This window comes from Endozoicomonas sp. (genome assembly GCF_031844845.1).
In the GTDB taxonomy this organism is placed as follows: Bacteria; Pseudomonadota; Gammaproteobacteria; order Pseudomonadales; family Endozoicomonadaceae; genus Endozoicomonas.
In genome coordinates, this window is sequence record NZ_JAVRMB020000397.1 from 1 (window position 1) to 41,343 (window position 41,343).

Consider the following 41,343-nt stretch of genomic DNA (forward strand, 5'->3'; position numbering starts at 1 on the left):
AGAGAGTCTGGATGCGGATCAGGTGGTCACCGACACGGTGACCCTCACCGCCAGCGATGGCACCACTCAGGCTATCGTCCTGACCATCACCGGCAGCAACGATGCCCCGGTGGTCAGTGAAGCGGTCACCCTGAATGCCATTGTCGAAGATGGAACACTCTCGATCACCAGCACAGAGTTACTGGCCAATACTCTGGATGCGGATGCCTCATCGGTGCTGAGCATCGTCTCCACTCCGATAGCCAGTAACGGCGCCACCGTGACCGAAACGGCAAGCGGATGGAATATACAGCCCGTCGCAAATTTCAATGGTCTGGTGACACTCAGTTACGAGGTGTCTGACGGTACAGCCACCTCAGCGGCCACGGCAACCATCAGTGTCAGTGCTGTCAACGATGCCCCTGAAGCCGCGGACAACACCCTGATCATTGATGAAAATAGCAGCCACACCTTCACGGCTGCTGACTTTGGTTTCAGTGATATTGATTCCGGTGATGCTCTGGTGTCTGTCACCTTTACTCAGTTACCTGCAAAAGGCATTTTAACCCTGAGTGGTATTGCCGTGACAACGGATCAGGTTATTGCCGCGGCTGATATCCCGAATCTGGAATTTACTCCGGAAGCCAATGACAATGGCGCTGGCTATACCGACTTGCAGTTTACGGTTAGTGATGGAGAGGAAAACAGTGCGGTACGTACTCTGACCTTTGATGTAATCGTAGTGAACGATGCTCCGGAGATTAGTGGAGAGTTGTCAGGCAGCACCAGCGAACAGGGGGTATACACCTTTACGGAGGCCGATCTGTTAGCCAATGCTACCGATGATCAGGGCGTTGATAATCTGCTGGTTCAAAATGTTCAGTTTGCAGGCCTGGCCAGTGAAGCCGTTTTGGCAGAGTTGATCGCAGAAGATGACTCAACCTATTGGACATTGACGGGGGCTGCAGGGTTTAACGGTATCGCCGAAGTCACCTATGAGGTTTCAGATGGTACTCATTCGGCGACAACAGCGATGGATGTTTATTTTGGCGGAGAGAGAATTACCCTGACCATAGAGGCACTTTCTGTGGGTGGCGATTTTCAACAATTACAAGTACTAACATCCATGGAAAATGGGAGCATGTACTTGAATGACATCCCCGTAAACCCTCCAACATCTTTGGTGTACGGGGACCTCAACAACGGTAGGGTGATGGTAGATGCGCAGTATGCTGGCGAGACTAACTTTGATTTTCGCTGGTTTGGCGGTGTGGCCCCCGGCACAGCGTTCGACTTCACAGAAACGCATCGTGCAACATTTGAATTTGAAGGTGGTCAATTTACTATTAATGTTCAACCCGTAGTGGGTTCAGCAGCAGAAGCGGAAACATTGATAGGGGATGCGGATAACGAAATCTTTACCATTGACCACGATGATGTGACGGTCACCGGTGGCCAGGGAGCGGATACTTTTGAATTCAATATTATCGGTGATGCTGCGGATCCGGCAGAACTGACTATCACGGATTTCAACACCAGTGAAGGAGACCAGTTGAAACTGGATGATCTTCTTGTGGATTCTGCCAACAGTCTGGATCAGTATTTCCATTTTGTTGCCAGCGGTGATGACACCATCATGGAAATTCGTCCCGAGGCTGATGGTGATATAACCCAGCGGGTTACCTTTAAGGATGCGGATTTGTTCACCCTTGGCAGTAGCGATAATGAAATTCTGAATAGCCTGATCAATAACGATAATCTGGATCATGGATAGTCAGGGATGGTAGTACCTGTATTAATCCGGTTATTGACTCAGGCTGGCATAACTCTGAATAGATGACGAACCTCCTCAATCTTGGCAAAACGTTTGACACCGTGCTGTCGGCTGTCAAAACGAATGGAAAAATTGCTGTCATTCACTTCGATCACTTCACCCCGGCCAAAGATGGCATGATCAATAATAGCTCTGAGTTGCCAGGGACCATCTCTGGACGTTCCCGGTGTTGGGCCTGATGCAGCTGGCGCATTTTTACTGCGGGGCGTGGGAATCATAGACACTGTTTCGAGCTGTCTGGTCAGTGAGGGTTTTGCTGAAGCAACATAACGTTTCGATATGGGTGTCAGGCCAGTTTTATGGATCACTTCTACCAACGCCTCATCAGACTCTTCGTGCAACAGGTTGCCGAGGGAAAGAACATGAGGCAGGTTCATGTCCAGTATAAAGGGGCTGATACTGTCCTGACGGTTTGTGCCGGCAGTCAACGATTGACTGGCTGGGGCAAAAGACCGGTTTCCTGTGGAACCTCCAGCCAGATCGCCCTGTGCAGTAAATAGATGCAACTGTTGTTTTGCCCGTGTCATCGCTACATAGAGCAGACGGCGCTCCGATTCAATGGCATTGCTGCTCTTTTGAACAGAAAGAGCAGCCAGCTCGTCTTCCCGCAGAAAGGGCCAGTATTGTCGGGTCAGACCGGGCAGTAAGACCACCGGCCACTCCAGTCCCTTGGCGCGGTGACATGAGCTGAGTGTGACACCTTGATGCGTTCTCTGGCGCTGGCTTTTCTGTTTTTTCTGCTTCTCGATCAGGGTATCAATATGCCAACAGCAGTTGACGGTGTCTTCATTGAGCTGTTTCAGAAAACGATGAAACCCTTTGATGGCCAGAATCTGCTCTTCGGTGCGCTGCTCATTGAGGCTCATGGAACGGAGACTGTCGTAGATTCCCGATTGCTGAATGTAAGTAGCGATCAGTTTGTGGGCTTTTTGCTGGTGACCGGTTTGTTCCAGCCGGATAAATAGCTCTGCCCTGTCGTTCAGTTTGTTGGCCTGGAAATCACTGATGTCCTTTAATTGAGGCGTCAGTTTTTTCATGGCCTTACCAAACTGATCATGATTCAGTTTCAATTGCTGGCATAGCCAGTCAATGTGATGTTGCTTGATGCCGATGTGTGGCAGGGTCAGCAGTCTGACCAGCTTGTGGTAACGAACATCAGGCTCCAGTTCGGCAAACCGGCCACTGGCCAGTGTCATGGCATCGATCAGCGCTTCAATTTCCGGTCTCTGGAACAGGGATGGACCATCGCTGGTGTAGGGAATCCCCATTTCCAGCAGGTTTAATTCAATGGGTACGGCCTGGGCCCAGACTCTCACCAGAATGGCAATGGCTTCCGGCGGTGTGCCGGATGCCAGATACTCCATCAGTGTTTCAACCACAAAACGACTGTCGTCTGATTCGGACTGACTGATGCGGATCAGTGACGGAGGATTTTCAGGGTGGGCGATGCAGAGTACATTTTTCCGGGCGCGATTCTGACTGATCAGATGGCTGGCAGCCAGGGCAATACTGTGACCGTAGCGAAAGGTGTGGGGCATGGTGAGTTCTGTCACCTCACCGGTATCGGCATAATCCTGCTGAAAGTGGCTGAGAATATTATCGATATTGGCACCGGCAAACTCGTAGATGGTCTGGTCCGGGTCGCCCACCGCTACCATTCGGGCCCGCTGTCCGGCGATCAGTTGGGTGAACCGGTGCTGAAGGGTCGAGGTGTCCTGGTACTCATCCACAATGATGAAATCCATTTTGTTTTCGACGTTGGGAATCAGCTCCGGGTTGGCCAGAATCAGTTTTACCGGGTCGTACAACATATCGGTAAAGGTGATGGATCGCTGCTGATGACGCCATTGTTCAAAGTGGTGGAAAAGCTGAATAAAGAAACGATAGTCGTCGGTATAGCTGGTTTGCTCAAACCACTGTTCCGGGCTGGTTAAATGGGCTTTTACTGAGTCTATAAAACTGACGGCGGCTTCAATCAGGCGTGCGGCATCGGAGCGAATACGATCTTTAATGGGTTCCGGAGCCAGCTTCAGAATCAGGGTTCTGACCTGTAACTCAACCACTTTTTCAGACAGTGGCTGTTTGTTATAAGGTTCACGAACGCGCCAGCTTTCCAGGGTTCTGAGCAGCTTCAGCCCGGTTGCATGATAGGTACGTATCTCCGGTAGTTGTAATTGCTCCTGTGTCAGATTTGTAAACTGATTAGCGGCCAGAGTGCGAAGTTTTTTTGAGAAATCGAGTTGTGCCGCTTTGTTGAACATCATCACCATCACCCGCCGTGGATCTGCGCCTTTGTGCAGCAGATTGCTCACCAGCTGTGCCAGGGTGGAGGTTTTTCCGGAACCGGCGACAGCAATGCACAGGGCATGATCCTGATCATGGTTGGCAACGGCTTGTTGGTGTGGCGTCAGTTTCATTCAGTGAGGCGCTTATTGTGTGGAAGGTGTGGAACGGAGAAGGCTAGCAAAAATCCAACCGGTGATATAGCTGGTAAAATCCCACGATAAGCATTTTCACAATAGGCTGTACGGTAATTCCGGTAGAGTTAAAGCGACAATGACGGAATAATTAAGCCATCAACTCCAGGATTAACGTGTAATGGCCTCCCTATATTTTTATTATTCTTCCATGGACTCAGGCAAGAGTACTTACCTTCTGCAATCTGCCCATAATTATCAGAGCGCCGGTAAAAGGGTGCTGTTGCTGGCTCCGATGATTGATAATCGCTTTGGCGTGGGACAAATCACCTCAAGAATCGGTTTGCAAAGTGAAGCGGTGGCTATTTCCCAGCAGGATGACTTAATTGAGCAGATCAGCAGGGAGCACAGTGAAGAGTATATTGCCTGTGTAATGGTAGACGAAGCACAGTTTCTGACGGCAGATCAGGTATGGCAATTGTCTGATGTGGTGGATGTTCTGGGCATCCCGGTGCTTTGTTTTGGTTTGCGGACGGATGCCTTTGGTAAGGCATTTGCGGGTAGCGAAGTACTGCTTAGTATTGCCGATGAAATGACCGAGTTGAAGAGCATCTGTAAACGCTGTGAGAAAAAAGCCAATATGCAGCTGCGCCTTGACGGAGAAGGTAATCCCGTTAAGAGCGGCAGTCAGGTGCAGATCGGTGGTAATGACAGCTATCTCTCTGTGTGCAGAAAGCACTATAAATCCATGATGGGTGGAGACTGAAAGGTATTCGTAAACTGATGATTTGAGTTTTTCCTGTCGTTTATCTTACTGATAGAATGGCTGGCTTATTTTAGGCTCGACCATCACTACAGAGTTGAATGAAATGTTGAAACTCACGTTAAATAAAAGCCTGTCAGTTTTACTGCTCTCTATTGCTGGCACTGGCAGTATTGCTACCTCTGCCAGTGCAGTGGCTGCTGGCAATGATGTTCTCTTTTCTTATGAAGGAAAGGGATATCAACTGAAAGATATGCAGCCATTCCTGCAACAGGCTTACTATGACGCCGAGGTAGAAGCACGGGACAGTCTGAATCGTGTTCTGGAACAGGCCGTAGTGGCGATGTATATCGAGAACAAAGCGAACGAATCAGGCCGTTCTATCCAGGAGATGAGAGCCTCTTTGTTCAACTACGAGCCTGCCACTCAGAAAGAAGTAAAAGCGCTGTACGAACAGTATAAAGATCAGATTGACATGCCATTTGGTCAGGTAGAACCCCAGCTTCGCGAGGAACTGGAAAATCGTAAGCGTCAGGAGGTTATTCAAACCCTGATCGCCAGGGTGAAAAAGGAGTCCGGTTTCGAGAGTAAACTGCCTCAGCCGGAAGCGCCGAGCCTTGCCATGGATCTGTCCCCGTACCCATGGAAAGGTGCCAGCGATGCATCCATTACCGTTGTTGAATTTGCCGATTACAACTGTGGTTACTGCCGGACGGCCAAACCAGATATCGACAAGTTGATGAAGCAGTATAAAGACAAAATCAAACTGTACTATGTGGATTATCTGGTCACAGAGAGAGGTGTTCCTGGCAGTAGTACGGCTACCGCTCGTGGCGCTTACTGTGCAGGCAAACAGGATAAATTCCGGGAGTTCTTTAATCTGGCGTATGAAAAGCCGGTTACCATGACGACTTCGGGTGATCTGGCCAAAACGCTGAAGCTTGATCAAAAGGCATTTGCCGCCTGTGTGACCTCTGATGATTCAGCACAGTTTGTTCTGGATTCCCATCAGCTGGCTCAGGATCTTGGTGTAACCGGTACGCCAACCTTTTTTGTGAATGGTCAGAGACTGCACACCCATGACCCGGCTATTGATCTGAAAGCTGAAATTGAAAAACGCTTGAAGCAGAAATAAGACCGTTACCCGTTACCCGCAAAAGCCGGGACTGCTTGTGTTTTTGCGGGTAACGGGAAACGGATGGCGGGTAGCAGCCTTAAAGAGTAATTAACCCATCCAGCGTTGAATCCCCAGTGCGGTCATCACCAGTTCTACTGAAAGTGCAGCCAGAATCATACCCATCACCCGGATAATAATGGCTGAACCATTATGGCCTATCACACGGAAGATGCGGTCTGCGAAAAGCATCAGGCCACAGGTGACCAGCAGTACCAGTGTCATGGCGCCAGCCGTCATGGCCTGTTGGGAAAAAGTCTTTACGTGATTATCCGTCAGAACAATAACGGCCATGATGGCACCCGGGCTGGCAATGGAAGGTACGGCCAGGGGAAAAACGGCCAGCTGGTGGCCGGGCTCTCTTGAACCCGTTCCTTCTTCAGGATCAGTAAAGATCATTTGCAAACCAAACAGGAAAAGGATGATACCGCCAGCCAGTTGCAGGGAGATCAATTGGATATTCATGGCCTTTAAAATAATCTGGCCAAGAACCAGGGCAGATAACAGGATCACAAATGAGTAACCAGTGGCCTTAAGGGCAATTCGGCGCTTTTGTGATTTGGTTAATCGGGCGGTCAGTCCGGTAAACAGTGCCAGTGTTCCCACCGGGTCAATAGTTGCCCAGAGCATAATAAAATCTTTGAAGAAGAGATCCATAGAGTTACCTGCCCGTACTGGTTATGGGTGTTGGGACATAATTGGATGGAACCAGGGGATTGATCGCTTGAGTAACTGACAGCCTGAAAGCTGCGAAAAAATCCTGACGACACCTGTTTTTTATTGCATGGCAAATGTTTGAGAGTGAAAGCCATGACCGTTTAAATGTATTCCTTCACCCCTTATTAAATAAGACAAATGTCTTTTGTCCAGTCATTACCGGTTGGTAAACAAAAAAATAATCAGTACGTATGTATCGACTGACATGATCTCTATATAATTTCCTCTTCTTTTTTTATTCTAAAAAATAATATAGCAGAGACTCGAGTGATTTCTGAAGTTTTTGCTGGATGTACTTTCATGGAATTGTCACTTCTGCAGTTGCTTGCTGCGATGGGGGTTGTTGGTCTGGGTGCTGTCGTCCAGGGAACCATCGGCTTTGGTATGGCAGTAGTTGCTGCGCCTTTTCTTTATCGAATTGATCCGGGACTGGTGCCCGGGCCATTGATTTTCTCCGGTATGATGATCGGAGCGCTTTCAGCAAGGCGTTACGCCAGTGAAGTTGATTTCTCAATACTTGGCTATGCCCTGTTAGGTCGTTTGCCCGGCTCCATGCTGGGCGTGATGGTTTTGATGCTGGTCAGCACTCAACACCTCAGTCTGGTGCTTGGCGGATCTGTTCTTCTGGCCGTTGTGGGGAGTCTTTGTCCCTATAAGCTGAAAACCACACCGTTCACGTTGTTTAGCGCGGGTTTATGTTCCGGGATGATGGGAACGGCGGCATCCATTGGTGGACCACCCATGGCTCTGGTGTTGCAGAATGAAAGCGGTAACCGGATCAGGGCCAATCTTGCTGTATTTTTTGTCGTCGGTAGTTTTATCTCGCTGGTTTTGCTGGGGATTAATGACCTCTTGACGAAAGAACAGTTAGGTTACGGGGTATTTCTTTTTCCTGCTGTGTTGGCGGGGCATTGGGCTGCCAGCAAGGTGGCGGAGAAAATAGAAAAGGAGAGAGTTCGCCAGATTATGCTGGTGCTGTGCAGCATTTCAGGTTTGACGGCCGTTATTTCAGCGATCTATTGACCGATGGCATCAACCCGGAAACGCGCTCCACAACCATTGTAAAAGTCCGGATCTGCCTGTTGGATCAGGGATCCCATATCATTCTGGTCGAGCCTGGTGGGCAGATTAATATAAACGCTCACCAGGTTACCACTTGAGCAGCTTATTTTCAGACGCCGATGGGCATCGGAGCCGAAAGCCTGATCCACAAGCGCGAAAAAGCTTTCTGTTGTCATGGTTTTAGCGATGTTCTGAGCCATAAAAGGGGCGATGCGGTTATTGAAATCCTGCTGTAGTCTCATGGCGGTATTGAAGTACTCATCGGCATTCCGGGTGGTCTGGCAGGTACCGTGCTTGAACCACTCATGGCGCTGCAGACAGCTGCCATAGGCTGCAGCGGGCATGTATTGGCCGAGTTTGCTGAGGGTGCCCGCATCCCTGAAAGGCACTGGGGGATACTTGCAAAAGTCATGTTGGGACTGTTTAACGCTGCCGCAGAAGCTATAACGGGTGCCGCAGTCGGGCTGGTTGGGCCACAGGCCATGGAGGGTGAAATGGGTGGTCTGCCAGGCATCAGGGTCGGTGACCCGGCATTCCGGCTTATCCCGGTGCTGTTCACAAAAAGCCGGCTGCCAGCTCAGGGCCAGAACATAATGCTCCGCCAGACCCGGGGTGTGGCAGCGGTTGTTGCCGGTATTTATTTCGGACTGACCGGCAGGATCATCCGTCGAATCTTGAAAGGTGGCAGAAAGGGGCTGGATAAACAGGCTGCTCACGATAAGAGCGAGGCCAAATAATACGTTGGGTAACATGGGTAATACCTTTGTTTAGGATTTGACCTGACTTAACTTAACTTCCCCAATCAACGAACGTTGCCCGTTGCCCGTTGCCCGTTGCCCGTTGCCCGTTGCCCGTTGCCTGAAAAAGCCCGATCCGCTTGCGCTTTTACGGACAACGGACAACGGATAGCGGGCAACGGCTTTTAAAGTTGACAGCCCCTCTTAATTTAGATAGTTTTTCGGCCATGCGCTGATTTGACCTTAGCTTGCGGGCGCATTATAAATTCCGCTAAAAGAAGGGTTTCCATAATGAATTTCTTGTGAAACCACTCTGTTAGCTCAGGGTGGTTTTTTTATGCATCCTGAACTGGAACTATCTGACAAATACTCTATCTGTAATAGATAAGTGTTGTAACAGGTGTTGTGAAAAGACATGGCCGCAGATCATCCAGCGCGGTTACAGGCAGGAGCTGTAATGATTGAATTGAAAAATCTGACCAAGGTGTTTGCTGCTGGCGGTACAGAGGTCAAGGCCATTGACGGGGTGAGTCTCACAGTGCCTGAAGGCACTATTTATGGCGTGATTGGTTCCAGTGGTGCTGGCAAGAGTACACTGATTCGCTGTGTCAATTTGCTGGAAAAACCGACCTCCGGTCAGGTTCTGGTCGATGGTCAGGATCTGACGCTGCTCTCTGAGAAAGCATTGCGTCAGGCCCGGCACAACATGGGTATGATTTTTCAGCACTTCAATCTGCTTTCCAGTCGAACGGTTTACGATAATGTTGCACTGCCTCTGGAGCTGGCGGGCGCCAGTAAAGTGGAGATTGAGCAGGCGGTTTTACCATTGCTGGAATTGACCGGACTGGATACCAAAAGAAACAGTTATCCTGCACAGCTGTCCGGTGGACAGAAACAACGGGTAGCGATCGCCAGGGCTCTGGCCAGTAAACCCAAAGTGCTCCTGTGTGATGAAGCCACTTCAGCCCTGGACCCGAAAACCACACGATCCATCCTTTCCCTGCTGAAAGACATTAATCGTCAGTTGAAGATTACTGTTTTGATAATCACCCATGAAATGGAAGTGGTGAAAACCATCTGTGATCGTGTGGCCATTATGAGCTTTGGGAAAATTATTGAAGAAAATGAAGTAGAGCAGTTCTTTCTTAATCCCCAAACGGAACTGGCAAAAGAGTTTGTGCGCAGCGCCATTCATGAGAAGCCGGTATCAGAAATTGAAGCCAGCTTTCAGTCAGAACCTTCTGAAGGTGCCAGGCCTGTTGTTCGCATTACCTTTGTTGGACAGGGTGTTGTGCAACCGCTGATTACCAGGGCGGCCAGGCAGTTCAATACGGATTTCAATATCCTGCAGGCGGATATTGAAACGGTGAATGAAAAAGTCATGGGCTTTTTGATGGTAGAGATTATGGGAGAGTCTGAAGGTATTGAACAGTCTCTGCAGTTTCTGAAAGGCTCTTTAGAAGAGACGGTCCAGGTCGAGGTGGTTGGTTATGTCAGCTGATGCATGGTCACTGTTGTTTAAAGCACTGGGGGAAACCCTGTACATGGTGGCGTTTTCCGGCAGTATCAGTTTTCTGCTGGGAATTCCGCTGGGGGTTCTGCTCTATGTTACCCGCGCAGGACGTATTCTCGAGAATCGTGTTGCCAACATGACTCTGGGCGGTATTGTGAATGCTGGCCGCTCAATTCCTTTTATTATTTTGATGGTGGCTATTATTCCACTGACGCGATTGTTGACCGGTACATCCATTGGCACAACAGCAGCGATTGTACCTTTAACGGTGGCGGCGATTCCTTTTGTTGCCCGAATTGCTGAAGGTGCATTGAATGAAGTGCCTTTGGGGTTGGTGGAAGCCGCCCAGTCCATGGGTGCCAGCCCTCTACAGATCGTCACCCGGGTATTGTTACCTGAAGCCAGACCCGGCGTGATTAACGGTATGACGATTACTCTGGTTACTCTGGTCAGTTATTCTGCCATGGCGGGTGCCATTGGTGGTGGTGGCCTCGGGGATTTGGGGATTCGTTATGGGTATCAGCGGTTTGATGGCGTCATCATGCTGGTTACTGTGGTCGTTTTGGTTGTGCTGGTTCAGTTGTTGCAGATGATTGGTGACCGGTTGCAACAGCATTATGATCGTAGCCATTAAAAAACTAATCACTCGTTCCGACACAATCGAGCGGTCGGAAAGCGCAAGAACACCTCGCTCCCATGCTTTGCGTGGGAATGCGATTGCGGACTATCAGAGAGCCTTGTGGTGTCCGCCAGGTTACGTACGCATTCCCACGGGGATCGTCGGAAGGGTGTAATAATAGATAGATAGGAATCTGATGACACACTCGGTGTTAACAGAACTTTAATAAAGTCCGGGAGTAATAAATGACTTTTAATATTATAAAAACAGTAAAAATACTGGCGAGTTCTGCCCTGTTGGCCTCAGCAGCCCTGATGGTGGGTTGTGGATCATCTGACGATCAGAGTGGTCCGCTGAAAGTCGGTGTAATGGCCGGGCCTGAAGCGGATGTGATGAAAGTCGCCGTGGACATTGTCAGGAAAGATCACAATGTGGAAGTGGAGCTGATTGAGTTCTCTGACTATGTTTCTCCCAATGTGGCTTTATCCGATGGCAGTATTGATGCTAATGCCTTCCAGCATCGCCCTTATCTGGACAGTATGGTGAAAGACCGTGGCTTTAAGCTGGTGGCTGTTGGCAATACTTTTGTTTATCCAATTGCAGCCTACTCCAAAAAGCTGAAAGACATCAGTGAGCTGAAAGACGGCGCTAAAATCGCTATTCCAAATGACCCAAGCAATGAAGGACGTACCCTGATTCTGCTTGATCAGCGTGGTTTTATTAAGCTGAAGGATGTGAATGATCTGGAAGCGACGCCGGCTGATATTGCTGAGAATCCACGTAACTTCAAGTTTATTGAACTGGATGCGGCTCAGCTGCCGCGTGCGCTGGATGATGTAGACATAGCCTTTATTAACAATACCTACGCCGTGCCTGCCGGTTATATTCCAACCCGTGATGCGCTGCTGGTGGAAGATAAGGATTCACCTTACGTCAACATCATTGTTACCCGTGAAGATAATAAGGAAGATCCCCGGGTGTTGGCCCTGGTCAAGTCTTATCAGAGTGATGCCGTAGAAGCGAAGGCAGCTGAGCTGTTTGAAGGCAGTTCTGTCGCTGGCTGGAAGTAAAGTTGCGTAAGACTGGAAGTGTTCTGCTTCCAGTCTTAATTTTGATGGTTATTTGATTGTTTAGTAAAAAGAAGTTTCTTCACTGACGGCAGAAAACTTTCTTAAGCTAATTTGAATCCAGTTAGTTCAGCGTTATCAAAAGCGTTACCCTTCCACAAGATGCGTAAAAGCCGCCAGGGCTTCCGGGTCGCCATGTTTGATTTTATTGGCAATGACATAATGGAAAAAGTAATGGAAGTCCTTATGTTCCTGGGCAGCAAACAGACACTCATCTCCAGGTAATACAGGGGTGTTTTCCACTTTTTTGTCATCAGCTACCATGGCCATCATCCGGCCATCATTATAAAGACGCCAGCTGGTAACATGAACCAGAACCAGTGTTTTGAATTGATCCTCCGTGAGAATAGCGTGGGTGCCGATGGTGTCCGGTATTTCCTGAACGATAATCTCTTCATCCGTATCTATTGGCGGGTAATAGTTTACGGCATTTTCCAGTTCTGCGGCCCTGTGCTCCGGAGCATCAAAAAAAGCGTGATCGTGTACCTTATCGAAATAACCCTCCCAGTGGCCATTGAGTGGGTCATCGAGCTCCCTTGCCGGAACCACTTTATTCAACCAGGGAATCAGGGCATCAATGGTTCCATCTTTCATCAGAGCCCAGCACAGGATTTTCATACTGAACAGTTTGCCCGGGTTGGCATCGTTACTGTAAAGCATCTCCATGCCATCCAGCTCGGGCGCAATACGGATAATCTGGTGTTGATTAGCCTCATCCAGAGGCTTGCGGGTGAACATATCGATAACATTGCCACTGTCATCGTCATCGGAATTTTTATTGTCTTCAGGTTCTCTGGCCATGAACAGTCCCGGGTAAAGCAGCTTGGCTGAAAAAAGTAGGGGGTTCATAGCCCGTATCGGCATATAGGTTTTATCCTGTAAGGAGGCTGTTGCTAAAGGTTGAAAATGCCGATTTCTACCCCTTCGTTTTTCCCGCGAAGGCGGGAATCCATCTCGAGAGTGGGAGTCTACCTCGAACAGTGGATCCCCGCCTGCGCGGGGATGACGGTGTGTAGCGTAGATGCGGTGTGTAGCGGGCATGACGATGGTATATCTAGTTGCAGCTTCCCTTAAACACTAACTGAAGAATTATCAGTTTGAGCGTCATCTTTTCGATCAGCAGCAATACAGGCAGCAGCAGTAAACACTACATCAGTCGAACTGTTCAGCGCCGTTTCCAGCGAATCCTGAATCACCCCGATAATAAAGCCGACCGCAACTACCTGCATGGCAATATCACTGGAAATACCAAACAAACTACAGGCCAGGGGAATCAGCAACAACGAACCACCGGCAACACCAGAAGCACCACAGGCCGAAACAGCAGCAACCACACTCAGAATCAGGGCCGTGGGCAAGTCCACCTGAACACCCAGGGTATGTACTGCAGCCAGCGTCATAACAGTAATAGTGATAGCCGCACCCGCCATATTAATGGTGGCACCCAGTGGAATCGATACGGAGTAAGTGTCTTCATGGAGATCCAGACTTTTGCACAACTCCATGTTCACCGGAATATTAGCTGCTGAACTGCGGGTAAAGAAGGCGGTCACGCCGCTCTCCCGGATACAACGAAAAACCAGCGGGAAAGGATTCTGACGAATCTTCAGATAAACAATCACCGGGTTAACCACAAAGGCAATAATCAGCATACTACTGACCAGAACAGCCAGTAATTTGGTATAGCCCAATAAAACTTCAAAACCAGTCTGTGCAATGGTGCTGGCAACCAGTCCAAAAATACCCACCGGTGCCCATTGAATGACAAAGTGAACAATAGAAGAAATCGCCATTGAAAGGTCATGAACCATCACACGGGTTGACTCGCTGCCACGGCGCAGAGCCAGACCCAGACCAATAGCCCAGGCAAGAATACCGATAAAGTTGCCCGTTAACAGCGCCTCAACCGGATTTTGAACAATTTGGAACAGCAGGGTGTTAAGAACCTCCATAACCCCTTCAGGGGGCATTACACCGCCACTGTTAGTAACCAGCGTTAGCTTGACGGGAAAGAGAAAGCTTATGGAGACAGCAACAAAAGACGCTGCCAGCGTTCCGAAAAGGTAAAGAAAAACAATGGGCCGCATATTGGTATGCTGGCCCTGTTTCTGGTTGGCAATAGAAGAGGCCACCAGGACAAAAACCAGAACTGGTGCAACCGCCTTCAGCGCCCCGACAAACAGAGAGCCCAAAAAGGAAATTGAAATAGCCGTATCCGGTGAAATAACCGCCAGACCAGCCCCCAGAAAAATGCTGACGATAATCCTTAACACCAGACTGGTGCCAGCCAGCCGTTGAAAAAATGATTGGGCTTGACTCATGATTTACCTGCTGTAATTCGTTGGTGTTTTTATCCGTTATCACCAAAAACCAGCTTGCTTCCACCACGGTAGATCAGGTAATCCCAAGATCTCTCAACGATAAATAGACGACTGGTTAATGGGAGATTACGCAGGAATAGTATCACAGTGCCGACTATAAAAAAGCCTGATTAAAATAGGCAAACTTTAAAGTGCGCGGGAATATTTCAGTGGTCACCCTGTACAGAATCACTAAAGGTTTAGCTCAGGAGAACAGAGATTAATCTGGTATGAATAGATACGCTCCCAGAGGTACAGCTATGCTTTTTTAACCAATTCAGTGGTTTCGGTTTCCTTAGTAATGCGTAGATTGAGGCCTGATACCGATGGTCATCTTTGGGAAATTCTAATCACATCAAAAGAGGCCAACCTGCTCCGCAATAACATCATCAAATAATAAGTAAATGAGGTGATAATCATCAAAATCACAGTGGGCATTACGCTATCTGGTAAATATTGCCCGATAAAAAACATCAGCGGAATCAAAAGACAGGCAAACAGATTAAAACCGCGGACATACCAGTATTTTCCTTCATCAGTATACAGTGATGGTAAGTCAACCATTTTGAAATCATAAAAATACCAGACCAGCAAAATACCGGTTACCGGCGCAAACAGTGTCCCAATAGTGCCCATATGTCTGACATAATCACTGATAATCTCTGGAAAACAGGAAAGCAAAGCAGCAATCACCGTCACAATAACCGTCGCCCGGAATCGTCCCAGCTTATCGAAAGCATTACAAAGAGAGAGGCCACCGGTATAAAGGTTAATCACATTGATCGTCCAGTTATCCAGAAAGATAACCAGTACCATCAGCGCAATAACAAGACTGTTCGGCTGTAACCGGGTAATGGTTTCGAAGGGGTTAATAACCTCTGCCCCACCAGCAATCACGGCATAAGCGCCAAATGAGGCGGCTATCAGTGTGCCAGCAAAGGAACCTGACAGAGTACCGATCAATAGCGAGCGCTGTGAACGGGTATAACGGGTAAAATCAGAGGCATCAGTCACACAGGTAAAACAAGTTGATACGATCGTGTTAAACCATAAAGCAGCCAGTGCCCAGGACCAGTGCAATTCCTCCACATAAAGAATGGCTGAGGGGGTCGCACCCTCACCACCGGCATGAAATAGAAACAGCGCCAGCAAAATAAAAATCGCCAGTTTTACCGGAAATGAAAACACGGAAAGCCATTTCAGGTGGACATAGCCGGCAATAGCAACCGCTCCCTGGAAAACAGCAAACACCAGGGAAATACCCCAGAGAGGAAAGTGCCATTGAAAGCAGTTACGCAATATGGTTTCAATGGCCAGCGCCCCCGCTGCCGTCTGAAAAGCAAACCAGTAGATGGAACACAGCAACCTTAAAATCGACGTGATCCAGCGAGCCCCCCGAATACCAAACACCGCCCGGCAAAGTACCTGCCCCGGTATCCCATAACGAACACCGGCCCGGGATAGTAATAAAAAAGGGATCATACCAACGAGTACTGATACCACCTGAATGCTGACGGTGGCCTGAAACGACAGGCCAGAAAGAACCATCATCCCCGAAGTGATCAGTGTTCCGGGATTAATAAACAGGTTGCTGTAGATATTGAATAACGGCCAGCCCCCTCCCACCTGCTGACTTTTGGGCACTGGCTGTAAACCATATTGTTCACAGACTCCTGATTTAACCACAGCACCAGCTGCTGGCAAGGTTGGCATGCTTTTTCTTCAAATTATGGTCAAACGGTAAAGGGTAGACAAAAAAAACAGCAAACGAGTAAAGAATCTCGTCCTACCGCAAGCATCAGGTGATCATCCCAAGGAAATGTCCTGAAATAATTTCCACATTTTGAAATCAATCTCCGTTCACCCTGAGCGGAGTCGAAGGGTGCCTGGCACGATCTATCATGGCCCGGAGTTTACGCCCTTCAATGCTTCGACAAGCTCAGCACTCAGGACGAACGGGGTTTTGAGACTCGGAAATGTCGAAGTCCGGAACAAGTCCTTAACAGAGGCCCTATTATTTGAAGCCTGCCAGCCAGAAGCGGCTCTTGTGACACTCCGTACAGAATGACAGTGAAGTTTGCCATCGCATAGTTCGACCACTCGATCAGGAATTAGTTCCAAGTCTTTTTAATCAAGGCATCAGCAGCCAATGGCATCCCTGATAATTTTCTGGCAGGAAATAGTCAAATGCAAATAACTACCCACTTTTTAAGGAATACCGGCCATGCTTCTACACCTTGGTATAACAGGTGATGATCGGTTCATCAAATAATACTAACCATACGATCAGTCGGTTTATATAAGAGCAAACTTTCATCTACTTAGGAACTGTCCTTTAATAACTTCGACATTTCAACGAACGCTACCCGCCGCCCGCTGCCCGAAAAAGCCAGAGCCGCTTGTGCTTTTGTGGGTAGCGGGTAGCGGGTAGCGGGTAGCGAGCAACAGCCTTTTACAAGGTTCAGCAAAATGTGGATCTTATATCAGGACAATCCCTTAGTAGCGGGTACTCTTAGGGTAGACATTAGGCAGCTTAAATCGGCAGACGATAAAGACTTGGTTACTCTCCCACGAGGAGCAGGTCTGTCAGCCGTAGGTCGGTTCCCCATTCAGGGGAGCCGACGGTCTTTACCATCGACAAATACGGCGTCGAGTGTTGCATGGCGGTTGGTTCGGGTGTCGGCTCGCAAGCGAACCGACCTACGTCGAAACATAAGCAGGCCAACGAATAATTCCTTAATGTCTACCCTGAGAGCGGGTACTCGCCGTGTCGATAAGATTTCTCCGGAGACTGGTCATGGCTTCTCCTGTCTGGATTAAATGGTCACAGGAAAAAATAGTTCAGTTGTTTATTGAGTCAAGTTTTAGGGTGTCCTATTTATTATTATCCTATTTATTAATTTATTATTATTATGAACTCAGCATCGAACTTGCAAAACAAATGAAAGCAACCTATACCTTGTCGTTGGCGGAGGTTTCGTTACGCTGGCTGTTAGACTTCAAAGATTACGAGTGCCAGTTCCCGATACGAATTGAACACAACGTCAGGGTATCGCAATTGCCGACACGCACAACGCACTAAATGATTTTTTATCATTCAAACGTTCGCCGCCACATTCGCGGCACCCTTATAAATAAAACAATTGAGGACACATTATGGAATATCGGCGACTTGGAAACTCAGGACTCAAACTCTCAGCACTGTCTTTCGGATCTTGGATCACTTTTGGCAAACAGGTGGACGTGCGTGACGCAAAAACCCTGTTACAATCGGCCTACGATGCAGGCGTGAATTTTTTCGATAATGCGGAAGGCTACGAAGCCGGTGAATCAGAAAAAATCATGGGCGAAGCCATCGACGGTTTAGGACTGCCTCGCGATACGTTTGCTGTCTCATCAAAAGTCTTTTGGGGAGGCAACAAACCCACACAACTGGGACTCAGTGCAAAACATATTCGAAACGCCTGCGACGCCGCTTTGGTTCGTTTAAAAGTGGATTACCTGGATTTATACTACTGCCACCGCCCGGACATCGACACGCCCATCGTCGAAACCGTACGCGCGATGCACAACCTGATTCAACAAGGGAAAATTCTATACTGGGGCACCAGCGAATGGTCAGCACAACAGATCACCGAAGCCCATGCCGTTGCTCTTGCGCATAACCTGACGCCGCCAACCATGGAACAACCGCAATACAACATGTTGCATCGCGATCGCGTGGAAGCCGAGTATCGCCCGCTTTATGAAAACTATGGTATGGGCACCACCATTTGGTCACCACTGGCCAGTGGCATGCTTACCGGAAAATACAACGACGGCATTCCAGGCGACAGCCGTCTGGCCCTACCGGGCTACGAATGGCTGAAAGGCATGTGGACCAGCGAAGATGGCAAAATAAAATTGGAGAAGATTCGGACACTGACCAAACTGGCCGAAGACCATGGCATGAGTGTAACGCATTTGGCGTTGGCGTGGTGCCTGAACAACCCGAACGTTAGTACGGTTATTTTAGGGGCGTCTCGCCTATCTCAGTTGGAAGATAACTTAAAAGCCGTAGACGTTGTTGAAAAAATCACGCCCGAAATACTGGCAGCCATTGAAACGATTTTGAATAACAAGCCGACAGAACCTGAACGATTTGGTCAATAAAGCAAAGTCTGTATTAGCAACCTGTGCTGCCAACTGATTTATTTGATGGATCGATAGCAACGATCCATTAGGTAGTGCCTGTCCGAAAACCCTAAAGCTTTGAATACAGTAGTCTGTATCCCCATATAGCTTACAAAGAGTTTACAAAACAGGCTGTTTTTAACTTATGCGCCAAGTCCGACAGGCTCCTGGACAATTTTAAGCTTGTTCAGATGATAGTCAACTGGCGCATAAGCCCTGCCACGGGAACTAAGTTCTCGAAAAACTGTCTATTGATTTAAAGCAAGCCAAGGATAAAAGACTTATTGTTTTACATTTTTACCAGTGTTTTTTGAACAATTACGGAATTCATTATGGAACCGGATTCCCAACTACCTGAGAGTTCAGCCTGAATGCTGATTGAACTTAATTGTCGCAACAATTCTAAAACCACTAACTAAATCTCGTGCTTAAATACTTAATGGGGAATATTACATGAGTACCTTTAAAATTAAGATTAGCAAAAATAGTCAGCCAAAACTTATATCTGATGGCTTTTTCCTCTACAAAAACTGCCTTGATGAGCAAGGCCAGATTGCCTTTCTTGATGCATGCACCTTGCTCATGGAACAGAAAAACAATAGCCAGCTAATTTCGACAATTTCTGAACAGAATTATAAGTTTGCTCAGCCCGTACTTTTTTACAACTGGCCAGGCCAGCCAGAGAGCCTGAAAAACATTGTAACCGCAAGACCTTCTGACATACTCAGGCTTGGTGACGAAATACACCAGACTGGCTGCCGGGAACAGGCAGAACGAAAGTTAGGAAATGAGCTATCTCTGTGTAAAATCCCGGAACAATTCACTCCCTACTCTCTTTACGGCATTCTTTATCAGCCCGGTAGCGGTTTTGGTGCCCATCAGGATGGAGCTAATGGATGGACAATAGCATTATCGCTTGGCGCTGATGCCGATTTTTTTTATTTTTCCTTAGAATCCTCTAAAAAAATTTCGCAGCGAATTAACGAGTATGAAGAAAGCGAAGGCAAAAGAGCTGATCGTAATATAATCAGGGAGTTCTCTAAGTTAGAACCAGAGTCAGAGAAAAGACATGTCCGCATTAGTTCTGGAGATGCCATTTTGTTTAATGGCGGCCAGATCTTTCATGGAGTTAGTAAAGTCTATTCCGAAACACCCGAGTTCTGGAAAGATTCAGTTTTTGATAGACATGGAATGAGTCGATTTAACCTGCAGTTTAGAGATACCTTTAGAGACAACCTGACTTACTATCCTTTTTTTGAACATGAAAATTGACATTATTATTAAGGCAATGCTGTTTGTAAGTTGAGTAGAGTTTGGGTGAGTAAAATACTTTATCAAAAAAAACAGCTGGTAGCTCAGCCCAAAAAACAGGACTGAACACTAGAGGCAGAGAGGAGTCTTACACCCTCAATATCAACTGAGCCGACCTGCAATTATTCGATATTGGCGACAGAGTATGAAACCAGTGCGTATTATGGTGAGCGTGAATAGTAAAAAATAAAGAAATAGGACAGCCAAAGATTACAGAGTTAATGAAACAGGGGTTCGATATAATAACTGACAAATTGATCAGTATTAATTATTTCGGAACTCAAGCAGGGAGAGGCATAAGAATAATATTTTGGGAAGGTCCGACTTTTGAGTACAAAACTAATGGGTATGCTTCTGGTTGGCAAAGACTCAACCAGCACCACTGTGCAAGCACAATAGCGGTTTAGTAGATCAGGTTTTTAAAAACTCTGATATGGCAAGACTTTTCCGGACACTTTTTTACGCTGACCTGGCAAGTTCTTGTTCATACTTGAACGGTGCCAGGTAGCCATTGCTCGAGTGCTTTCTCTGACGGTTATAAAACACTTCGATATGCTCGAAAATTGCCTGTTGAACCTCTTCACGAGTCTGAAAATCCTCATGATGAATGAGTTCTGTTTTCAGTGTATGAAAAAAACTCTCGGCCACTGCATTATCCCAGGGAAAATAAAGGACACCTATAAATCCAACCATAATGTCAATATGGTGATTTGTATCCTTTTTCCTCTTGCACTTAAAATCAAATCAGTGCTTACCATGCAGACTCACCTGAGCCAGATCCATTAATTCCCGGTTGGCCACCGAGAACATGGCAAGATCTGCCTGGGGAGCACTGCGAATATCCGCCAGCATATTCTGCCAGCGGGACACCATGGCATGATTTTCCATGATCCACTGCTCCAGAGTCTGTTCAATAGGTACGCCATCCTGAGCTACGCCGATCAAGCCAACCGATAACGTTCTCTGCTGCCAGTTCAACTCATCTCTGGCGCTGTCACGGGCCAGGGATTGCCAGTGATTAGTGACCTCCAATTGTGAAAGCGCACCCCTGTACCAGTTCAATTCCAGACGGGCACCCACCGTGAAGAAGGTTCTTACCGCCACCTCAAGGGAAACACCCGCTTCATCAGCAGTCCTGATCACCGGTAAAGCGCTGAGCAGATACCGTTGCCCTGCCACCATCAGGGCCAACTCTTCGGGAACCCCTTCAGATACCATCCCGGCAACCGCCTGTTGCAACTCCGTTTGCTCTTGTTCACCCAGGGACTCCACAAAACACTTTAAAAAACACTGAACTTTGGGGCCATAGTGTGCAACACATTCTGCCGGGATCAAATCCTGTCGTTCCAGACGGATAAACCACCGGACGGTACGGCGTACCAGTTTGATCAACGACGACATCATTTTATATTGCAGGGCACTGGAAATTTGATGGTCCAGCTGTTCAATCATCATCCAGTAACGGGAAATATCAAATACATCCCGACTGACACTGAATGCCCTGGCGATTTCTGCAGAGGAGGCACCGGTGATCAGCTGCAGCCGATGGATAAAGGTTACCCCCACCATATCCACCAACTGATTGGCAAGCTGGGTAGCAATAATCTCCCGGCGCAGCCGGTGTCTCTGAATCTCCTCAGGAAAACGATCAATCAGAATCCGGGGGAAAGCGGTATACAGCGCCCGGGCAAGATAGTCATCATTTATCATTGAAGAAAGCAACAGAGACTCCTTCAGCTTGGCTTTACTGTATGAAACCAGAAGTGAAAGTTCAGGCCGGGTCAATCCCTGGCCAGCCATCGTCCGTTCTGCCAGGGCTTCATTGTCCGGCAAAAACTCAATGGTCCTGTCCAGTTTACCCAGCCCCTCAAGATATTCCATAAAACGACGGTACTCGCCCATTCTGCCGGCCGCTTCGGACTCAAGCACGGAAATAGCCTGGGTCTGTCGGTAGTTATTGGTCAACACCAGCATGGACACTTCATCGGTCATACTCTCCAGCAACTGGTTGCGCTGCTTCACCGTCATATCGCCACTGGCCACCCTATCATTCAGAAGAATTTTTATATTGACCTCGTGGTCAGAGCAGTCGACACCACCGGAGTTATCAATAAAGTCGGTATTCAGCCCGCCTCCCTTAAGCGCATATTCCATACGTCCAAGTTGACTGACGCCAAGATTGCCACCCTCGCCAATAACACTGGCCTGAACTTCACAGCCATTAATCCGGAGAGGATCATTGGCCTTATCACCCACATCACTGTGGGTTTCATCCATGGATTTGATGTAGGTACCAATGCCGCCATTCCATAGCAGGTCAACCGGTGCCCGGAGCATACTGCGGATTAGCTCATTGGGTGGCAGATGGTTGGCAGTAATACCAAAGCGCTGCTGCATGGCAGGGCTGATGGCAATGGATTTTGCCTGTCGGGAAAAGATACCTCCCCCCTCAGAAATTAACGCCTTGTCATAATCAGTCCAGCTGGAACGGGGCAGTTCAAACAGCCGGTTTCGCTCCACATAACTCTGGTAAACGTCCGGATTCGGGTCCACAAAAATATGCAGATGGTTGAAAGCGCCTACCAATGCAATGGTTTCAGAACACAACATGCCATTGCCGAATACATCACCCGCCATGTCGCCAATACCAATAACGGAGATCACATCTTTCTGCACATGGATGCCTTTTTCCCGGAAGTGCCTCTGCACAGAAACCCAGGCGCCTTTGGCAGTAATCCCCATCTTTTTATGGTCATAACCAACACTGCCACCGGAAGCAAAGGCATCCCCCAGCCAGAAGTTGTAATCTGCCGCAATGCCATTGGCAATATCTGAGAAAGTGGCTGTCCCTTTATCCGCAGCCACCACCAGATAGGTGTCACTGTCGTCATACATCACAACATTTTCGGGATGGACAACATCGCCTTCCAGCAGATTATCGGTAATATCCAGCAGCCCTCTGATGAAGGTCTTATAACACCGGATAGCTTCTTCCAGAATCGCTTCCCGGCTACCACCAACAGGCAGCTGTTTTGGCACAAATCCACCTTTCGCCCCCACAGGAACGATCAGTGCATTCTTCACCTGCTGCGCTTTAACAAGACCCAGAACTTCAGTTCTGTAGTCTTCAACCCGGTCAGACCACCGCAACCCGCCACGGGCCACCTTTCCACCCCGGAGATGGACACCTTCGACAATGGGGGAGTAGAGAAAAATTTCATAGAGCGGGACGGGTTTGGGGATATCCGGTATTTCCCTTGTGGCCATTTTCAGAGAGATGTAGGACTTGTCATTACCAGCCTCATCCTGCTGATAAAAATTGGTTCTCTGAGTCGCCTTGATCACGTTCTGGTAACAACGGATCAGCTTGTCTTCACTTAATACTGACACCTGATCCAGCGCCTCCAGAATCGCCTGCTGAATCTGTTGCTGCCGGGCCAGTCGCTGGGTTTGAGACAGCGCCAGCTGTGGATTGAACCGAACTTCAAACAGCTGCACCAGCAACCGGGCAATATCCATATTGTTGCACAATGTTTCGGCAATATAGGACTGACTGAAACCCACTCGAATCTGCTTGAGGTAACGGGCATAAGCCCGAAGCATGGCAACCTGTCGCCAGCTTAAACCCGCCGATAACACCAGCCGGTTGAAACGGTCATTCTCAGCCTCACCGAACCAAATCTTTTCAAAAGCCTCCTGAAACGTCGGGCCTACCTTTGGCAGGTCAATAGATATACTGGAATCAAAGCTGAGCTGAAAGTCATGAATCCAGATTTTCTCACCGGAGCTGCTGTGAATGACGTAAGGGTACTCGCCCAATACACGCAGTCCGAGATTTTCAATAATAGGAATCTGATCCGCTAAAGGCAGTGGCTCAATATAATGATACAGCTTCAGATGAACCTGCCCCGGCTTATCATCCAGCGACTGATAAAAGCCCATGGACAGGGGCCGGTCCGCATTCATCAAGGCAAAATGGCGAATATCCGTAACCGCTGACTGGGGCTTGAAAGCCTCCTGATAAGCGGCGCTGAAACCCTCTGAAAATCGGGACAGCAGTTTATTGCCCTTAACTTCACCAAACGTTTCAAGCACGGCATCCCTGAGATCCTGATTCCAGGAGGAGGCCTCCTGGATAACTTCCCGGGTGATGATATCCAGGTTGTAATCAATATGCCTTTTCAGTTTAAAAATAAAATGTACCCTGGCCAGAATCGACTCGGAAAAGTAAGTGGTAAACTCGCTATCCTCCGCTTCCAGCCGGTGGCACAGAATCTTCTCCACCCGCTGGCGGAACTGAGTGCTGTAAATATCTCTTGGTACGTAAACCAGGGCAGAACAGAATGGCCGGTACGGATCCTGGCGAATAAACACTTTAATCTGCTTTCGTTCCTGAATTCGCAGGATCGACATGGCGGTGTCAAACAACTCATCCTGAGTCGTCTGAAAAAGCTCATCCCTGGGAAAAATCTCCAGAATCTGCAACAGGTCTTTGCCATGATGACTTTTGGGGTCCAGGCCTGAGCGTTGAATAATGGCCGCCACTTTATTGCGAATATAGGGAATAACATTGGGGGTCTGCCGGTAGACCGGTGAGGTATACAAACCCACAATTCGTGCTTCTCCCACAATGCGCCCCTGCTCATCAAAGCGCCGTATGGTAATAAAATCAGGATAGGCTGGCCGGTGCACACTGGAACGAACCGACGCCTTGGAGAAAGAAAGCCGTTCGGTCTTCTCAAAGAAATCATGCTCAACAAATGGCTCCAGTGCCAGCTGAGCCGGCTCTTCCGCACTGATGGGCCGCAGTAGCCCCAGCAGGGATTGTGGAGGAGATATCAACTGTCGATTGCCATCATGTTCGGTGACAATCAGCTCTTCATACCCCAGAAAGGTAAAATTGTCTGCCAGCAGCCAGTCCAGAAACGCCTGAACCTCGTCTTCTTTTTTTAACAATTCACCCGGAAGTGATTTTAACTTACCCACCATTGAGGACAGCCGTTTGACCCGCGCTGACATTTCCTCAAAATCATCCACCACACGACTGACATCGCCCAGCACGGCCATCAACTGCTCCTGTAGCTGAACCAGCTCACCCTGATCTTCACAACGGTCTATCTCCAGATACAGAATGGCCTCCCGACTGATAAACTCATCCTCAACCTGCTCATTGTCGTAAATCAGCGTCATGTCGTCTGAGCGACGGGAGTAGATGATGCCATTGCGCAACAAATGAATAGTGGAGCCGTATTCATTGAGTTTCATTCTGACGGAGTCCACAACAAACGGCATATCCCGGTGCAGGATACGAATAACGGTATGATTCGAGTGCCAGCCGTGGTGATTATATTCCGGGTTGATGACCTCTATGCGCGGCTGGTCAGGGTTATGAAATTGAATGAACGTCCAGAATGAATGGGTAGCACCGAGCACATCCTGCCAGTTACCCGCCGTCAGATCCTGCCGGGTATCCAGGGAATAGTAGCGATAAACAAACTCTCGAAAACTGTCCAGTTGCTCTGCCGGGATATGGGACGTTAAATCATCAATCAGTTTATCCAGCGTCTCTTCGCGCTCCAGACTATTTAACGGGCCCATCCCTGGCATCTCCACTTAAAATTTTATTTTCTGTTCTAAAGCATCGGCTCAGGGAAACTTATATTAAAGAGGCTGACTACAATTGATAATCACGGACAGGAATGCCCAGACAAACGAGAGGCCAGTGAAACCTGACCATGGAAGATTATTTGAAAACCGGTAACAGTCTGAACAGGTTCAGCAGATGACAAATGGCACTCAGTAAACCGTACCCTATTAAAAGATAAACCAGCACATTCCCCCCCCATACCCGGAAATGAGGGGATGAGAATTTTTGCCGACTCTCTCGAACCATTAACGCGGGAATAATAGCCACCCAAAGGGTGGCAGCCAGACCCGCGAAGCCTATGGCCATAATAAAGCCATCCGGAAAAAACACACCACCCACCATGGGCGGGATGAATGTGATGGCCGCCGCTTTGGTACGGCCGGCCCTGCTGTCATCCAGATTGAACAGGTCTGAAATAAAGTCAAACAATCCCAGCGTCACCCCCAGGAATGAAGAAGCCACCGCCATGTGCGAAAAGGCCGACAAGATACGGAAAACCGATGGGCTATCAATAACGTGACTGAGGGCCGACAACAAAACCCCGATATTGCCTCCCTGGGCAATAATGTCGCTAAAGCCATTACGAGGCAGATTACCCAGAATACTGACCAGCCAGAAAATATAAAAAACCAGCGCCAGTATTGTTCCAGTCAACAGGGATGCAATGATTTTTCCGGGAACCTTCCCGTAATATTTCATCAGACTGGGGACATTATGATGGTAGCCAAATGACGTCAGGAAAAAAGGCAGTGCGGCAAACAGGAACGGAAAATAAAGCGGTGGTTCGGTATTCCCGGAATCCAGCAGATAAGTCGTATTGATAGTAAAGGCCAGACTATTAACGGAGGTAAAGTAAGTGAATATCATGCCCCCCACCATGATGGTGGTGATCCTGTCCACCGCTTTTGTCGACCACCAGACAAACACTGCCAATCCTGATGAAAAAAGAATACCTGCGATTTTCAGGGAAGGTGCATACCCTATGGCGGCATCCATGGTTTGCACGACGATGGAGCTTCCTCCGGAAATATAGGCATAGGCAAGAATATACCCGACAAAAACAATGGCAAGGTTGTTGGCCCTGTTCCAGTGAGTGCCCAGCAAATCTTTCACCATGGTATTAAAACTGGCGCCCACCGGATAATTGAGGTTGGTTTCCAGAATCATCAGGCCGGAATGCAACAGACAAAACCAGGTAAACAGCAGGGCCGCACAGGCCCACAGAGTCCACATGCCTGCAGCAACCACCGGGAGTGAAAACATGCCTGCACCGATGGCTGTCCCGGCAATAATCATGGCCCCGCCAAGAAACGATGCGCTCTGCTGGCTGGACGGGAGGGAAAGCGTAAGGTCTTCCGATTTCATATTTTTGCCCTGTGACTGAATTTAGAGGCGAAATATATGGGTGTCTCATATTGACCCTCCGCGGGAGGGCTTGGGACTCAACGCATAACGCTGAATAGAAAGTTGTCAGCTCAGGAAGGATGCCAACAACATTATAAGGCTGTTGCAAAAGAACGGGTTTACCAATACTTCGCTAAAAAATAGCTCAAAACACCCATTTATGACCTGTAAACTCCGTTTTTTACCATTTTTTATGGTCTGCCAAAAAAAACCGGAAAACAGAACCAGAAAACAGGACGGACCATAAAACAGCATAAAACAGGACAGCCACAAATTTAAGCAGAGGAAATATCTGGATAGATTGATGGATGCCCTGAACACCCGGCCCTGAAAACACCCGGCCCTGAAACAAACGAGAACAAACATAAACAACCAGACTTTCTTCTGATATCCTTTTTACACATTTGTTCTGTTTAATCGTTGCCTGTTCTTATTTTTTACTGCTAAGGAATCACGAGCATGCACTGCCCCCACAGTAATTCCCGGACCATGGAAGATGAGATACACACGGATTTCAATGATGATATGTCCTACGGTGATTATCTTAAATTAGAGCAGGTGCTATCAGCACAGCAGCCGTTATCAGACCAGCATGATGAGATGCTGTTTATTGTCATTCACCAGACCAGCGAGCTATGGATCAAGCTGGCCGGGCATGAATTAAGCAGTGCCATTAACAATCTTCAGAAGGGTGAGTTTAATCAGGCTTTCAAGGTAATATCCCGGGTCAAGCAGATACTTAACCAGCTTACTCAGTCGTGGAATATATTATCCACATTGACTCCGGTTGATTACCTTAAGTTTCGGGATGCCCTGGGACATGCTTCCGGCTTTCAGTCTTATGGTTATCGCAAAGTCGAATTTTTACTGGGCAATAAAAATGCGGCCATGCTCAAGGTTCACGAAAGTGACCCTGTGGTGCATCAGGAGTTGGAACAGATCCTCAATGCGCCCAGCCTCTATGATGTCACCCTGCATCTCTTAAATGAAAAGCTGAATGAAAAGTTGCATGAGCCTGGTCTGCCGTTAGATGACGAGGTGTTAACCCGGGATTTCAGTCAGCCCTATCAGCGCAATGACTCTGTGCTAAATGCCTGGTTAACCGTGTATCAAAATGCTGACCAGTACTTTCAACTCTACGAATTAGCCGAAAAACTGATCGATATCGAAGATAGTTTTCAACAGTGGCGCTTTAAGCATATGTATACGGTACAGCGTATCATTGGCAATAAGACCGGAACCGGAGGTTCATCGGGTGTAGGCTTTCTGAAAAAAGCGCTGGATATCAGTTTTTTTCCGGAGCTTTTTGAATTGCGAACGCATTTGTAGGGTTCAGAGGTCAGAGGACAGAGGACAGAGGACAGAGGACGGAGGACACTTACCGGATTCTTTCCTCGCTCCCACGCTCTGCGTGGTAGCGCCATGGCCCAACCACACGCACCCTCTCTGCGGTTGGCTATGCATTCCCACGCAGAGCGTGGGAACGAGGCTTTCGGCGGGTTTGTACTTAATGCACCTCACAATGCATATTTACTAAGCGCACGGTCTGCGTACTCTTGAGTTAACCGTTCAACACTGCCAACCTCACTGGCCAGTTCAGTGAGTAACTGCTGGTGAACTTTGCCCAGGGTATAGGCTTCCTGATAAGGCCGATCATTCCTCGCTCCCACGCTCTGCGTGGTAGCGCCATGGCCCAACCACAGGCACCCTCTCTGCGGTTGGCTATGCATTCCCACGCAGAGCGTGGGAACGAGGCTTTCGCCGGGGTTTGTATTATATGCACCTCACAATGCATATTTACTGAGCGTACGGTCTGCATACTCTTAAGTTAACCGTTCAACACTGCCAACCTCATCAGCCAGTTCAGTAAGTAACTGAAGGTGGACTTTTCCCAGGGCATAGGCTTCCTCATAGGATCGGTCATCAAACATGACCATGCCATACCGTGGTGTAAAGCGTTCAGGAAACCAGCGTTGCAACTGGAAGGCAAATTGTTTACGCAGCAAATATTCCGGACGCATGACGCTGTCGCGCATTTCAATATAGTTTTCCAATGCCATGTCCGCGATAGCATCACTATTAGGCTTTCGTTGTTTATCCACCAGCCTGAACAACTCTGCCCAGTCTGTATGCTCCGCTTGTGTTGCTGCAGGAAACAAATTCGCGATAGCCTGACAATCCTCAAAGGCACAGTTCATGCCCTGTCCGTGGAACGGCACAATGGCATGGGCCGCGTCGCCGATAATGAGGGCGCTGTCCTGATAATGCCAGGGGGAACATTTTACCGTGGCCAGTCTGCCGGTGGGGTTAGCCTGAAAGCTGCTCTCCAGGTTTTCCAGCATGGGCATCACTGCAGCAAAGTACTGTTTAAAAAAAGGTAATATGTCGTCTGTTTGAGTCAACGATTCGAAGCTGATTTCCCCACGGGTCGGCATAAACAGGGTGACCGTGTAGCTGCCGTCGAGATTGGGCAGCGCAATCATCATAAACTCACCCCGTGGCCAGATGTGCAGGGCGTTTTTGGCCAGTTTGTGGCTGTTGTCGCTATTGGGTGCAATATGCAATTCTTTGTAACTGTGATCCAGCACATCAATAGACGAGGCTGAATCAGTAGCACTCATGATGGCATCTCTTACTATTGAATTAGCACCATCCGCGCCAATCATCCTGTCGAAAGACCGGGCGATCGTACGACCACGGTGTTCCAGCGCCAGGGATTTACTGGACAGATCCACCCCGGTAATACGCTGCTCAAAATGGATATTAACCCTGCCTGTTTGCTCAGCTTCCGTCATCAACAGGCTATTGAGCTCTCCCCTGGACACCGAGTAAATAACTTCGTGGGCCTGTTGACCATAAGGTTGCAATTGCGAGGGTTGCCCATCCACATGCACCATACGTCCCTGCATGGGGATCAACAATGGCGTCACCTTATCCATCAAACCCAGGGCTTCCAGTGGTCGTATACCACGATTGGCCAGCGCCAGATTGATTGAGCGGCCCGCTGAAATATCCACTTTGCGCATATCAGCCCGGGATTCGAAAACCTCCACCTGATAGCCTTTTCTCGCCAAAATGACCGCCAGTAACGAACCGGCCAGTCCGGCGCCAGCCATGGTAAATACCGGGGCAGAATTTCTTGCCATTTTCATTCTCCTGATAGACCTTAAGTCCCGCTTCTTAGCAGCAGACATTAAGAAAAAGCCCCCGTATTACAAAGGATTCAGATCTACTTAGGAATTGTCCCGAAATAACTCCCATATTTCTGGTGCTATTCAGCACAGAAAAGATGTTTGGCCACGGAGTCACAAAGTCACGGAGAAAAGCTTTTTATTTAAGGCTTTTCTCTGTGCCTCCGTGTCTCCGTGGCAAAAAAACAGGAAAGTTATTTCCTGACTAATCCTCAGATCGTGCTAAACACCTCTTCGACTCCACTCAGGATGAACGGAAACCGAGTTGGAAATGTCGGAATTATTTAAGGACGATTCCTCAGTAGGTGAAAGTTTGCTTTCGTATAAATTGACTGTACGTAAGTTTACGTTTGATTCAGTAAACCAATCATCACCACTGATACCAGGGTGTATACGCATGATCGCTACTTCTTAAAAAGTAGATAGTGGTTTGCATTTCAATATTTATCACATGAAAATTCGAGAATATTATCGACTGCTGATGCTTTGATTATAAAATAGCTGGAACATATTCCTTAACTAGAGGTCAAAACATTGATAGCAAACTATCACCTACTTAGCTGGTTCAGCTCTAACGAAAACATGATGTATATACGACACGATTGCAACAGGCATTTTGTTATGGCGTGCAAGTCAAACCGTAAGGTTTCATTAAGTGAGGAAGATAAGAAGCAAGGTGGTTCACAACGCATAGATACTATTGATTTCCCGGAGGAGAAACTTGTCAAGGGCTGGATTGCAGGAGTGGACTTTCCTGTCTTGATCTTCCGGCAAGTCTTTAAAAACAAAGACGGCAGTAAAGGTATTCTCTATCTGGTATGCAGTGATCTTGAGTGTGATGCCGACGCTTTGAAGGCGATCCACAAAAAAAGGTGGAAAGTTGAAGTCTTCCATAAAACGCTTAAATCGAATGCAGCAATGGCAAAATCACCGAGCCATACCGTTTTAACTCAGAGCGATCATCTGTTTATGTCAATATACTCAGCATTTCGTCTTGAGGTCTTAGCTAGTTCCCATCCAGAAACTCTAGCCCTTGGGACACGTAGGCTATAGAGACTCAAGGTGCTTCAAATTTACGTAAAAATCGCATAAACTCCACTACAGGCCCCGAAAGTCGTGCGGAGCAGGTGTCAAAACAAAATGCATTTTTTAGACCTGACCGCATGCCATGCGGGACCTACAGCGTTTCTGGATGGGAACTAGCTAGTAAACTCAATTTGAACCACTTTGAGCTGAGAGCAAAGCTTTACCTTTCCTAACTGAGATTATCGTTCCAAGATCTTCGATCAATGAAGAGTGCGTAACATGAGTAAATAAATGCTGCGGAACTTTTTTATCATTATGTGACCTAAACAATTTGCAAAGGAGTCTGGTATGTCAAACTCAATATGTGGAAACCAAAGAACTGTCCCTGTAAATAAAGATTCTGTTTCTACAGAAGATTCAGCTGCAAAAGCATTTGGCAGGAAAGCTGGTTTCGTCAAGTCTAAACACCCTGTTACCTATTTCGTTTACATATTTGACCATGTTGACGAAAAGAAAAAGCTTGCCACTCAAGAAGATAAAGATTACATCAAAAAGAGATTTAATATAGAGAGCTTCAAAAATATCGATGTTATTCCATCCAAAAGGTCAGTCGTGTTTCGAGAAAATGAAATCCAGAATTATCACCCGCGGGATGCTCTGGAATGTAAAATATTTACTCCTGAGGGGGGGGAGTTCTTTCTATCCAGCCGAAATGGTGGAATAAAGATTCCACATGGTGCATTAAGTGAGAACGTTCTGGTTGTTATAGGTGGAGGCATTGAAACAGAGGCGGATCCAAATAATATTTGTGATGATGAGGGGGTTTCAGAGCCTCGTGAAAGCAACGCAACCCCAGTTTTTTCCATATTACCCGACAAATACCCTTTGAATATAGAAGCAACAGTATTATTAAGAAATTTAGATCTTGACTATAATGTTGAGAAAATGACGACATTACTCATGGGAGCAGAAGGGAATAGAGATGCTACAACGGATATTCAAATACAAGGTGATTACATCACCACCAAAATAAAGTACTTGTAGTGTTACTCAGGGTCTACCCCTTATCAGGGATAGACCCACCGTTTAAGGATACGGACAAAATGGTAAATATCTTCAAAACGGTTGTACAAAGGCACAGGAGCCACACGAATCACATTAGGGTAGCGCCAGTCTGCAGTAACACCACCGTTTTCCAGGGCATTAAAGGTGGCTTTGCCATCCAGACCCGGGATATTGACCATCAACGACAACTGACAACCCCGCTCTTCTTCATTGAGGGGTGTGATAACACGAATATCTTTGCCAAACACCTTATCCAGTAATGTCAGCATATAACGGGTGAGAGCTATTGATTTGTCCCGTAATGCGCTCATGCCGCCCGCATTGATGACCGTATCATAGGCACCACGAACCGCTGCCAGCGAGAGTACCGGCGGGTTGGACAGCTGCCAGCCTTCGGCGGTGGGGATCGGCTGAAACTGGTTCTCCATTTTAAAGCGGGTGTTTTTGTCATGGCCCCACCAGCCGGCAAACCGGGGCAAGTCAGTATTGGTAATGTGTCGTCCATGCACAAAGCACCCAGCCACCGACCCGGCACCACTGTTGAGATACTTGTAACTGCACCAGCAGGCAAAATCCACCTGCCAGTTATGTAATGACAAGGGAATATTGCCAGCGGCATGAGCCAGGTCAAAACCGATGGTGATCCCTCTGGCATGGGCTTTTTCCGTCAGGCGCTGAATATTGAGCACCTGTCCGGTGTAATACTGCACACCGGGCAGCAGGATAAGTCCAATCTCATCGCCATACTGGTCGAGGATGGCATCAAAATCATCCTCATTGAGTAACTCTTCTCCCGGTTTGGGCGACCACAGCAGCATATCCTCTTTCGGATCAGCACCGTGGAATTGGAGCTGGGATTCCACTGCGTAATGATCGGAAGGAAAGGCATGATCTTCGATCAAGATTTTTCGTCGATTGCCCGACGGACGATAAAAACTCACCATCATTAAATGCAGGTTGGTAGTGAGTGAGTTCATCATCACCACTTCTTCCGGCTGGGCACCAACAATTTGTGCGGCCGCATCGGTGACAAACTCGTGGTAAGGCATCCAGGGATAGTTCCCTTCAAAGTGACCTTTTGCCCCCCGTTGCTGCCAGGCATCAAGCAGTTCAATCACCGCTTCCCGCGCCGCTTTGGGTTGTAATCCCAGTGAGTTGCCAACGAAGTAATATTCATCGTCACCATTGGCTTGTCTGGGGATTGCAAACTGGTCACGGTAGCGAGCCAATGGGTCCTGGGCATCAAGAGAGCGTGCATGCTCCAGAGTAAAAACGGGTAAATTCATTCAGATTCATTCCTGGTTGAGGCTGAATACAGGATGGGATTACAGGGTGCTGCATCGGTTATCCAGGCCGGGAAGTTCAGGCTGAGAAAATACTGGCCATCGGGAAGGTCATCGGTGATAAATGCCATTTCGGTGATGGTATGGTTGAGCAGGCTGTATTGATTCGCTTCATGGCTTCCATCAGGCACCTGCCAGAACCGGTGATGATTGGTTAGCAGACCATCATCGTGCATTCTGTCCAGGGAAGGGACATCCAGAACCAGGTGTTGCACTCCTCTTTCCCGCAAATACATAATGGCATCCGTGGTTAAAAAGGCTGGCTGACTGTTCTCTTCATAACGGCGCGTTTGCTTGTCAGGCTTATTGGGTAAAGTTCGTATAACAAGCCCCTCCAGCCAGTCACTGTCAATACCATCCAATTCCCTTTCCAATGCCTTACGGGTCATCACCTGATCGGCTGCGTTGAGTGGTGGCAGGTAAAGCTCCCGGGTATCCTGTCCCAGTGCTGGCGTCAGGGAAACCAGTGTGCAGGGGATAAACGGCGGCGGTAATACATCACTGGTGGTGACGCTGAGCGGGTGTGATCGATGACAGATATGGGCCAGCGTTTCGGTATGGGTACCGTTGCAGTGTGGATTGATGGTGATTTCATTGACGTTACAGCTACCGCCCAGCTCAGTGTCACCGACAAAAGAGCCACCTCGCATCGCTTGTGCCGTGGCCGGTGAGGCAGAAAAATGATTGGGCTGCGGCTGATTAAATCCCAATGGTATGGCCAGGCTCCAGCCCGACTGAGTGTCGATAGAGTATTGCTGTCCAGCCAGGCTAATACTGATCTTCATAAGAACCCTTCATAAGAACCCTTTATAAGAACAATGCCTTATCCAGATTAAGCCATTCCAGGGCCGTACCGTGCAGTAACCTGGACTGCGTATCCTCATCAAATCCGCAGGTACTGATCAACTTGCCCGGCTCCAGTTCTCCCAGCGGGAACGGGTAGTCGGTGCCCAGAGCCAGCCGCTGAGGCCCCATCAAATCCATCAGATATTTCAACGCAAGAGGGTCATGCACCAGGGTATCGAGATAGAGTTTCTGAAGAAATTCCCTGGGATTAACGTCGCAATCCACCGCACAGAGATCCGGCCTGACCTTGAAGCCATGTTCAATACGGCCAATAGTGGCCGGGAATGCGCCACCACCATGGGCAAAGGCGATACGTAAATCCGGCAGGCGGGCCAGCACACCGCCAAAGATCATGGAGCAAATGGCCAGGCTCGATTCTGCCGGCATCCCCACCAGCCAGGGCAGCCAGTACTTGTTCATTTGTTCTTTGCCCACCATGTCCCAGGGGTGGACAAACACCGCAGCACCTAAGGCCTCTGCAGCCTCAAAAACAGGAAACAGTTGCTCATGGTCCAGGTTCCAGTCATTCACATGGGAACCAATCTGAACCCCTGCCAGACCAATATCCTTAACGCAGCGTTCCAGCTCACGAATGGCCAGATCCGGCGCCTGCATGGGGAGAGTGCCCAGACCAATAAAGCGTTTGGGATTATCATTGACCAGGCCGGCAATATGGTCATTAAGCATTCTGGAAAGGTCCAGCGTATGCTCAGGTTTGGCCCAGTAATTGAACATTACCGGCACTGTTGAAAGTACCTGCACATTGACCTGATGCTGTTCGCACTCTTTGATTCTCACTGCCGGGTCCCAGCAGTTAGGCTCCACTTCACGGAAAAACCGGTCGTCCATCATCATACGGGCACAGCCACAGCCGGTATGTTCCAGCTGGACGAACCCCCCATAACCGTATTTTTCACGGAGGTTTGGCCATTCTCTGGGCAAAATGTGGGTATGAATATCAATCTTTAGTATTGTCATTCTCCACTCACTTTTTTGTTAGGACGACATAGACGATGGGGTCATTACAGTGCCACATTCGCTGCAGGTACAATGGCTGGCACTACCGTAAAACCTATCGAAAATAACGGGCATATCACGTTCAATATCTTCCAGCATGAAGGTTTCATGATAGAGCGGATGGTGGCACTGAGGACAAAACCAGTGCAGCCCGTCTTTCTGTCCGGGCTGACGTTTCTGCTCAACCACCATGCCGATACTGCCCGGCTCCCGCTGGGGGGAATGCAGGACCGTACCGGGCAACAGAAAAATATCGCCTGCCCGAATGGGGATATCCTTAAACTCTCTCTCAGACTCATTATCGACAATAACCTTAAGAACCATCTCCCCTTCGATTTGATAGAACAACTCCGGGGTTTCATTGTAGTGATAATCCGTGCGGTGATTGGGACCGCCCACTACCATGACGATATAGTCATTCTGTTTAAATATCTGTTTATTGCAAACCGGCGGCTTGAGTACATCACGGTGGTCTTCTATCCATTGCTGCAAATTAAACGGCATGGCAAAAGCGGTCATGTCAGCTCTCCTGTTTGCTTATTTTTCCAGTGCGGCGATGCATTTCAGCTCAATGGCGATGGGCGTCGGCAGTTTGTTTATCTCCACCGTGGTTCTGCAGGGCTGGTTCTCAGCCAAAGACTCGGCAAAGTATTCGGCATAAACCCGGTTATAGGTGGCGAAATCCCCATCCATATTAGTAAGAAATACCGTAACATCCACCAGATCCATCCAGCTCGCACCGGAGGCTTCCAGAATGGTGCGCACGTTTTGAAACACACTGTGGCACTGGGCTTCAATATCGTAGCTAATGATGTCTCCCTGGTCGTTCAGTTCCACCCCCGGGATTTTTGTGGTGCCCGCCTGCCGGGGACCAACACCGGACAAAAACAACAAATTACCCACTTTCCGGGCATGGGGGTATAAACCAACGGGTTTGGGGGCATCGGGTGCATCAACTCGGGATTTATTCTTCATAGTCAGTCCTGCTGCAGGTTGCTCAATAGAAGTGATAAGTCTCAACCGTATTTTATGCAGACATTTCTTGGCTCAGTAAAAAATCGCATGGCTTCCAGTCCACCCTCACGGCCTGCCCCAGACTGTTTCATGCCACCAAAAGGGGTACGCAGATCCCGCAACAACCAGCAATTAACCCAGACAATACCGGTTTCCAACTGTTCTGCCATACGATGGGCCCGGGCAAGATCAGCAGTCCAAACCGTCGAGGCCAGGCCGTAATCACTGTCATTGGCTAACGCCAGCGCCTGAGCTTCGGTATCAAACGGCTGCAACGTAACAACCGGGCCGAAGATCTCCTGCTGGTTACAAACGGCAGTATTGTCCAAACCTTCAAAGATAGTCGGTTGCAGGAAATAGCCCTGCTCACAGCGGCCCGTCACCGTCACCTGCTCACCGCCCACCAATAACTGACCACCGTCGTCGATAGCCTGCCGGATGTAGTGTTTGACCTTATTCATATGGGGCTCTGAAACCATGGCACCCATTTGCGTTTCCGGCAACAGGGGGTCACCGGGTGACAAGGCTGCGGCTTTGTCTACTAAAGCCTGTTTAAACCGGTCGTAAATAGAATGCTCTATATACAATCTTGATGCGCACAGGCAAATTTGCCCCTGATTGGCAAAGCATGCCCTGAATACCTGCTCGACGGTATTATCAAAATCGCAGTCGGCAAAAATGATCGCAGGGTTCTTGCCACCCAGTTCTAATGACAGTTTCTTAAATTCCGGAGCTACTGTGCGTGCAATAGATGCGCCGGTCACGGTACCACCAGTGAAGCTGATGGCTTTTACCTGCGGGTGCTGACAAATCGCTGCGCCAACCCTGGCACCAGTCCCATGCAACACATTTAACACACCGTCCGGCAAACCCGCCTGCTGGCATATTTCGGCCAATATTGACGCCGTTTTCGGTGTCACTTCTGATGGTTTGGCCAGCACACAATTACCCGCTGCTAATGCCGGGGCAATTTTCCAGGTAAACAGATAAAGGGGCAGGTTCCAGGGGGAAATGCAGCCGACAATACCAATAGGTTGCCGTAACGTATAGTTAATGGCCGTATCAGTACTACCATGAGATTCACTGGAAAATTGCGAGCTGGCCTGGGCAAAAAACTTGAAATTGGTGGCGGCGCGGGGAATATCAACCGTGCGGGCTAACGACACGGGTTTACCATTATCTCTGGCTTCGGCTTCGGCCAGTTCATCCAGTCGCGCTTCGATGCCGTAGGCGATGGCCATTAAAATATCAGCGCGCCTTTCTGCGTCAATTTTACGCCATGCAGGAAATGCCCGCTGGGCGGCAGCGATAGCTGCATCAACATCCTGTTTATCACTGTCTGGAATCTGGCCGTAAACCTGTCCGGTTGCTGGCTCAATATTGTCCAGATATTGCCCGTTAGCGGGTGCTGCCTGCTGTCCGCCAATGAAATTCGTGAGAATATCCATGTCACCCTGCTTGCAGTGGTTGCGCTGAAACGGCATTTCAAAAGATACCGGCTTATATTCGCCACGGAGGCACAAAGTCACGGAGAAGAACGTTTTGCTTAAAAACCTTTTTCTCTGTGTCTCCGTGACTCTGTGGCAAACATGGTAAGTTTTTGTCTGCCACCACCCTAAAGTCGCGTTATAAACAGGTCGTACGACCACCGTCCACCGGTACATTGATGCCCGTCACATAACCTGCGGCAGGTGTCGCCAGAAACGCAGCAACGGCGGCAAATTCAGCAGGCGAGGCAAATCGTCGCAGGGGGATTTGGGCTTTTTCGTTTTCTGTGACCTGCTCAATACTGATCCCCTGTTTCTTAGCCTTGCCCGCAATAATTGCATCCAACCTTCCGGTTGCGGTTGCTCCGGGCAACACGTTATTAACGGTTATGCCATCCGGCCCCAGCTCACTGGCCAGGGTTTTTGCCCAGCTGGCTACCGCACCACGAATGGTGTTTGAGACGCCAAGCCCCGGAATCGGTTGTTTTACAGAAGTAGAAATAACATTGATGATGCGCCCGTAACCACTGCTGCGCATCCCGGGCAAAAGTGCCTGGAGCAAATATTGATTACAGACCAGGTGCAAATTGAAAGCATCAATAAAGGCCTGCACATCAGCTGAATGAGCTGGACCGGGAGCCGGACCGCCTGTGTTATTAATCAATATCTGGTAGTTATTTCCTTCGTCGATATGCTGGCTAATGACGGCATTAACCTGGTTGGGATCAGTGAAATCGGCAACCAGCACCTGATGCTGCTGATCAGCCCCGGTATCCAGTGATTGCATAACAGCATTAAGCCTGACGGCATTGCGTGAGAACAGGGTAACACTGGCACCCAGTAATGCCAGTTCCAGGGCACAGGCTTTGCCGATCCCCTGACTGGCACCGCACACTAACGCACTTTTTCCAATAAGGTTAATATCCATTGGGAGTCATGATAATTAAGAAAACACCAACAGGTTGTAGCATACCCTTCAACAAAATGTCAGTCATGATGACTGATTAGAAAAATAGCCGTAAACCCTCGCCTTTAGGCGGGGATATAAGACGGGAACGCGGCGAGCGTTCCGCTTGCGTATTTGCACGTAGTTGACTAACTTACCCACCGGTCTGTCTCGACAGAGACTCAAGGTGACGAAAACCTTGCACTTTTAAAAAAAAACTAAGGCAGAGACTACTGCCTGCCACACTGGAAGAACTTGATAGCCGCTACGTAGGTAGCATCAGAGTGACCCGTACAGGTATGTGGTGAAACAAACAAAAGAAGTTCTTTATAGAAAAATAAATGGGTAGAAATTTCTCCACTATTATTCCGTACAGGCGACTACATGGGTGCAGGAGCAATTACCGAGATTGTACGGTATTCTCCCCAGCTGGCAGAGCGTTCACATCCCCGTGAAATAGATCCTGTACAATCCCTGTACAGGATGACAATGAGGGGCCGTCCGTTTTTAATTCTGGTTTAATTGAATAGAATACATCCAGAGCAACGTGACCAGGAGAGCACCATGAAACCAGAGCAAGCTGAAGTCATCCGGATTCAAAACAGAGTTCAAGCTCTTAGATCTGACCTGGACCTTTGCTCGACCGTACCCGACGCCCGCTCCTTAATTGGACTCAGTCGTGATATCCAGGATGACATCTACAGAACTACTGAAAAGCTCGATGCCTTTATCCCATCGCTTTGTGATCTATCCATAGCAACTTGCGGCCTCGCATGTGAAGCAACCAACAGGGAACAGTTTTTAACCAGCGATTAACCATTCCCCTGATCATTACTGTTAAAATTGCCCAGAATGGGGCCACGCCATAGAAAGGAAAAAATCGTACGCTAAGCTGACAATCCCTTGTCTCCCAATGACTCTGGGCGGATTACCCCGTGCTTTTTCATCCAGTTAGTCAGATTGGCAGGTGTTGTGTTATACCTGTCGGCAATAAAGGTTTTAGTCGCCCCATTACAGGTCATTTTCTATAAAACAATGACCTTCAACAATTAGCCCCTGCAAAAGTAAATCCATGCAACGTACGTACAGTAATACGCAGAGGGGAGTCATCGAGTAAAATGGCAACGCACTCCATAAAAACCCTCTGGGCACTCACAGGAGAAGGAGAAGGAGGAGGAGTAGGCGAAGGAGGAGAAGAAGGAGGAGGAGTAGGATAAGGAGGAGGAGCAAGTTCCTCCATTGAAACACGGTGCTTCTAGGCAGAGGTTATTAAACTCGCAATCCTCCCCCAAAAAACCCTCTGGGCACTCACAGGAGTAGGGGATGTAGGATAAGGAGGAGGGGGAGCAAGTTCCTCCATTGAAACACCACTCTACGCCTTCACATAAACCGCTAGCCAGTTGGGTAGCTACCTGTGTCGTCGTTTCCACAACCATGTTGGTAAGATTACCCACCATGGCCGTTATATTCCTATCATAAAGCTCCATCCCTTCCCCTGTATCGTCGTCATCACATCCTGAAGTTGTTCGACCGATAGCTAAGCCAACGAGAAAAGCCGCAGAACCAACAGCAATAGTGCCAACCAATAAGGACCTGACCGGATCCCGGGCGATGACATCACGAATACCAAAGCAGTTCCTCCAAGACGACTGAGATTCTACATCTGGCGAATCTACCTGAAGCTTGACATGGTTATCTGACAGAGAAGAAACAGAACTGTATGCAGCAGAATCCACAGGGATCACCTTGAACTAAAAAGACTACTAAAAAGACTACTTGGACACCGTGTAAAATGATTGGTTCAGCAATACTGAAGAAATCATATCTACTATTTCCGCCGGCTGGCCTGACATGCGCCCCGGCTTTTTTTTGCCTGTTAAATACCTTTCTGTCGCTTAAGCCCTTATCCATAACGCTGGAGATTTTGGGCAGCACTAGGCACCGCCTCAGCAGTTACTGAAATAGAAAGCAGGGTGAGTGATGAGCATTCCCACGCAGAGCGTGGGAACGAGGCTAATAAATCATTCAAAACAGTACAAACCACAATTATTGGAGACTCCAGCATTACATACTATCCACAACACAGTATGTCGATCAGTTAATGGGGTTGTTATGTCACAGGTATACAGAGCCAAGTGTCTTGAATGTAAATACGAGTGGACAAGCCGGACTGGCCACGGCACTCCAAACCAATGCCCGAAATGCAGAACCAAACGAATTTCCAGCAGCCCGATAAGATAGGTTAAGAATTAAATGAGTTTTTTGGAAAAAACATTTAAGGCGGCCAAGACCGTTGGTTCATTTGCAGTAGATGCTGCTACCAAATTCGCCTCTTCGATGGCGGAAGAGGCGAACGAAACAAGAGAGCTTCAACAAAAAATCACCGGCATGAACGATGATCAGGGTAGATTTCCATGCGCTGATTCATATAGATACAGGCTGTAAGCCCATACAGGATGCTCTGGAAGGGCTGGCCAAGATTGAAAAAGAGCTCTTGGAAGTCCTGGATGATCCAAGTCTGCCATTACACAACAACCTCAGCGAAAGCCAAATACGGGAACACGTCAAACG

30 protein-coding genes and 1 pseudogene are annotated in these 41,343 nt (G+C 48.4%); 13 read left to right on the forward strand and 18 right to left on the reverse strand.

The annotated features are described in order from the left end of the window. Nucleotides 1-1,753: cadherin-like domain-containing protein (locus tag RM811_RS21875; protein ID WP_402528402.1), on the forward strand; the 1,753-nt coding region annotated here is incomplete at its 5' end. Nucleotides 1,754-1,791: 38 nt separating this feature from the next. On the opposite strand, the gene RM811_RS21880 is transcribed toward RM811_RS21875, so the two are convergent. Further along, nucleotides 1,792-4,230 (reverse strand): ATP-dependent helicase, encoded by a 2,439-nt coding sequence (locus RM811_RS21880; RefSeq protein ID WP_402528404.1) that lies wholly within the window; start codon nucleotides 4,228-4,230, stop codon nucleotides 1,792-1,794. Between the two features lie 181 nt (nucleotides 4,231-4,411). Between RM811_RS21880 and RM811_RS21885 the strand changes: the two genes are divergently transcribed. After that, complete coding sequence (locus RM811_RS21885) at nucleotides 4,412-4,996, forward strand: thymidine kinase (RefSeq protein WP_402528406.1); 585 nt, start codon at nucleotides 4,412-4,414, stop codon at nucleotides 4,994-4,996. 103 nt (nucleotides 4,997-5,099) lie between these two features. After that, the gene (locus RM811_RS21890) at nucleotides 5,100-6,128 is read left to right on the forward strand and encodes a DsbA family protein (RefSeq protein ID WP_402528409.1); all 1,029 of its coding nucleotides are present in this window, start codon (nucleotides 5,100-5,102) and stop codon (nucleotides 6,126-6,128) included. A 90-nt stretch (nucleotides 6,129-6,218) separates the two neighbouring features. On the opposite strand, the gene RM811_RS21895 is transcribed toward RM811_RS21890, so the two are convergent. Then, nucleotides 6,219-6,824, reverse strand: a complete 606-nt coding sequence (locus RM811_RS21895; RefSeq protein WP_402528411.1) for a MarC family protein — start codon at nucleotides 6,822-6,824, stop codon at nucleotides 6,219-6,221. A 360-nt stretch (nucleotides 6,825-7,184) separates the two neighbouring features. Between RM811_RS21895 and RM811_RS21900 the strand changes: the two genes are divergently transcribed. Beyond that, nucleotides 7,185-7,907 (forward strand): sulfite exporter TauE/SafE family protein, encoded by a 723-nt coding sequence (locus tag RM811_RS21900; RefSeq protein ID WP_402528414.1) that lies wholly within the window; start codon nucleotides 7,185-7,187, stop codon nucleotides 7,905-7,907. Here the strand turns inward: RM811_RS21900 and RM811_RS21905 are convergent. Beyond that, nucleotides 7,901-8,698, reverse strand: a complete 798-nt coding sequence (locus RM811_RS21905) for a ribonuclease T2 family protein (protein WP_402528416.1) — start codon at nucleotides 8,696-8,698, stop codon at nucleotides 7,901-7,903. The two genes, RM811_RS21900 and RM811_RS21905, sit on opposite strands and share 7 nt — an antisense overlap. A 442-nt stretch (nucleotides 8,699-9,140) precedes the next feature. On the opposite strand from RM811_RS21905, the gene RM811_RS21910 reads away from it, so the two are divergent. The 3 genes from RM811_RS21910 (at nucleotide 9,141) to RM811_RS21920 (ending at nucleotide 11,885) form a co-directional block, all read left to right on the forward strand. Continuing rightward, nucleotides 9,141-10,184: a methionine ABC transporter ATP-binding protein gene (locus tag RM811_RS21910; RefSeq protein ID WP_402528419.1), complete on the forward strand. Its 1,044-nt coding sequence runs from the start codon at nucleotides 9,141-9,143 to the stop codon at nucleotides 10,182-10,184. After that, nucleotides 10,174-10,830 carry a methionine ABC transporter permease gene (locus RM811_RS21915; protein ID WP_402528421.1) on the forward strand — a complete coding sequence of 219 codons (657 nt, stop codon included), beginning with the start codon at nucleotides 10,174-10,176 and terminating at the stop codon, nucleotides 10,828-10,830. The genes RM811_RS21910 and RM811_RS21915 overlap by 11 nt, the downstream gene beginning before the upstream one ends. 230 nt (nucleotides 10,831-11,060) lie before the next feature. Continuing rightward, nucleotides 11,061-11,885 carry a MetQ/NlpA family ABC transporter substrate-binding protein gene (locus tag RM811_RS21920; RefSeq protein ID WP_402528424.1) on the forward strand — a complete coding sequence of 275 codons (825 nt, stop codon included), beginning with the start codon at nucleotides 11,061-11,063 and terminating at the stop codon, nucleotides 11,883-11,885. A gap of 144 nt (nucleotides 11,886-12,029) precedes the next feature. Here the strand turns inward: RM811_RS21920 and RM811_RS21925 are convergent, their stop codons facing one another. The 3 genes from RM811_RS21925 to RM811_RS21935 all read right to left on the reverse strand — a co-directional run bounded on the left by RM811_RS21925 (nucleotide 12,030) and on the right by RM811_RS21935 (nucleotide 16,015). Beyond that, complete coding sequence (locus RM811_RS21925; RefSeq protein WP_402528425.1) at nucleotides 12,030-12,743, reverse strand: hypothetical protein; 714 nt, start codon at nucleotides 12,741-12,743, stop codon at nucleotides 12,030-12,032. Between the two features lie 269 nt (nucleotides 12,744-13,012). Then, entirely contained in the window at nucleotides 13,013-14,263 is a 1,251-nt protein-coding gene (sstT, locus tag RM811_RS21930) for a serine/threonine transporter SstT (RefSeq protein WP_402528428.1), read from the reverse strand. A gap of 369 nt (nucleotides 14,264-14,632) precedes the next feature. After that, nucleotides 14,633-16,015 carry a purine-cytosine permease family protein gene (locus RM811_RS21935; protein WP_402528431.1) on the reverse strand — a complete coding sequence of 461 codons (1,383 nt, stop codon included), beginning with the start codon at nucleotides 16,013-16,015 and terminating at the stop codon, nucleotides 14,633-14,635. 1,443 nt (nucleotides 16,016-17,458) lie between these two features. Here RM811_RS21935 and RM811_RS21940 point away from each other — a divergent pair. After that, the gene (locus RM811_RS21940) at nucleotides 17,459-18,454 is read left to right on the forward strand and encodes a potassium channel beta subunit family protein (protein ID WP_402528434.1); all 996 of its coding nucleotides are present in this window, start codon (nucleotides 17,459-17,461) and stop codon (nucleotides 18,452-18,454) included. A gap of 474 nt (nucleotides 18,455-18,928) precedes the next feature. Then, entirely contained in the window at nucleotides 18,929-19,747 is an 819-nt protein-coding gene (locus RM811_RS21945) for an alpha-ketoglutarate-dependent dioxygenase AlkB (protein WP_402528436.1), read from the forward strand. 498 nt (nucleotides 19,748-20,245) lie between these two features. Here RM811_RS21945 and RM811_RS21950 read toward each other — a convergent pair. The 3 genes and pseudogenes from RM811_RS21950 to mtr all read right to left on the reverse strand — a co-directional run. Continuing rightward, a pseudogene (locus tag RM811_RS21950) lies at nucleotides 20,246-20,446 on the reverse strand (IS3 family transposase); the annotation flags it as partial. 84 nt (nucleotides 20,447-20,530) lie between these two features. Continuing rightward, entirely contained in the window at nucleotides 20,531-25,384 is a 4,854-nt protein-coding gene (locus tag RM811_RS21955) for an NAD-glutamate dehydrogenase (protein ID WP_402528439.1), read from the reverse strand. 145 nt (nucleotides 25,385-25,529) lie between these two features. Then, entirely contained in the window at nucleotides 25,530-26,798 is a 1,269-nt protein-coding gene (gene mtr, locus RM811_RS21960) for a tryptophan permease (RefSeq protein ID WP_402528442.1), read from the reverse strand. A gap of 498 nt (nucleotides 26,799-27,296) precedes the next feature. Here mtr and kynA point away from each other — a divergent pair, with 498 nt between their 5' ends. Then, nucleotides 27,297-28,166: a tryptophan 2,3-dioxygenase gene (gene kynA, locus RM811_RS21965; protein WP_402528444.1), complete on the forward strand. Its 870-nt coding sequence runs from the start codon at nucleotides 27,297-27,299 to the stop codon at nucleotides 28,164-28,166. Between the two features lie 188 nt (nucleotides 28,167-28,354). On the opposite strand, the gene RM811_RS21970 is transcribed toward kynA, so the two are convergent. Next, a complete protein-coding gene (locus RM811_RS21970) occupies nucleotides 28,355-28,567 on the reverse strand; it encodes a hypothetical protein (RefSeq protein ID WP_402528446.1) in 213 nt (70 codons plus the stop codon). Nucleotides 28,568-28,660: 93 nt separating this feature from the next. Next, nucleotides 28,661-29,983, reverse strand: coding sequence for an FAD-dependent oxidoreductase (locus RM811_RS21975; protein WP_402528449.1), 1,323 nt, complete (start codon nucleotides 29,981-29,983; stop codon nucleotides 28,661-28,663). A 666-nt stretch (nucleotides 29,984-30,649) separates the two neighbouring features. Between RM811_RS21975 and RM811_RS21980 the strand changes: the two genes are divergently transcribed. Beyond that, nucleotides 30,650-31,081, forward strand: a complete 432-nt coding sequence (locus RM811_RS21980) for a hypothetical protein (RefSeq protein WP_402528452.1) — start codon at nucleotides 30,650-30,652, stop codon at nucleotides 31,079-31,081. Between the two features lie 321 nt (nucleotides 31,082-31,402). Beyond that, nucleotides 31,403-32,098: a hypothetical protein gene (locus tag RM811_RS21985; protein ID WP_402528455.1), complete on the forward strand. Its 696-nt coding sequence runs from the start codon at nucleotides 31,403-31,405 to the stop codon at nucleotides 32,096-32,098. Between the two features lie 23 nt (nucleotides 32,099-32,121). Here the strand turns inward: RM811_RS21985 and kynU are convergent, their stop codons facing one another. The 7 genes from kynU to RM811_RS22020 form a co-directional block, all read right to left on the reverse strand. Next, on the reverse strand, nucleotides 32,122-33,405 hold the full coding sequence (gene kynU, locus RM811_RS21990) for a kynureninase (protein WP_402528458.1): 1,284 nt from the start codon (nucleotides 33,403-33,405) through the stop codon (nucleotides 32,122-32,124). Next, nucleotides 33,402-34,247: a cyclase family protein gene (locus RM811_RS21995; RefSeq protein WP_402528461.1), complete on the reverse strand. Its 846-nt coding sequence runs from the start codon at nucleotides 34,245-34,247 to the stop codon at nucleotides 33,402-33,404. The genes kynU and RM811_RS21995 overlap by 4 nt, the downstream gene beginning before the upstream one ends. Nucleotides 34,248-34,269: 22 nt before the next feature. Further along, the gene (locus RM811_RS22000) at nucleotides 34,270-35,286 is read right to left on the reverse strand and encodes an amidohydrolase family protein (RefSeq protein WP_402528464.1); all 1,017 of its coding nucleotides are present in this window, start codon (nucleotides 35,284-35,286) and stop codon (nucleotides 34,270-34,272) included. Nucleotides 35,287-35,304: 18 nt separating this feature from the next. Continuing rightward, a complete protein-coding gene (locus RM811_RS22005; RefSeq protein WP_402528468.1) occupies nucleotides 35,305-35,844 on the reverse strand; it encodes a 3-hydroxyanthranilate 3,4-dioxygenase in 540 nt (179 codons plus the stop codon). Between the two features lie 18 nt (nucleotides 35,845-35,862). Beyond that, entirely contained in the window at nucleotides 35,863-36,300 is a 438-nt protein-coding gene (locus RM811_RS22010; protein ID WP_402528471.1) for a RidA family protein, read from the reverse strand. A 41-nt stretch (nucleotides 36,301-36,341) separates the two neighbouring features. Next, the gene (locus RM811_RS22015; protein WP_402528474.1) at nucleotides 36,342-37,787 is read right to left on the reverse strand and encodes an aldehyde dehydrogenase; all 1,446 of its coding nucleotides are present in this window, start codon (nucleotides 37,785-37,787) and stop codon (nucleotides 36,342-36,344) included. Nucleotides 37,788-37,965: 178 nt separating this feature from the next. Beyond that, nucleotides 37,966-38,754 carry an SDR family oxidoreductase gene (locus RM811_RS22020; protein WP_402528477.1) on the reverse strand — a complete coding sequence of 263 codons (789 nt, stop codon included), beginning with the start codon at nucleotides 38,752-38,754 and terminating at the stop codon, nucleotides 37,966-37,968. Between the two features lie 582 nt (nucleotides 38,755-39,336). Here RM811_RS22020 and RM811_RS22025 point away from each other — a divergent pair. Then, a complete protein-coding gene (locus RM811_RS22025) occupies nucleotides 39,337-39,588 on the forward strand; it encodes a hypothetical protein (protein ID WP_402528479.1) in 252 nt (83 codons plus the stop codon). Nucleotides 39,589-41,343: the final 1,755 nt, after the last annotated feature.

What these genes read in the sequence shown, in the direction of transcription:
- RM811_RS21880 (WP_402528404.1), bottom strand. Translation starts at nt 4,230, where the DNA reads ATGAAACTGACGCCACACCAACAAGCCGTTGCCAACCATGATCAGGAT.
- RM811_RS21885 (WP_402528406.1), top strand. Translation starts at nt 4,412, where the DNA reads ATGGCCTCCCTATATTTTTATTATTCTTCCATGGACTCAGGCAAGAGT.
- RM811_RS21890 (WP_402528409.1), top strand. Translation starts at nt 5,100, where the DNA reads ATGTTGAAACTCACGTTAAATAAAAGCCTGTCAGTTTTACTGCTCTCT.
- RM811_RS21895 (WP_402528411.1), bottom strand. Translation starts at nt 6,824, where the DNA reads ATGGATCTCTTCTTCAAAGATTTTATTATGCTCTGGGCAACTATTGAC.
- RM811_RS21900 (WP_402528414.1), top strand. Translation starts at nt 7,185, where the DNA reads ATGGAATTGTCACTTCTGCAGTTGCTTGCTGCGATGGGGGTTGTTGGT.
- RM811_RS21905 (WP_402528416.1), bottom strand. Translation starts at nt 8,698, where the DNA reads ATGTTACCCAACGTATTATTTGGCCTCGCTCTTATCGTGAGCAGCCTG.
- RM811_RS21910 (WP_402528419.1), top strand. Translation starts at nt 9,141, where the DNA reads ATGATTGAATTGAAAAATCTGACCAAGGTGTTTGCTGCTGGCGGTACA.
- RM811_RS21915 (WP_402528421.1), top strand. Translation starts at nt 10,174, where the DNA reads ATGTCAGCTGATGCATGGTCACTGTTGTTTAAAGCACTGGGGGAAACC.
- RM811_RS21920 (WP_402528424.1), top strand. Translation starts at nt 11,061, where the DNA reads ATGACTTTTAATATTATAAAAACAGTAAAAATACTGGCGAGTTCTGCC.
- RM811_RS21925 (WP_402528425.1), bottom strand. Translation starts at nt 12,743, where the DNA reads ATGGCCAGAGAACCTGAAGACAATAAAAATTCCGATGACGATGACAGT.
- sstT (WP_402528428.1), bottom strand. Translation starts at nt 14,263, where the DNA reads ATGAGTCAAGCCCAATCATTTTTTCAACGGCTGGCTGGCACCAGTCTG.
- RM811_RS21935 (WP_402528431.1), bottom strand. Translation starts at nt 16,015, where the DNA reads ATGCCAACCTTGCCAGCAGCTGGTGCTGTGGTTAAATCAGGAGTCTGT.
- RM811_RS21940 (WP_402528434.1), top strand. Translation starts at nt 17,459, where the DNA reads ATGGAATATCGGCGACTTGGAAACTCAGGACTCAAACTCTCAGCACTG.
- RM811_RS21945 (WP_402528436.1), top strand. Translation starts at nt 18,929, where the DNA reads ATGAGTACCTTTAAAATTAAGATTAGCAAAAATAGTCAGCCAAAACTT.
- RM811_RS21955 (WP_402528439.1), bottom strand. Translation starts at nt 25,384, where the DNA reads ATGGGCCCGTTAAATAGTCTGGAGCGCGAAGAGACGCTGGATAAACTG.
- mtr (WP_402528442.1), bottom strand. Translation starts at nt 26,798, where the DNA reads ATGAAATCGGAAGACCTTACGCTTTCCCTCCCGTCCAGCCAGCAGAGC.
- kynA (WP_402528444.1), top strand. Translation starts at nt 27,297, where the DNA reads ATGCACTGCCCCCACAGTAATTCCCGGACCATGGAAGATGAGATACAC.
- RM811_RS21970 (WP_402528446.1), bottom strand. Translation starts at nt 28,567, where the DNA reads ATGCATAGCCAACCGCAGAGAGGGTGCCTGTGGTTGGGCCATGGCGCT.
- RM811_RS21975 (WP_402528449.1), bottom strand. Translation starts at nt 29,983, where the DNA reads ATGGCAAGAAATTCTGCCCCGGTATTTACCATGGCTGGCGCCGGACTG.
- RM811_RS21980 (WP_402528452.1), top strand. Translation starts at nt 30,650, where the DNA reads ATGGCGTGCAAGTCAAACCGTAAGGTTTCATTAAGTGAGGAAGATAAG.
- RM811_RS21985 (WP_402528455.1), top strand. Translation starts at nt 31,403, where the DNA reads ATGTCAAACTCAATATGTGGAAACCAAAGAACTGTCCCTGTAAATAAA.
- kynU (WP_402528458.1), bottom strand. Translation starts at nt 33,405, where the DNA reads ATGAATTTACCCGTTTTTACTCTGGAGCATGCACGCTCTCTTGATGCC.
- RM811_RS21995 (WP_402528461.1), bottom strand. Translation starts at nt 34,247, where the DNA reads ATGAAGATCAGTATTAGCCTGGCTGGACAGCAATACTCTATCGACACT.
- RM811_RS22000 (WP_402528464.1), bottom strand. Translation starts at nt 35,286, where the DNA reads ATGACAATACTAAAGATTGATATTCATACCCACATTTTGCCCAGAGAA.
- RM811_RS22005 (WP_402528468.1), bottom strand. Translation starts at nt 35,844, where the DNA reads ATGACCGCTTTTGCCATGCCGTTTAATTTGCAGCAATGGATAGAAGAC.
- RM811_RS22010 (WP_402528471.1), bottom strand. Translation starts at nt 36,300, where the DNA reads ATGAAGAATAAATCCCGAGTTGATGCACCCGATGCCCCCAAACCCGTT.
- RM811_RS22015 (WP_402528474.1), bottom strand. Translation starts at nt 37,787, where the DNA reads ATGGATATTCTCACGAATTTCATTGGCGGACAGCAGGCAGCACCCGCT.
- RM811_RS22020 (WP_402528477.1), bottom strand. Translation starts at nt 38,754, where the DNA reads ATGGATATTAACCTTATTGGAAAAAGTGCGTTAGTGTGCGGTGCCAGT.
- RM811_RS22025 (WP_402528479.1), top strand. Translation starts at nt 39,337, where the DNA reads ATGAAACCAGAGCAAGCTGAAGTCATCCGGATTCAAAACAGAGTTCAA.